We start from the raw sequence: 50,519 nt of genomic DNA, 5'->3' as shown, positions 1-50,519 counted from the left end.
TTTATGAAATTTTCTCGCAATCCACTTTAAAAGATTAGCCTGCTCACAATTTTTTAAGCAACTACATCGAAACAGATAACTCTGAGTCGCATCTGTTTTATCTCCTGCTTTACTGGATCTTTGGGCGTTCGCCTATTCAGGAAGACAGGAGAAAATTAAAATGACTGAAACAGTATCAACACAGCAGGATAAAACCGCTCTTACAAGTTCAGATACACGCCGCCGTATTTGGGCCATTGTTGGAGCATCATCGGGGAATTTGGTTGAGTGGTTTGATTTCTACGTCTATTCCTTCTGTTCGCTATACTTCGCCCATATTTTTTTCCCTTCAGGTAACAACACAACACAACTTCTACAAACTGCCGGGGTATTTGCCGCCGGTTTTTTAATGCGTCCGATTGGTGGTTGGTTGTTTGGTTATATTGCCGACAAGCATGGGCGTAAAAACTCAATGCTAATCTCGGTTTGTATGATGTGCTTCGGATCTTTGGTGATCGCCTGTTTACCAGGCTATGAAACCATTGGCACCTGGGCCCCAGCACTGCTTTTACTGGCTCGCTTATTTCAGGGGCTATCTGTAGGAGGGGAATACGGTACGAGTGCAACTTATATGAGTGAAGTGGCAGTAGAGGGCCGTAAAGGATTTTATGCTTCTTTTCAATACGTAACACTCATTGGTGGGCAGCTTTTAGCGCTACTCGTTGTGGTTGTACTTCAACAAGTTCTCAGTGATGGAGAGTTGCGTGAATGGGGGTGGAGGATACCTTTCGCACTGGGCGCAGTACTTGCCGTTGTCGCCCTCTATTTACGCCGTTCATTAGATGAAACTTCAGATAAAGCGACCCGGGAACACAAAGATGCAGGGACTCTGGGCGGCCTTTGGAAAAACCGCCGCGCTTTTATTATGGTTCTTGGATTTACCGCTGGCGGTTCACTAAGCTTTTATACTTTCACGACTTACATGCAAAAGTATTTGGTTAATACAGCAGGAATGCATGCTAATACTGCCAGCGCATTAATGACGTTTGCATTGTTTATATTTATGTTGGTACAGCCCTTCTTTGGAGCTTTATCAGATAGAATTGGTCGCCGTAATTCCATGCTGTTCTTTGGTGGATTAGCGACGGTAGTGACAGTTCCTATTCTTACCGCTTTGCAAAACGTCACCTCTCCCTACGCGGCATTTGGCCTTGTCATATTCGCTATGTTAATCGTCAGTTTTTATACTTCGATCAGCGGGATTTTGAAGGCTGAAATGTTCCCGCCAGAAGTCCGGGCATTAGGTGTCGGTTTATCTTATGCCGTAGCCAATGCGCTGTTTGGTGGTTCCGCGGAATATGTTGCGCTTTCCCTCAAATCTATCGGTATGGAAACAGCATTTTTCTGGTATGTCTCCGGAATGGGAGCTTTAGCATTCCTGGTGTCACTGTTGCTACATCGCAAGGGTAAAGGAATAAAACTTTAATATTTGGCAAACTGCCATATTGCATAGCCGGTGGCCGCACCGGCTACATCCCACGTGAAATCCTTCCAGCTCCACCCGCTCCCTGCCTCACGACTATCCCAAAACTCTTTTGTTGCCCCAAGACTGACTGAAAATAAGAAACCAAAATTAGCACTACGGGAATCACTCCAGTTCTGATGATGACCATATTCATTCCCCGCAGCGGAAAGAATTGCAGAGGCGATAAAATGTTGAGCTTTATCCTGCCCGTGCCACTGATCTTGCGTCATATGGCTGCAACCACTCAAGAGGAACACTAATGGAAGTAATAAACGAAGCATTCACTATCCTCAGGCTATAAAAAAACCCTGCAAGCAGGGTTTTATCAGTATAACGATGAATTACAGAATACGGCTGATCAAACGGTCGATGCGGATACGTCGCAAACGGCGAATGAGCTTACGAACTTTTATAGGATATTCCGCAATACTCTGTAAATCTCGATAATGCTGAACGACAGTAGTATGCGTGCGGATCAATTCCAGTTCATGATCGCGTTGCGTGGTGAGTTCGTGTTTAGGATCATGAATAAGAATCGCATTCTCCAGATCCAGCCGCCATGCTCTCGGGTTCAGGTTATTTCCCGTCAGCAGCATCCACTCGTCATCTACCCACATACCTTTTAAGTGATAACTGTTATCTTCATCTTTCCATAAGCGCACAATTAATTGCCCGCTATTAACGTAATATTGCAAACGGCTCAGGAAGCGACGAAGGTTAATTTCGTAGAGATAAGGCAATGCACCGATTATCTTAAACGGCTGATCTTCAGGAATATAAAAATCATTCGCCGTTTTGTCGCCGACAATAATTTCGACCTGCTTACCTTCGCGAAGCAACTGAATAATATTTCGTACCAGTACCGCCGGAAGATTGAAATAAGGCGTGCAAATAACTAATTTTTGCTCAGTACACGGCATCAAATGATAGATAGTTTTATTGAGCAAGCTTGTTTTGCCCAGGCCAACCAAAGGCGTAACAGCAAGCTGCTCGTTATCGGCATTCCCCTGGAAATGGAAACTAGCATCCCGTAACTCCTGGCGGAACAAACGAATATCATTTTTAATCTCAGGGCTTTTTGGTCTATGTAATCTATCAAGGCGATGTACCGCACGTCCACGCACCAGATTTTGCTGCATCCAGTTATACATGATGTCAGAAAGCTGCGGATTACAGATGACCTGATAGCGGTCATAACGATATTTATCATGCTGATGTAGATAAACGTCATTCACGCTGGCGCCGCTATAAATCACGCAATCATCAACAATAAAGCCTTTGAAGTGCAGAACGCCCAACGCTTCGCGAGTATTCACAGGCACACCGTGAACAGGGATATCTACACCTGAATGTTCTTCGGCCATGCGATAATACCAGTCGGCATTTGTGTTAGTTGCAGCAGCACCAATTCGGCCTCGCTGAGCACGATGCCAGTCTACCAGGACAGTCACTTCAATTTCCGGGCGTTGTTGTTTCGCCTGGTAAAGTGCAGCTAACACGGCTTTACCCGCATCGTCTTGCTCAAGATATAGAGCGACAATACAGATGCGGCGAGTTGCACTAGCAATTTTTTGCAGCAGGACTTCACGGAAATCCGCTGGGGAGAAAAGGGTCTCTACATCATCAACTGACTGAGAAAGCTTCGGCAATTGGGCAAGGTGTTGTTGATGTTTATTGCGTTTAAATTTAGACAACATCACAGTGCGTATCTTCTCTATTCATTGGATGGCCTTCTGCAAAATCCAGACGTCAGAACTTGCTGATAATACCACTACTGACCCGCAAAGTGAGTAAGTTTTCCAGTACCTTACTCACGAATCCATGCTTTTTATCAATGGAAGTGTCAGGCTGACAATGCCATCTTCCAGTTGTATATCGACATCGAATCCAAGTTTTCGGGCCAATGAGACCATGCCACGGTTATTTGGCATTGTTATGCCGTTAAGTCGTTGAAGCCCATGCTCTAACGTATAGGCAATAAGTTTCTCCAGTAGTCTTCGGCCTAATCCAAGTCCTTTTAAATCAGAGCGCACCAGCACCGCAAACTCGGCATCAATATTATCTGGGTCGGAGATTGCACGAGTTACGCCGATTATTTCGCTGCTACCGTTTTGTTGCCGGACTGCAACGAATGCCATTTCTCGATCGTAGTCGATCTGGGTCATATTGGCTAAATCTTCATGGGTAAATTCGTTGATCTCGCTGAAATATCGGTAGTAGAGATCTTCTTTGGTGACCAGGGAAATAAACTGTCGTAGCAGTGGTTCATCTTCTGGAAGAATCGGGCGAAACAGGCACTGCTCACCATTCTTGAGGACCACGTTTTCTTCAAGTTGGTATGGATAAGGACGGATAGCCAGCCGGGTCTCCGGATCACCCTCGAATTCAGCGAGCTGTAAGGTGACATCCAGCAATGTGAATTCGTTTCCAGAAGCCAGAAGTGGGTGAATATCCAGGCGACGGATTTCCGGACAATCGACAATTAAGTTAGAAACCTGAACCAGAATCTGACTAATACCGGGAACATCTAATGGGCGTAGCGCGCTACGCCCACGAATTTTTCCGCTTTTTATCGCCTGAATAACCAAATAGCGGGCAAGATTCATGTTCAACGGAGGTAATGCGACAACGGCTTGCTGATCGGGTCGCCATTCTACACCGCCTTCGCCCAGCATAATCAAAGGGCCAAAGACAGGATCATGCTCAACCACGATTCGTAGTTCCTGAGCGCCTGCGCGATTAGCCATGCTTTGAACCAATAACCCATGAATTCGCGCTTGCGGCCACGCCATTTTCACACGGTCGATGATGGCATCAGCGGCTTGTTGAACCTCAGCGGCTGTTCTGAGGTAAAGCATTACCCCCTGAACTTCCGATTTATGTGGAATATCGGGAGAGCGGAGCTTTAATGCCACGGGATATCCGATCTGCTCGGCAATATGCACAGCCTCCGCACTATCACCGGCAATCCAGGTCGGTAATGTGTTCAAGCCATAGGCCTGCAAGATAGGGCGCACTTCATGTGTATCGAGTGAAGTCGCGCCTTCTTTTAATGCCTGCATCAGCAATTGATGCGCCTCGCTGGCATTCGCTTGCAGATTGGCGGGCAGCGCGGGTGTTTCACGCAGCTGTTTTTGGTTGCGACGATATTCCACCATATGCATAAAGGCGGTAACTGCGCCTTCAGGCGTGCGATAAGTCGGAATACCGGCATCACTGAACAAGCGCCTGGACTCCTGAGACGAGTACTCACCGCACCAGTTGGTAATCAACGTGATGTATTTCCCTCGTGGATGCCTGCGGATTAAGTCGATTAATGCGGTGGCGCTCTCAGTCCCCGGCGCTGCAGCGCTCGGGGCATGGATCACCATTAGTGCATCAAAATCCTGGCTATCAAGTAAGATCTCCACGGCGTGAAGATAACGTTCTGGCGTGGCATCATCTCGTAAGTCTAACGGGTTGCCACTTTCAACACTGATGGGCAAAGCACCTTTTAGCTTACCGAGTATTTCTTCATTCAATGTTGCCAGTTTGCCATTGCGTAACCATAACTCATCCAGCGCCAACGCTGCTGGAGCAGCGCCGTTACTGATAATCATGAGGCGTTCGCCGCGAAGCGGTCGCATATGGCTCAATGTTTCTACGGCCGAAAACAGTTCATGAGTGTCTTGCACCCGTAACAAACCGGCTCGTTGAATCGCCGCATCCCAGGCAGCATCGAGTCCGGGATGTGTTTTCAGCAATTCTTGTGCTTTGGTGCTACGGCCGCTTTTAATCACCAGAATGGGTTTGTTACGAGAAGCACTTCGCGCGGCCGAAACAAAACGCCGCGCATCGCTCAAATGTTCCAGATAAAGCAAAATGGCGCTCGTTTTGGTATCGCGAGCCAGATAATCCAGTAATTCATCAACATCAATATCGAGGCTGTCGCCTAACGCAATAAACCACGAGAAGCCCATTTCACGTTGCTGTGCCCAATCCAGAATGGTGTTAGAAACAGCCGCAGATTGGGAGATAAAAGCCAGCTTACCTTTTTGAATCGGGACAGGTGAGAAGCTCGCATTGAGGCCCTGCCACGGAGCAAGTAAACCCAGGCTATTTGGGCCAAGTAAACGTATCTGCCACTGTGCAGCGCAAGCCAGTAAATCAGGCAATTGTTCAGGGGGAGAGGAGAGAATAATGCAGGCTTTACAGCCTTTTTCTCCCAGTGATTGCAGTAATTCCAGGTTACGTTTTGAGTGAGTGCAGATGACGGCGAGATCGGGGGCGAAGGGGAGGCTTGCAATATCAGGCCAGGCAAGCACGCCGCAGACCGCTTTATGGCTGGGTGTTACCGGCATGACTGGGCCGTTGAAACCGCCAGCCAGAAGATTGCGCATCATTAAATAACCCGCGCGATCTGTTTTTGCAGAAGCCCCGATAACCGCAATTGATTTGGGGCGCAGTAGCGCCTCCAGCCCACGTTGACTCATAGCTCTCTCTCCTGAGAATTAACTCAGTGAGTTTAAACGCTTTCTGGTTCCGGTGCTGTGATGCTGGATTGATGATGAGGTTTCCCCGCCAGATACCTCTCACGAAATAACGTGAAATGCTCAGTCAGACCGATGGCGGCATGTTCATCATCAGCCAGTGCGAGCAATGCAGCAGCGACTTCCGCAGTACAGTATTGGCCCTCGGCATGGGCTTCACGAAGGCGATAGGCGGAGACAATACTTAAATCGACTGAAATCACGGGCAGTCCATCAAGATAAGGACTTTTGCGGAACATCTTGCGTGCTTCGGTCCATGTACCATCCAACATAATGAAGAGTGGTGGCTTGCCTGATTTTGGCGGGGTGGTCAGCACTTCGCGCCCAACGCTTGCATAAGATGCCGGGAATACCACCATTGGTTGGTAATCAGGGCAGCTGACTAAATCGAGCAAAGCCTGAGGGGGTTCTGTACGTGACCACTGAAACGCTTCGGTATCCGGTAAAATATCGGCAATTAATCGCCCGGTATTGCTTGGCTTCATAGGCTCTGTATCAAACATCACCAGGCAAAAGCGGCTACGTGCATTCTGAGGTTGTAGCGTTTCACACAGACAGGTTTTTAGCGGCAACAGGCAACGCTGGCAACGGCGTATGCGATTACCACGGGCAAGGAAAGGACGAGTTGCACGCGCCAGGCGTTCAGCGCGAAGACGTAAGACGGCGTTTTCAGTCATCAGATAAACAAGCTTAAAAACGCCATTCTAACGTAGATGAAGTATCCGGGCACAATAAACGTGCCCGTCAACTTAGATGTTTTCGTTCAGCCAGCTTTCAAATGGGGCTTTTGGCATCGCACCATTTAGCATGTCGACCATTTCACCTTTTTTAAACACCATAATGGTCGGAATGCTGCGGATGCGGAAACGAGCACTTAGCGCTGGCTCCGCCTCTGTATTCACTTTAACAAAACGGACTTTGCCGCTGCGATCCTCCGCCACATCTTCAAAGATTGGCGCGAAGTTGACACATGGGCCGCACCATGGCGCCCAAAAATCTACAACCACCGGTAAGTCGTCTTGCAGCAATTTATCCAGGGTTTCGCTGGTGGCATTAATCACTTCACCATCGAACAGCTCATGACCACAACGGCCACATTTGGCACCGTCATCAATACGCTCATCGGGGATGCGATTAATTGCCTGGCAGGCGGCACAAACGGTATTCATAACTAACCTCTAAAGGATGTGTTGTCCAAAAATGGCGAAATTCACAGATGATGTTTCTTATATGTTAAATATTATCAGCGATTAGTCGAGTGCCAGCAAAGTGATTTATTCGATGAATACAATAGTTGTGGGCTTTTGACCAAAGTTAATGGCTAACCAGTGCCACATCGGGTAATCTGCGCGCCACGCGCTCAGCCAGGTGGAGAAAAGCATGAACGACGAATTTAAAGGTAAAAGCGGCAAGGTCAAAGTGATGTATGTCCGCGGTGACGATGACAGCGAAAAACGCAGCCAAAACCCGCGCACAGGTAAAGGTGGTGGGCGTCCGGCAGCAGCGTCACGCGGTGAGGGCCGTCGTGGCCCACGTCGCGATGATAAACCTGGCGCAGGGCGCGAGCGGAATCGTAGTGACGATCGTGAAGATCGTGGTGATAACCCATGGCGCACGGTTTCACGACCGCCAAGAGAAGAAGTGTCTGAAGCAGGCGAGCAAATGGGTGCCAATGGCAGACCTATTGTTGACCCTGAAATCATTCGCCGCCAACGTGCGGAAGAAACACGTGTTTACGGTGAGAACGCTTGTCAGGCTTTGTTCCTGAGCCGTCCTGATTGCATCGTACGCGCCTGGTTCATCCAGAGCGTGACCCCGCGTTTCAAAGAAGCACTGCGTTGGATGGCTGCAAACCGTAAAGCCTACCATGTGGTAGATGATGCGGAGTTGGTTAAAGCATCCGGTACAGAACACCACGGTGGCGTTTGCTTCATCATTAAAAAGCGTCGCGGCATTACTGTTGACAGCTGGTTATCTAAAGCTGGCGAAGAAGATTGTGTTCTGGCGCTGGAAAACGTGGCTAACCCGCATAACCTCGGCGGCATTATGCGTAGCTGCGCACATTTCGGTGTGAAAGGCTTGCTGGTGGAAGATGCAGCAATGCTGGAATCTGGCGCTGCGGTTCGTACTGCTGAAGGCGGTGCGGAGCATGTTGAAGCAATCAGCGGCGAGACTTTCGAAGAAGGTCTGGAGCAATTCCGTAAAGCCGGTTACGCGATTGTCACAACATCAAGCCATAAAGGAACTCCGCTTTTCAAAGCTGAGTTGCCGAAGAAAATGGTTCTGGTGTTAGGTCAGGAACGCGAAGGTGTTTCTGATGCGACCTTTGAAAATGCTGACATGAGCGTCGCGATCACAGGCACTGGTAATGTTGAAAGCTTGAACGTATCAGTGGCAACCGGTGTGTTGTTGTCTGAATGGTGGCGTCAAAACAAAGCGTAATGCTTTGAGAATGACCGTTTTAAAAAGCCAGCGAAAGCTGGCTTTTTTGTCTCTTTATTCTGGCAAAACCGGCGTCCAGTCAATTGCGGGCTGGTTGCGTTCGGTCAGATACTGATTGGTTTTAGAGAAATGCCCACACCCCAGAAAACCACGATGCGCCGATAAAGGCGAGGGATGAGGGGCTTGTAAAACGTGATGGCGGTTTCTGTCAATAAAACTGCCTTTCTTCTGCGCATGTGATCCCCAGAGTAAAAATACGACGCCTTCACAGTGTTCGTTAATCAGCGCAATTACCTTATCTGTGAATGCTTCCCAGCCTAATTTCGCATGCGAATGCGCATTACCTGCCTCGACGGTTAATACTGTGTTGAGTAAAAGTACGCCCTGACGCGCCCAGCTCTCCAGGTAACCATGGTTTGGTTGCACAAAATCAGCAATGTCGCTCTGCAACTCTTTGTACATATTCTTTAAAGACGGTGGCACTGCAACACCAGGCAGAACAGAGAATGCCAGACCGTGTGCTTGCCCTGGACCGTGATAAGGGTCTTGTCCAAGGATGACCACTTTCACGTCACCCAGCTCCGTAAATCTGAATGCGTTGAATACGTCTTTCTGAGGAGGATAAACCGTGACTCCAGCAGCGCGTCGTTCAGCAACGGTTGCTAGCGTATGAATGAAATAGGGTTGTTGCTTTTCTTGAGCCAGCACATCGTGCCAGGTGAGGGGGGGCGTCATCTCGCTCTCCTGCGATTTGGAATCTCACTAGCTTAACGGCTTCTTTCTTCTAAACAAAATGGATGAGTCACTGTTGAGACTTAAACCTAAAAAAATTTGAAAATTTACATAATTTTTAATTTCAACCAGGCTAGCTAAGTTGATGTAAAACAAATAAATGATATCATAGGCACATTGATGGCATGGATTTAATTGATTTAAATCAAAGTTTGAAGCCGGTTTGGCTAGTATAAAGATCAGTAACGCAACAATGGTTTTACCAATGAGCCAGTTTATGGCCCGAAATAGAATCACAAAATTAGCCCATAGGGAGAAATAAAATGATTACTGGTATCCAAATTACTAAAGCTGCAAATGATTCACTCCTGAACTCTATCTGGCTGCTGGACAGCGAGAAAGGCGAAGCGCGTTGTGTCTGTGCTAAAGCAGATTTTGCAGAAGACGAAGTTGTCGCAGTGAGCAAACTGGGCGAGTTCGAATATCGTGAAATCGGTGTGGAAGCAAAACCTGAAGTTCGTGTAGAAGGTGGTCAGCACCTGAACGTGAACGTTCTGCGTCGTGAAACTCTGGAAGATGCTGTTAAACACCCAGAAAAATATCCGCAGCTGACTATCCGTGTTTCTGGCTATGCCGTACGTTTCAACTCACTGACTGCAGAACAGCAGCGTGACGTGATTGCTCGTACCTTTACTGCAAGCCTTTAATTTCTAAAGTATTTAAAAAGCCGGTGGCAGTTGCACCGGCTTTTTTTATGGTTCTGATTCAGAAGTGTAACAAAATGGTTAAAACTCTAACTCAAATCATAAAAAAACCGCCTCCTGGGAGACGGTTTATATAGCTGCTGATGAATTATTCAGCTGAATCGGTTTTCGTACTGCTTGGTTTACGGCGCTTACCGACATTCTTTTTATCGCGAAGACGCACTTTCACACGCGGTTTTTCTTTCTCGTCTTTCTTCTTCTCTTCGCGCTTAGCGAGCACTTTCTTCGACGGCTTGCCGGTGAGTTTTTCACTCGGTGCGCGGGTGGTTGGGCGCAGCTCATCAATCACGCGAGATTTCATTGGTTCTTTCATGTAGCGAGTGACTTTGCCTAGCAGCAAATGGTCATGCGCTTCAACCAATGAGATTGCAGTGCCTTTCAGACCGGCACGACCCGTACGCCCGATACGGTGCAGATAGGTATCAGCAGTACGCGGCATATCGAAGTTAAACACATGGCTCACTTCTGGAATATCAATACCACGCGCGGCAACATCGGTTGCAATCAGAACGTTCACGCGGCCATCAGTCAAACGCTTGATTGCCTCGGTACGTTTCATCTGCACCATTTCGCCTTCGAGATAGCAGGTATTGATTCCCGCTTCGCGAAGCCAGGCAACGAGTTCATGCACACGATCGCGTTTACGCACAAAGACGATTGAACGAGTGGTATCCGGTTGTTTCAGCAGGTGTACCAACAGAGCGGTTTTATGCTCAATATTATCGGCACGGTAGTACCATTGGTGGATTTTTTTGCGTTCACGTGTTGATGACGTTGCTGAAACTTCAACAGGATCTTCTAACAAACGCTCAGCGAAGTTCTTGATTGCATCGCCTTCAAGCGTGGCAGAGAACAGCATGGTTTGTTTGCGCCAGCGAGTCTCTGCAGCAATGGTTTCGATATCCTGCGCAAAGCCCAAATCCAACATGCGATCGGCTTCATCAAGAATCAGTGTCTCAACTGCACGGCAATCAAAGTTTTCTTCTTTGATGTATTGCAGCAGGCGGCCCGTTGTTGCGACAACGATATCCTGATTTTCACTAAACACTTCAGCGTGGTTCATATAAGCCACGCCACCAGTGATAGTTGCGATATCAAGATGTGTATGTTTTGCCAGCTCACGAGCGTGATCGGCCACTTGCATTGCCAGTTCACGCGTTGGCGTGACGATTAAAATACGTGGTGGGCCAGATTTTTTACGCGGGAAATCGACCAAATGCTGTAACACAGGCAGCAAATAAGCGGCTGTTTTACCGGTACCGGTTGGTGCGGAACCGAGGACATCACGCCCTTCAAGTGCAGGTGGAATGGCGGCAGCCTGAATAGCTGTCGGGCGGGTAAAGCCCTTGTCCTGGAGCGCGAGCAACAAGCTCTCGTCAAGTTCCAGTTCGGAAAAAGTGGTTACAGTCATGGTCTTCCTCTATGTAGGGCGCCGATTATAGACGTTATGGCTGCGATCTTCATCTGTTTGTGTGGATAACTGACGCTTTTCCTGGCAGCAACTTTCCCCTATGCTACACCCGTTTCTCTACAGGGTAGCTAAGATGTGCAGTCAAAGAGCAGTATTGCGTCGTGATGGATTCACCTTTAAACAATTCTTTGTAGCGCACGACAGATGTGCAATGAAAGTCGGAACTGATGGCACGTTGCTGGGCGCATGGGTACCCGTAGCAAATGTGAAAAACGTATTGGATATTGGCACCGGAAGCGGCTTACTGGCATTAATGCTCGCGCAGCGCACGCCTGATCATGTCACGGTCGATGCAGTAGAACTTGATCCTGCTGCCGCTGAGCAAGCTGCGGAAAACGCCGCAGGGTGCAAGTGGTCTTCGCGTATCTCGGTTCATTGCGCTGATATTCGTGAATGGGCGCAACAAGCCACGCAACGTTACTCGTTAATCGTCAGCAACCCGCCCTTTTTTACCCAGGGCAGTGATTGTGCTTCGCCGGAGCGTGCTCAGGCTCGCTATACCACAACGCTTGATCATAACGCGTTGTTGAGTAGTGCCGCTCAGTTGATCACTGAGGATGGCTTTTTCTGTGTGATCATGCCTGAAACGTCGGGAACGGCTTTTTGTGAACTTGCAAAAACACAGGGATGGTTTGTACGTTACCGTACAGATATCGCAGATAATGAAACGCGTTTGCCGCATCGCGTCATGTTGGCGTTGTCATCAACAGATGGTGAATACTTTACTGAACGATTAATCATTCGTGGGCCAGACCAACAATATTCCGAAGGCTATTGCAGCCTGACCCAGGATTTCTATTTATTTATGTAGAGTGGCGAAAGAATGCTTGGCCCGGAGTTTTCGGCCAAATCCGGGTAGTCCAGAGTGTAGTGCAGACCCCGGCTTTCTTTACGCATCATGGCACAGCGCACGATTAACTCAGCAACTTGCACAAGGTTGCGCAGTTCCAGCAAATTGTTCGACACGCGGAAGTTGGCATAGTATTCGTCGATCTCTTGCTGCAACATCGTAATTCGGCGCAGTGCGCGTTCCAGACGGCGCGTGGATCGTACAATCCCAACGTAATCCCACATAAACAGGCGAAGCTCATGCCAGTTATGTTGAATCACAACTTGTTCATCTGGATTATCGACGCGGCTATCATCCCAGTCCGGCAGTTTTCTGGAAATTCGGGCGTACGGCATACGCTTTATAATATCCTCTGCCGCTGACCAGCCATAAACCAGACATTCCAGCAGCGAGTTCGACGCCATACGGTTTGCACCATGCAGACCGGTATAAGTGACTTCGCCGATAGCATATAGCCCGTCAACATCAGTCCGCCCATTTTCATCGACCATCACACCGCCGCAGGTGTAATGTGCCGCTGGCACCACCGGGACGGGTTCTTTGGTGAGATCAATACCCAGCCCCATCAGCTTTTCGTAAATTGTTGGGAAATGATGGCGTACAAACTCTTCTGGTTTGTGGCTGATATCAAGGTACATGCAGTCTGCACCCAGACGCTTCATCTCATGATCGATGGCGCGAGCGACGATATCTCGCGGAGCCAGTTCACCACGCTCATCAAAATCAGGCATGAACCGTGAGCCATCAGGGCGCTTGAGATAAGCACCTTCGCCGCGTAAGGCTTCGGTCAGTAGGAAATTACGTGCTTGAGGGTGGAACAAGGCGGTCGGGTGGAACTGATTAAATTCCAGGTTCGCGACGCGGCAACCGGCGCGCCAGGCCATGGCAATACCATCGCCTGAAGAAATATCCGGATTAGTGGTGTACTGATAAACTTTCGATGCGCCACCGGTGGCCAGAACCACCGCTTTCGCACGGCAGGTTTCCACTTTTTCACGATTGCGATTCCAGACCCAGGCTCCGACCACGCGTCGCGTACCCGGTAAACCTATTTTGTCTGAAACAATTAAATCGACGGCATTACTGCGTTCGATGACACGAATATTCGGGTGGTTAAGCGCTTTACCTACCAGAGTGGTTTCTACTTCTTTACCCGTGGCGTCAGCGGCATGAAGAATTCGACGATGGCTATGCCCACCTTCGCGGGTTAAATGATAGCTTTCTGCACCATTTGGCTGAACTTCGGTATCAAATAACACGCCCTGGTCAATCAGCCATTGCACGCAGTGACGTGCATTACTGGCGACAAACTCCACCGCCTCACGGTCACAAATTCCAGCGCCTGCAATCAGAGTATCTTCTACATGTGAGTCGATGCTGTCCGTTTCATCAAACACAGCGGCAATGCCGCCCTGAGCATATAAGGTTGAGCCTTCATTAATCGGCCCTTTACTCAGAACTATTACTTTGCTGTTTTCGGCAAGCCGTAAAGCAAGAGAGAGGCCAGCAGCTCCGCTACCGACGATTAATACATCACAAGCGAGTTCGGAATTTGCGTTCATCGTGTTTAATTTACTAAACAATGGTTGGGCCAGCATATCACCCGATGTGGGCTACAACACGCTTTTTTTAAAGCAGTGTTATATCAACTAAACAGGACGACGTGCAGAAGTCAGTTTCATCTGAATTATGTGCGGAATAAGCCATATTTGCAGTCAGGCCACCGTGAGCGGCAGATTTTCTGATGAAAAATCATGATTCATGCGATACTCTGCATGCAATTTAGCGATCGCCTTTTACGATAAAAAAGGTGTCACCGTTTGTGCCACGAAACTTATAATCAAGAAGAGATAATTTGTGGAACAGATCAGGAAAACAAAGGCGTAACGGAACTTTGCTCAAATCGAGCGTTCCAACCGTGAACTTGCTCATGTATGCAGAGTTCGGGTGGCTTTTCAATTACGCGTGGAAATAGGTTTGGGGAGACATTACCTCGGATGAGCGAGCAGTTAACGGATCAGGTCCTCGTCGAACGGGTCCAGAAGGGAGATCAGAAGTCATTCAATTTACTGGTAATTCGTTATCAGCATAAAGTGGCGAGCCTGGTTTCCCGCTATGTACCATCAGGGGATGTCCCTGATGTAGTGCAGGAATCTTTCATTAAAGCTTATCGCGCACTGGATTCATTCCGTGGCGATAGCGCGTTTTACACATGGTTGTATCGTATAGCGGTCAACACGGCGAAAAATTATCTGGTTGCTCAGGGTCGTCGTCCTCCATCAAGTGATGTGGACGCAATTGATGCGGAAAACTACGAAAGTGGCAGCGCATTGAAAGAAATTTCGAACCCTGAGAACTTAATGTTGTCTGAAGAACTGAGACAAATAGTTTTCCGTACTATTGAGTCACTTCCGGAAGATTTACGTATGGCAATTACGTTGCGGGAGTTGGATGGTTTGAGCTATGAAGAAATAGCCGCCATCATGGATTGTCCGGTAGGGACTGTACGTTCTCGTATTTTCCGTGCGCGGGAAGCTATTGATAATAAAGTTCAACCGCTTATCAGGCGTTGACGATAGCGGGTTACTGGAAGGGTAATTAGGCATGCAGAAAGAACAGCTTTCCGCTTTAATGGATGGGGAAACTCTGGATAGCGAGCTGCTAAGTATTTTGTCGAAAGACAAATCAATGCAGCAAAGCTGGGAGAGCTACCACCTAATCCGCGACACAATGCGCGGCGATACCAGTGAATTACTTCATTTTGATATTGCAGCTAATGTCATGGCTGCAATTGAAAATGAGCCAGTGCGTCATGTCACGCCACTCATTACTGAACAGCAACCAAAACCAGAACAATGGCAGAAAATGTCATTCTGGAACAAGGTGCGTCCGTGGGCTAGCCAACTTACCCAAATGGGTGTTGCTGCATGTGTATCACTTGCAGTAATCGTTGGTGTGCAGCACTATAATGGCCAGTCTGACAACCCTGCTCAACCCGAGGCTCCAGTGTTCAACACTTTGCCTATGATGGGTAAAGCGAGTCCGGTAAGTTTAGGTGTGCCGTCTGACAGCACAGCCAGTACGGGTCAGCAGCAGGTACAGGAACAGCGTCGACGTATCAATGCCATGTTGCAAGATTACGAATTGCAGCGTCGTTTACACGCCGAGCAACTCCAGTTTGAACAGGCACAAACCCAGCAAGCTGCGGTACAAGTGCCAGGAAACCAAACTTTAGGAACTCAATCGCAGTAATGAAGCAACTTTGGTATGCCCTGTCTCTTATGACAAGCAGCCTGTTGTTCAGCTCAAATGCCTCGGCGGACACTGTTTCGTCCGGGGCATTGTTGCAGCAAATGAACCAGGCGAGTCAGTCACTCAATTATGAGTTGGCATTTATCAGCATTAATAAGCAAGGCATAGAATCCTTACGGTATCGCCATGCAAGGCTTGATAATCGTCCGCTTGCTCAATTGCTTCAGATGGACGGCCCGCGCCGAGAAGTCGTCCAGCGTGGCAGCGAAATCAGCTATTTTGAACCTGGGCTTGAGCCATTTACGCTCACCGGGGATTACATCGTTGATTCGCTTCCATCAATCGTTTACACCGATTTCAAACGCTTAACGCCATATTACGACTTCATCTCTGTCGGGCGCACTCGCATTGCCGACAGGCTTTGCGAAGTTATCCGTGTGGTGGCCAGAGACGGTACGCGTTACAGCTATATGGTGTGGATGGATTCAGAAACCAAATTACCCCTGCGTGTTGATTTGCTGGACCGTGATGGCGAAACGCTGGAACAATTCCGCGTGATCTCCTTTAACGTCAGCAAAGAAGCGAACGGCATGATGCAAAGTCTGGCAAAGGCGAATTTACCGCCATTATTGTCAGTCCCTGGTGCTGAAAAAATTAACTTTACCTGGGCGCCCACCTGGCTGCCGCAAGGATTTAGTGAAGTTTCCAGCAGTCGTCGGCCATTACCAACGGTTGATGTCCCTATCGAATCACGTCTTTATTCAGATGGTCTGTTTAGCTTCTCGGTCAATATTAGCCGGGCGGCCAGTAATAGCACCGATCAGATTCTACGCACGGGGCGTCGCACCGTAAGTTCTGAGATTCGTGATAAAACTGAAATCACCATCGTGGGTGAACTACCGCCGCAAACGGCAAAACGTATTGCGGACAGCATCAAATTCAGGAATGGGCAATGATCAAAGAGTGGGCAACCGTTGTCTCCTGGAAACAAGGTGAAGCATTATTAAGCTGCGATGTGAAAGCATCTTGCAGCAGCTGTGCTTCACGCGCTGGCTGCGGTAGTCGTATCCTTAATAAGCTCGGCCCACAAACGAGTCACACCTTATCGGTTGCCTGCGATACTCCGCTGGTAGCCGGTCAAAAAGTCGAATTGGGCATCGCTGAAGGCAGCCTGATAGGCTCTGCATTACTGGTTTACATGTCTCCACTGGTCGGTTTGTTTATCGTATCTGCTCTTTTTCAGGCGATGTTTGATACAAACCTTGCCGCGATTTGTGGTGCATTACTGGGAGGCGTAGGCGGTTTTCTTATCGCACGCGGGTTCTCTGTGAAACTCAGTCGCCGTGAAAACTGGCAGCCGGTTATTCTCAGCGTTGCTCTGCCGCCAGATGCGCTCAGAGTCGAAACCATGACGCCTGCAGATAACTCGTGAAGCACCTGCTGCCCACCATCTGTTTTGACACTCACTCCATCGGCTTTTCATCGCTCAACTAAGCTTGCATGATGACCTGTTTCCTCGCTTTCTGGTTGTAGTGTAGAATGCGGCGTTTCAGGCAAAAGACAGCCATTGACATCATGCTCTGTACAGCGCGTAGCGCCGAGCTTTCCCGGATTTGTAAGGCATAAAAACCTCTAACTATGAAGAATATACGTAACTTTTCTATTATTGCCCACATCGACCACGGCAAATCGACGCTGTCTGACCGTATTATCCAAATTTGCGGCGGCTTGTCCGATCGCGAAATGGAAGCCCAGGTTCTTGACTCCATGGATCTTGAACGTGAGCGCGGGATTACCATCAAAGCGCAAAGCGTTACTCTGGATTACAAAGCAAGTGATGGTGAAACTTATCACCTGAATTTCATCGACACCCCTGGTCACGTTGACTTCTCTTATGAAGTTTCCCGCTCGCTTGCGGCATGCGAAGGTGCGTTGCTGGTGGTGGATGCCGGGCAGGGTGTAGAAGCTCAGACCCTGGCAAACTGCTATACCGCCATGGAAATGGATCTGGAAGTTGTTCCTGTTCTGAACAAAATTGACCTGCCAGCAGCTGACCCTGAACGTGCTGCGCAAGAAATTGAAGATATCGTAGGTATCGATGCCACTGATGCTGTTCGTTGTTCAGCTAAAACTGGTTTTGGTGTAACGGATGTTCTTGAACGTCTGGTGCGCGACATCCCAGGCCCTGAAGGTGATCCAGAAGCACCATTGCAGGCGCTGATCATTGACTCCTGGTTCGATAACTACCTTGGTGTTGTCTCCCTGGTGCGTATCAAAAACGGCACCATGAGAAAGGGCGACAAAATTAAAGTTATGAGCACCGGCCAGGTGTATAACGCTGACCGTCTGGGCATTTTCACGCCGAAACGTGTTGATCGTGATGTTCTGGGCTGTGGTGAAGTAGGCTGGTTGGTGTGCGCGATTAAAGACATTCTCGGCGCACCGGTTGGTGATACTTTGACTCTTGCACGTAACCCGGCAGATAAAGCGCTGCCAGGCTTCAAAAAAGTGAAGCCGCAGGTTTATGCAGGTCTGTTCCCGGTTAGCTCAGACGATTACGAAAACTTCCGTGATGCGCTCGGCAAGTTGAGCCTGAACGACGCTTCCTTATTCTTCGAGCCAGAAAGCTCAACGGCGCTGGGCTTCGGCTTCCGCTGCGGCTTCCTTGGCCTGTTGCACATGGAAATCATTCAGGAACGTCTGGAACGTGAATACGATCTCGACCTGATTACCACCGCGCCAACTGTAGTTTACGAAGTCGAAACCACCACTGGCGAAACGATCTATGTTGATAGCCCATCTAAGCTGCCAGCACTGAATAACATCGCTGAACTACGTGAGCCGATTGCAGAATGTCATATGCTGATGCCTCAGGAATACCTGGGAAGCGTAATCACTCTGTGTATCGAAAAACGTGGTGTGCAAACCAACATGGTTTACCACGGTAATCAGGTTGCGCTGACCTATGAAATTCCGATGGCTGAAGTGGTCCTCGACTTCTTCGATCGTCTGAAATCGACATCTCGTGGTTATGCGTCTCTGGACTATAACTTCAAACGCTTCCAGGCTTCTGACATGGTGCGTGTTGATGTTCTGATCAACGGCGATCGTGTTGATGCCCTCGCATTGATTACTCACCGTGGCAATTCACAGTTCCGTGGTCGCCAACTGGTTGAGAAGATGCAAGAGCTGATCCCGCGTCAGCAATTTGATATTGCGATTCAGGCGGCTATCGGCGCACACATTATTGCGCGTTCTACCGTTAAACAATTGCGTAAAAACGTTCTGGCAAAATGCTACGGCGGTGACGTAAGCCGTAAGAAAAAGCTGTTGCAGAAACAGAAGGACGGTAAGAAGCGTATGAAGCAAGTCGGTAACGTCGAACTGCCTCAGGAAGCGTTCCTCGCCATTCTGCATGTCGGCAAAGACAGCAAATAAATTAAGGAGTTGGCATGGCGAATATGTTTGCGCTAATCCTCGTGATAGCGACGCTGGTGACGGGTATTTTATGGTGCATTGATAAATTTATTTTTGCGCCAAAACGTCGGGAAAAACAGGCGGCAGCTCAAGCTGCCACGGGTGATGTGCTTGATAGCAAAACGCTCAAAAAAGTCGGACCGAAACCAGGTTGGTTAGAAACGGGGGCATCCGTATTCCCGGTGCTCGCGATAGTTCTGATTGTGCGTTCATTTATTTATGAACCCTTTCAGATACCTTCCGGCTCCATGATGCCAACGCTTTTAATCGGCGATTTTATTCTGGTAGAGAAATTTGCCTACGGCATAAAAGATCCTATTTACCAGAATACGCTCATTGAAACCGGCCATCCAAAACGCGGCGATATTGTGGTGTTCAAATATCCACAAGATCCGCGTCTTGATTACATCAAGCGTGCAGTCGGTTTACCGGGCGATCGTGTGAGTTACGATCCTGTGGCAAAAGAAGTCACTGTTCAGCCAAATTGCAGTTCAGGCCAGGCCTGTGACAACGCATTGCCAATCACTTACAGCAATGTAGAACCCAGCGATTTTGTGCAGACATTTGCACGTCGTAACGGCAGTGAAGCAAACTCTGGTTTCTTCCAGTTGCCACAGAACCAAACCAAAGAAAATGGTATCCGTCTTTCCGAGCGCAAAGAAACTTTGGGCGATGTGACTCACAATATTCTGACCGTGCCAATTGCGCAGGATCAGCTGGGTATGTACTACCAGCAACCGGGCCAACAACTGGCGACCTGGATTGTTCCACCGGGCCATTATTTCATGATGGGTGATAACCGCGATAACAGCGCTGATAGCCGTTATTGGGGCTTTGTTCCTGAGGCAAATCTGGTCGGTAAAGCTACCGCAATCTGGATGAGTTTCGAGAAACAAGAAGGTGAATGGCCAACGGGTGTTCGTTTAAGTCGTATTGGCGGAATTCATTGATCAATTAAATCCATTCAGATAACGACTTTCCACGTCGTTATCTATAGAATATCCCCCCGTATTAAGGTTGGCTCCTCTCTGAGGAGCCACGGCAAACGAAACAGCGTTGGTTCTCTTTTTCAGGTCTGTTCCGTGTGCTGAATAATTGACGCATTCATTAATTGGTATCGCATGAACCCCATCGTAATTAATAGGCTGCAGCGTAAGCTGGGCTACACTTTTGTACATCAGGATCTGTTGCAGCAGGCATTAACGCATCGCAGTGCCAGCAGCAAACACAATGAGCGTCTGGAATTTCTGGGTGACTCCATTCTTAGCTATGTTATTGCAAACGCGCTTTACCATCGTTTTCCACGCGTAGACGAAGGTGATATGAGCCGTATGCGTGCGACGCTGGTGCGTGGCAATACGCTGGCAGAAATTGCCCGTGAATTTGAGTTAGGTGAATGTCTGCGTCTTGGGCCGGGTGAATTAAAAAGTGGTGGATTCCGCCGCGAATCCATTCTGGCCGATACCGTAGAAGCCTTAATTGGTGGCGTTTTCCTCGACAGCGACATCCAGAATGTTGAGCGTTTAATTCTTTCCTGGTATCAATCTCGTCTGGATGAAATTAGCCCAGGCGATAAGCAAAAAGACCCTAAGACGCGTCTGCAAGAGTATTTGCAGGGTCGCCACTTGCCACTGCCATCTTATTTGGTAGTGCAGGTTCGTGGTGAAGCGCACGATCAGGAATTTACCATTCACTGTCAGGTGAGTGGCCTGCCTGAGCCGGTGATTGGCACCGGTTCAAGCCGCCGTAAGGCGGAACAGGCTGCAGCTGAGCAGGCGCTTATCAAGCTGGAGCTGGAATAATGAGCGAAGAACAAACCTTTTGCGGATTCGTGGCCATCGTTGGTCGCCCTAATGTCGGCAAATCCACGCTGCTAAACCAGTTGCTTGGGCAAAAAATTTCTATCACTTCCCGTAAAGCGCAGACCACTCGTCACCGCATTATGGGTATCCATACCGAAGGCCCGTATCAGGCGATTTACGTCGATACCCCAGGGCTGCATATGGAAGAAAAGCGCGCTATCAACCGCCTGATGAACAAAGCTGCGAGCAGCTCCATCGGTGATGTTGAGCTGGTTATTTTCGTCGTTGAAGGGACCAAGTGGACCGCAGACGATGAAATGGTGCTTAACAAACTGCGTGACGCGCGAGCGCCGGTGATTCTGGCAGTGAACAAAGTCGATAACGTGCAGGATAAAGGCATTCTGTTGCCGCATCTGCAATTCCTCGGTAGCCAGATGAACTTCCTCGACATCGTGCCTATTTCTGCGGAAAACGGCATGAACGTAGATACGATTGCGAGCATCGTTCGCAAACGTCTGCCAGAAGCGACTCATCACTTCCCGGAAGAGTACGTTACAGACCGTTCACAGCGTTTCATGGCCTCTGAAATCATCCGTGAAAAACTGATGCGTTTCCTTGGCGCGGAATTGCCATATTCCGTTACCGTTGAAATTGAACAGTTTGTCTCGAATGCCCGCGGCGGGTACGACATTAATGGTTTGATTCTGGTTGAACGTGAAGGCCAGAAGAAAATGGTTATTGGCAACAAAGGCGCCAAAATCAAAACCATCGGTATCGAAGCGCGTAAAGACATGGAAGAGATGTTTGAAGCCAAAATTCACCTTGAGCTGTGGGTGAAAGTGAAATCCGGTTGGGCAGATGACGAACGCGCACTGCGTAGTCTGGGTTATACCGACGATCTGAAGTAATAATATGGAAGGCTGGCAACGGGCTTTTGTCCTGCATAGTCGCCCCTGGAGCGAAACCAGCCTTCTGCTTGACCTCTTTTCAGAAGAGTCAGGGCGTGTTCGTTTAATTGCGAAAGGCGCTCGTTCTCGCCGTTCAAACCTCAAAGGGACACTCCAACCCTTTACTCCCTTGCTGGTTCGCTGGGGTGGACGTGGTGAAGTTAAAACACTGCGTAGCGCCGAAGCTGTCTCGCTGGCACTTCCTCTGAGCGGTATTACGCTTTACAGCGGCCTGTACGTGAATGAACTGGTTTCACGCGTGCTTGAAGATGAAACCCGTTTCTCTGAATTATTCTTCGATTACCTCCATTGTATTCAGGCTTTAGCCGGAACCAGCGGTTCTCCTGAACCGGCATTGCGTCGTTTTGAGTTGGCGCTGCTCGGACATCTGGGTTACGGCGTAGATTTCCTGCATTGTGCCGGTAGCGGCGAAGAAGTCAGCGATACCATGACTTATCGCTATCGTGAAGAGAAAGGCTTTATCGCAAGCCTTGTGGTGGATAACCGCACCTTCACTGGCCACGAATTAAAGGCGCTTGCTAACCGCGAGTTTCCAGATTTAGCCAGTTTGCGCGCTGCCAAACGTTTTACTCGCATAGCGTTAAAACCCTATCTGGGAGGAAAACCCCTCAAAAGCCGCGAATTGTTCCGCCAGTTTGTGCCCAAAAAACCACCACTCAAATCACCTCAAGACCCGCAATAATGCCTGGGCGTAGCCATGCTTTCCTTCTCAGGTGTAAACTGCCGGAACTCAAACCGTTCTGACCCCGAGGAAAGGCATGTCTGAATTACTGTTAGGCGTCAACATCGATCACATCGCAACTTTGCGTAACGCGCGTGGCACGGCATATCCTGATCCTGTCCAGGCCGCATTCATTTGCGAGCAAGCAGGCGCAGACGGTATTACTGTTCACCTGCGTGAAGATCGCCGTCATATCACCGATCGCGATGTCCGCATTCTGCGACAGACCCTCGACACGCGTATGAACCTCGAAATGGCAGTTACCGAGGAGATGATTGGTATTGCCTGCGAAACTAAACCTCATTTCTGCTGCCTGGTGCCGGAAAAACGCCAGGAAGTCACCACCGAAGGCGGGCTGGATGTCGCCGGTCAACTGGATAAAATGCGCGACGCCTGCAAACGCCTCGCGGATGCTGGAATTCTGGTTTCTCTGTTTATTGATGCTGACCACGCGCAAATTGATGCTGCTGTGGCCGTTGGCGCGCCCTATATCGAAATTCATACCGGCTGCTATGCGGATGCGCAAGACGAAGTGACCCAGGCCAAAGAACTGGCTCGTATTGCAGAAGCAGCAACTTATGCAGCTGGAAAAGGGCTGAAAGTGAATGCCGGACACGGTCTGACTTACCACAATGTAAAAGCTATTGCTCGCCTGCCAGAAATGCACGAGCTGAATATCGGCCATGCGATTATTGGCCGTGCAGTAATGAGTGGTTTGAAAGAAGCGGTGGCAGAAATGAAACGCCTGATGCAGGAAGCGCGTAGCTAATGGCGATTCTTGGCCTCGGCACAGACATTGTTGAGATAGCGCGCATTGAAGGCGTTATTTCACGCTCGGGCGACCGTCTGGCGAAGCGTGTGCTCAGTGCCAACGAATGGCTGCAATACCAGGCGCACCAACAACCGGTGCGCTTTTTGGCAAAACGTTTTGCAGTGAAAGAAGCGGCGGCAAAAGCGTTTGGCACCGGTATTCGCAACGGCCTGGCGTTTAATCAATTTGAAGTGTTTAACGACCCGTTAGGCAAGCCGCAACTACGGTTTTGGGAAGAGGCAGAACGCCTGGCAGAAAGAATGGGTGTGCGCTCAGTGCACGTTACCCTTGCCGACGAACGACATTACGCCTGTGCGACGGTGATCATAGAAAACTAGAGTTTGTCGGCGTGATGCAACTGAACAAACTTGTCCCAAAGCTGCTCTTCATTCTCGATATGCGCGGGATCGCTGATGATGGTATTCGGGATCGGGCACACTTTCTGGCAAGTCGGTGTTTCGTAATGACCAACACACTCAGTGCAGCGATCGGTGTTGATCTCATAAATGCTATCCCCCATGGAAATGGCCTCGTTCGGGCACTCCGGTTCGCACATATCGCAGTTGATACATTTTTTAGTGATAAGTAGCGCCATGGGAAAATCTCGATAACAACAGAAACAGGGCGGGCATTATACGCCCAATCCTCGATCAAACCAGTTTTTTTACCAGCGCTTCACTATGACGAATGCGTTCTGGTGCGTGTTCCAGATCCCGTTGAACCAGCGCCATAAACAGCAAATCGGTTAGCATCATCTGTGCGCTGGTGGAGGAGATTGCCGCGCTACGCGTCGCCTGTTCTTCAGCGATGGTATACAAGCAAAGAGACGCTCGTTGCTGCAACGCATTTGGCGTGAAGCCGGTAATGGCGAGGATTTTTGCACCTGCTCGCAGAGTTTCATCCGCGGCGAGATTTATCTCACGCCGTTCACCAGAATAGGAAATAGCCAGTAATACATCGTCGGTGCTTGAAGCTTGGGCGGTCGCCAGCAGCGCGTGCATATCTTGTTCTGCGACCGCATTAATGCCAATTTTCATCAGCTTCCAGGCAAAATTCTTGGCGACCAGACCGGATGCGCCTATCCCTACCAACAAGACACGCCGCGCATTACGCAACATATTCACACTGGCAAGCAGCTTTTCTTCGCTATTGATATCAAGCGTGGCATGCATCGCCGCCATATTGTCTTTAATCAGCTTTTCACCGACCAGACGCAGCGGATCATCACCAAGAATCAAATTATGAACCGGTACAGATTGTGGATCCTGGCCGCTTGCCAACGCTTCGCTGATGGCGAGTTTGAGGGCAGGGAAGCCCTTAAAGCCCAGTTTTTGTGAGAACTTAACCACACTTGATTGGCTTACACCGGCTTCAGCCGCAAGCTGTTGCGAGCTTAAATGACGGGCATGATCGGGTTTTTCCAGCAGAAAGTCGGCCAGTTTACGGTCACTCTGTGCCAGTGTTGAGTAGCGGCTTCGGATTCGCAGTAAACAGTTCATTTCCTCTCCAGTGTGCCGGGTAAAATACCTGAGCGGCCCAATAATAACGTAAATTCACTCGCCTGAATTAATTGTATATTCCATTATTATGAAACTTGAAGGAATTAATTATTCAAAGGTGGCGGAAAAGTCCGGCTCACAGGTTCGCGAAAGCCAATACTCGCAATCTTTGCTGTCCGTTACCGGAAAAGTGATGGTCTATCTGTTAGGCTTTCTGATAGCGGTAATCGCTAGTTTGATATTTACGTGATAACGATCCAGAGGAGTAACGTTTGGCAACTCAGAGTGAGCGTCGGGTAGTATTTTTCGATTTAGATGGCACGCTGCATCAGCAGGATATGTTCGGCAGCTTCTTGCGCTATCTGTTGCGCCATCTGCCCCTCAATCTGTTACTTGTCATTCCGCTTTTGCCGGTGATAGGGGGGGCACTGCTGATTAAAGGACGCGCCGCTCGTTGGCCGATGAGCCTGTTATTGTGGGGAGCAACCTTTGGTCATAGCGAAACACGCCTCAAACAGCTGGAAACGAACTTCGTTGCCTGGTTCCGTGGGCGTGTCACTGCCTTCCCGATAGTCCAGCAGCGTCTGACGGATTACCTGACCAGTTCAGATGCTGATGTCTGGTTAATCACGGGTTCACCGCAACCGCTTGTTCAGCAAGTTTATTTCGACACGCCGTGGCTACCGAAAGTTAAGCTAATTGCCAGCCAGATTGAACGCTCGCATGGAGGGTGGGTGCTCACATTACGCTGCCTTGGGCATGAGAAAGTGGCGCAACTGGAACAAAAAATTGGCACGCCGCTACAGCTTTATAGTGGTTACAGCGACAGCAACCAGGATAACCCGCTGCTCTATTTTTGCCAGCACCGCTGGCGCGTCACACCGCTTGGGCAGTTGCAGCAGTTGGAATAATATCCTTCATACTTCAAGTTATAGGTGCGTCGAGTGTGTATAATGCGCGCCCGAATATAGCCGTGCCCGGAGAATCCCGTGTCAGAAAGTGAATTAACCCATGAATACTGGATGCGTCACGCGTTAGTACTCGCTCGTCGTGCATGGGATGAAGGTGAAGTTCCGGTTGGGGCGGTGCTGGTTCATAACAACCAGGTGATTGGCGAAGGCTGGAATCGCCCGATTGGTCGACATGATCCCACGGCTCATGCTGAAATCATGGCGCTCCGCCAGGGTGGGGTTGTTTTGCAAAACTACCGCCTGCTGGACACCACACTTTATGTCACCCTCGAGCCATGCGTCATGTGTGCTGGAGCCATGGTTCACGGGCGTATAGGCAACCTGGTATTTGGTGCGCGTGATGCCAAAACGGGTGCGATTGGGTCTTTAATGGATGTGCTCAGACACCCTGGCATGAACCACCAGGTTACTGTGACTGAGGGCGTGCTGGCAGAAGAGTGTTCGGCAATGCTGAGCGATTTCTTTCGAGCGCGTCGTCTTGAGAAAAAGGCCCTAAAGGAAAAGGCCCGAAGCGCGGAGTAGCCAGCTCTCCAGGCGCGACGACAGGATACGCTTGCGCGTATTTTTCTTCCTGCGCTTCCAGTCTCTCTTTTTCAAGTAAATACCCTGCCAGGCTTATGTGGTACTTACGGATATTTTCGACGTACGCATACGCCTCATGGCCGCGGGCATAACCATAAGTGGTTTTGCTGTAATACTGTTTCTGGCTCAATAGAGGCAGACGAGTTTTAACATCCGCCCAGCTATCCGGATTACCTTTTTGCTTCGCTGTGAGCTGGCGAGCATCCAGCATGTGGGCATACCCCATGTTGTACGCTGTCAGTGCAAACCAAATTCGCTCTTCTTCCGGCACGCTCTCAGGCACTTTCGCCATCATATCTTTCAGATACTGGCTTCCACCTGCAATGCTTTGCTCTGGATCCAGTCGGTCCGTCACACCGAGACTTTGTGCCGTGTTTTTAGTCAGCATCATCAACCCGCGCACGCCGGTTGGCGACGTAGCCTGGTTGTCCCAGTGTGATTCCTGATACGAAATTGCCGCCAGTAAACGCCAGTCTATTTCAGTGGCATATTTTTCGAATAATGGCTGAAGCTCAGGCAACACGGAATCCACGGCTTTGAGGAACGTGCGGGTATCGACGTAATCAAAATCCCCAACGTGGCCAAGATATTTCTCTTCCAGGCGAGCAAAAGTCCCGTCGCTGTTCAATTTGTTATAAAAATCGAGAAGGGCCGCAGAAAGGCTATCATCGCCATCCAGCGCGCTAAACCATGTCACGGGCTGCTCGTCAGTCACATCCAGAGCGACGGCAAGTTGCGGATGAACGCGCTGGAAAGTGCTTATCGCGACGGAATCTGCAATCGTAAAAGTGATCTTCCCGTCTACAACTTGTTGCAACAGTTCAGTGCTGCTGTGCCTCTCGTCGATACGCCAGCTCAAATCTGGGTACTTCTCTTCTTTAAGCTTTTTCAATGCATTGAGCGAGGTCACGCCTGGCGAAAGCACCAACTGGTTCTCTTTAACGCCAGCCAATGTTTTAGGTCGCGGGCTACCCATGCGATAAACCATCTGCTGCGAAACGGAATAGTAGGCTGGTCCCGCCTGGTAATGCTGGCTGCGTTGAGTGTTGTAGACCAGGCCTGCTGCAATCACATCGGCTTTGTCATTATCAATGTCATCAAACAGCTCTTGAATATTTGGACGAACGGTCACTTCCAGTTTCACGCCAAGGTAACGGGCAAATTGTTCGGCCATCTCGTAATCGAGGCCAATTTCTTTTCCCTGATACTGGGCATAAGTCAAAGGTGATTGAATGGTACTGACGCGCAAAACCCCCCGCGCCTGAATGGCGGCGATACGGTTTTCGGCTTGTCCGAACCAGGGAATGGAGGGCCATAGCGCCACTGCCAGCAACACGGTTACGGCACCGATAAGCAGATAATTAATCTTAAATCTTTTCAAATAGTTAATCTGCAACGAGGCGTAGAGTTTTCGCTAACAACAGGCTTCAAAAGTGGAGGTGCTCCCAAAAGGTGTGGCGCATTTTGCTTAACAAAACGCCACTGTGCAACATATTCAACATTTCTGGATAAATTTCCATCAGTGAAAACTAATGCGTTTATTTATACGCAAACGGTTTCGTCATGGCGGCGGATTCTCTATAATGGCGCCCGTTTTCCCCTTGCGCCCACTGAAGCGTCCCCCTGGCGTTTCGAAGACGAGAGATCTTTGATGATGGAAATTCTGCGTGGTTCGCCCGCTTTATCGGCATTTCGTATTAACAAATTACTGGTCCGCTTTAATGACGCCAACCTTCCGGTCAGCGACATTTATGCCGAGTATATTCACTTTGCCGATCTCGAGGCGCCGCTAACGGCTGAAGAGCATGCCCGCCTGCAACGGTTGTTGAAATATGGTCCAACCCTTGCCGACCACGCCCCGACTGGCAACCTGATTCTGGTTACGCCACGTCCTGGTACCATCTCACCCTGGTCCTCCAAAGCCACCGACATTGCTCGTAACTGCGATCTCGCCAAAGTTAAGCGCCTTGAACGCGGTGTTGCGTATTACATCACTGCCAGCACATTGACCGATGCACAGCGCCAGGAAGTTGCTGCGTTGCTGCACGACCGCATGATGGAAAGCGTGTTTGGTGCGCTGGACGATGCACAGCAACTGTTCTCTCATCACACGCCTGCCCCAGTACAAAGCGTTGACCTGCTAACGCAAGGCCGCGAAGCGCTGGTTGAAGCCAACATCCGTTTAGGACTGGCTTTGGCAGAAGATGAAATCGACTACTTACAGGATGCGTTCACCAAACTGGGACGCAACCCGAATGACATCGAGCTGTATATGTTCGCGCAGGCGAACTCCGAACATTGCCGCCACAAGATTTTTAACGCCGACTGGATTATTGACGGCGTGGAACAGCCTAAATCACTGTTCAAAATGATTAAAAACACCTTTGAGAAAACGCCTGACTACGTGTTATCGGCTTATAAAGATAACGCTGCAGTCATGGAAGGCTCACAGGTAGGGCGCTTCTTTGCCGACCACGAAGCGGGACGTTACGACTATCACCAGGAAGACGCACATATCCTGATGAAAGTTGAAACTCACAACCACCCAACCGCAATTTCCCCTTGGCCGGGTGCGGCGACCGGTTCTGGTGGCGAAATCCGTGATGAAGGCGCAACAGGCCGTGGCGCAAAACCGAAAGCGGGCCTGGTGGGTTTCTCGGTTTCTAACTTACGTATTCCGGGCTTTGAACAGCCATGGGAAGAAGATTTCGGCAAGCCCGATCGCATTGTGACCGCGCTGGATATCATGACCGACGGCCCTCTGGGCGGTGCGGCATTTAACAACGAATTTGGTCGTCCGGCGCTGACGGGATACTTCCGTACCTACGAAGAGCAAGTTAATAGCCACAACGGCGTCGAACTGCGCGGCTATCACAAGCCAATCATGCTGGCGGGCGGTATCGGCAACATTCGCGCCGATCATGTGCAGAAAGGCGAAATCACCGTGGGCGCGAAACTTATCGTCCTCGGTGGCCCATCCATGAACATTGGCCTGGGCGGCGGTGCAGCTTCTTCTATGGCTTCAGGCCAGTCTGATGCGGATCTGGATTTTGCTTCCGTACAGCGTGATAACCCAGAAATGGAACGCCGTTGCCAGGAAGTCATCGACCGCTGCTGGGAACTGGGCGATGCCAACCCAATCCTGTTTATTCACGATGTAGGCGCGGGTGGCCTTTCCAACGCCATGCCTGAGTTGGTGAGTGACGGCGGCCGTGGTGGTCGTTTTGAACTGCGCGATATCCTGAACGATGAGCCGGGCATGAGCCCGCTGGAAGTGTGGTGTAACGAATCCCAGGAACGTTATGTTCTGGCCGTTGCCCCAGACCAGTTGCCGCTGTTTGACGAACTGTGCCGCCGTGAACGAGCGCCATATGCCGTGATTGGTGAAGCGACGGAAGAAAAACATCTGACGCTTAACGATAGCCATTTCGACAACCAGCCAATTGATATGCCGCTGGATGTGTTGCTCGGCAAAACGCCGAAAATGGAACGTAACGTTGAAACGCTGAAAGCGAAAGGTGACGCGCTGGATTGCCGTAACATCACGATTGCTGATGCGGTCAACCGTGTGCTGCATTTACCAACGGTTGCGGAAAAAACGTTCCTCGTGACCATCGGCGACCGCTCAGTCACCGGCATGGTCGCGCGTGATCAAATGGTTGGCCCGTGGCAGATCCCGGTGGCTAACTGTGCGGTCACGACCGCAAGTCTGGATAGCTATTACGGCGAAGCGATGTCTCTGGGCGAACGTGCGCCGGTTGCGTTGCTGGACTTCGCGGCATCAGGTCGCCTGGCGGTCGGTGAAGCGTTGACCAACATTGCGGCTACGCAAATTGGTGCACTCAACCGTATTAAACTCTCAGCAAACTGGATGTCCGCAGCCGGTCATCCGGGTGAGGACTCCGGCCTGTACGAAGCGGTGAAAGCCGTGGGCGAAGAACTTTGCCCAACGTTGGGCCTGACAATTCCAGTGGGCAAAGACTCTATGTCGATGAAAACCCGCTGGCAGGAAGGCAACGAGCAACGCGAGATGACCTCTCCGCTGTCGCTGGTGATCACCGCATTTGCCCGTGTTGAAGATGTACGCCGCACCGTAACGCCACAGCTGAAAACCGAAGATAACGCCCTGTTGCTGATTGATTTGGGCGCGGGCCACAACGAGCTGGGCGCTACTGCGCTTTCTCAGGTTTACCGCCAGCTTGGCGACAAACCTGCTGACGTTCGCAGTGCCGAACAACTCAAAGGCTTCTTCAACGCCATTCAGGCGCTAGTGGCCGAGCAAAAACTGCTGGCTTACCACGACCGTTCTGATGGGGGTCTGTTGGTCACGCTGGCGGAGATGGCATTTGCCGGCCACTGTGGCGTGGAAGCGGATATTGCCGCACTTGGCAAAGACCATCTGGCTGCACTCTTTAATGAAGAGTTAGGTGCAGTAATCCAGGTGAAAGCAGCCGATCGTGCCGCCGTTGAGAAAACGTTGGCAGACCACGGTCTTGCGGAATGCGTTCACTTCCTCGGTAAAGCCGTGGCGGGGGACCGTTTCACACTGACCGCCGATGGTCATACGGTATTTAGCGAAAGCCGCACCACGCTTCGCATGTGGTGGGCAGAAACCACCTGGCAGATGCAGCGTCTGCGCGATAACCCGGAATGTGCCGATCAAGAACATGAAGCGAAAGCCAATGACAACGATCCTGGCCTGAACGTTAAACTGAGCTTCGATATTAAAGAAGATATCGCCGCACCGTTTATCGTCAAAGGCGCGCGTCCGAAAGTGGCGGTATTGCGCGAGCAGGGTGTTAACTCCCACGTTGAAATGGCGGCCGCCTTCCACCGTGCGGGCTTTGATGCCATTGACGTGCACATGAGTGATTTACTGGCAGGCCGTCGTGGTCTGGAAGATTTCCAGGCGCTGGTGGCGTGTGGCGGCTTCTCTTACGGCGACGTACTGGGTGCTGGCGAAGGTTGGGCGAAATCCATTCTGTTTAACTCTCGCGTGCGTGATGAGTTCGAAACCTTCTTCCATCGTCCACAAACTCTGGCGTTGGGCGTGTGTAACGGTTGCCAGATGATGTCGAACCTGCGCGAACTGATTCCTGGAAGCGACCTGTGGCCGCGCTTTGTGCGTAACCATTCAGACCGCTTTGAAGCGCGCTTCAGTCTGGTAGAAGTCACCTCCAGCCCGTCTTTACTGCTGCAAGGCATGGTCGGCTCCCACATGCCAATCGCGGTTTCTCACGGCGAAGGGCACGTTGAAGTGCGTGATGCGGCGCATCTGGCAGCGCTGGAAAGCAAAGGGCTGGTGGCACTACGCTTTATCGACAACTTCGGCAAAGTTACGCAAAACTACCCGGCGAACCCGAACGGTTCCCCGAACGGTATTACTGCGGTGACCAACGAAAGCGGGCGCGTGACCATTATGATGCCGCACCCTGAGCGTGTGTTCCGTACTGTAAGTAACTCCTGGCACCCGGAAGAGTGGGGCGAAGATAGCCCATGGATGCGCATTTTCCGTAATGCGCGTAAGCAACTCGGTTAAGTTGTTGTGGAATCCCTGCTTCGGCAGGGATTTTTTTGTCACCCTATCCCGACAATGGCTCTCTTGGTGTGTCTCTAATTTGCGACACTTAACATATTGATTTTAATTGATATGTAAAATATGAAATTTAAGTGTTGCTAAATAGCGACGTTACGGTTGAAAAACAATCAGCTTGCAGTGTGAGTGATTAAACAAATAAACATAATAGAAACATTGGCATGTATTATTTGTAGCAAACATGGCACATAGTATGCATAATACTGCGCAGTGGCTCATTCACCCTCCTATGTCAGCCCCCGCAAGGGTTGTGCTACATAAAACTTAGAATGACGCACTCCAGGTGCCTGCCGTCCACCTTTTGATTATTGTCAGTCTTGTACTGCTTTATCATGCTCCGGGCGAAACGTTGAGTAAGGCACCGCCTGATTCCAGAACAAAGGCAGAGAATATTCTCTGCCTTTGTTGTTTCTGAACTTTCAACTCCCGCCAATCCCCGTTAGCATCGAATCATTCAGGTAGACAATGAGATGAAGCTATTGAACCAGTGGCACTTTTTCCCTCGCTCCCTACGTCAGCTCGTCATGATGGCCTTTTTGCTGGTTCTGGTTCCCTTGCTGGTGCTGGCGTGGCAAGCCTGGCAAAGCCTGAATGCGCTGAGCGACCAGGCCGCCGTCACCAATCGCACAACGCTTGTGGATGCGCGTCGCAGTGAAGCGATGACCAACGTGGCGCTGGAAATGGAACGTAGCTATCGACAGTACTGTGTGCTGGACGATACCACTCTCGCTAAGGTTTATGAGGGGCAGCGTAAACGTTACGCGCAAATGCTCGAAGCCCACGCTGGCGTCCTGCCGGACAATCATCTTTATCAAACATTGCACCAGTCGCTCAACGACCTCGCTGAAATTCAATGCAAAAACAGTGGGCCAGATTCCGCTGCCGCGGCACACCTTGAAACCTTCGCCACGGCTAATGCTGAAATGGTGCAAGCGACACGCGCGGTGGTGTTCTCTCGTGGGCAGCAACTCCAGCAAGAAATCGCCGAACGCGGACAGTTCTTCGGCTGGCAGGCGCTGGTGCTGTTTTTGTTAAGCGTCGCGCTGGTGATTATCTTCACGCGTATGATTATCGGCCCGGTTAAAGGCATTGAACGGATGATCAATTTACTGGGCGAAGGTCATTCATTGGGCAACGCGGTGTTGTTTAAAGGGCCGCGCGAATTGCGCTCGGTGGGGCAGCGAATTGTCTGGTTAAGCGAACGTCTGTCATGGCTTGAATCTCAGCGCCATGAGTTTTTACGCCATATCTCACATGAGTTAAAAACTCCCCTCGCCAGTATGCGCGAAGGCACTGAACTGCTGGCAGACCAAGTTGTTGGGCCGTTAACCAACGACCAAAAAGAGGTGGTCGAAATCCTCGATAACAGCAGTCGTCACCTGCAAAAATTGATTGAACAACTGCTGGATTACAACCGCAAACTGGCGGACGTTCCGGTCGAACTTGAGAAAGTTGAATTGGCACCGTTAGTGGATGTGATTATTGCCGCTCACAGTTTGCCAGCACGGGCTAAAATGATGCGTACCGTATGTGAATTTAGCCCGGAGCTTGTCCTCGCCGAACCCATGTTGCTCATGAGCGTACTGGATAATCTCTATTCCAATGCGGTGCACTATGGGTCTGAATCCGGTACCATTTATTTACGTAGCACGCAGGTGGGGAAAACTCTTCACATTGATGTCGGTAATACGGGTGATCCTATTCCGCCTGCGGAGCGAGAGATGATTTTTGAACCTTTTTATCAGGGAAGTCACCAGCGCAAAGGTGCGGTTAAAGGGAGTGGCCTGGGCCTGAGTATTGCCCAGGATTGTATCCGTCGCATGCATGGCGAATTGCATCTGATTGACGATGAAACGGCAGATGTCTGCTTCCGAATTGAGTTGCCTGTTTTTCCCGAGAACAAATAAAAAATGAAAGTGACTATTTTTCGCCCTTTGTCAGCATTGCTCCTGCCCTTATTGCTGGCGAGTTGTGTGCAAAATGCAGCGCCCAAAGACGTAAAACATCCGCCGGTGGCAGAAGAGCCGGAACAACAGCTGGCGGATTACCTATCGACAGATTGTGAAGATATCTGGCAAAACCAGAGCCACGACTCCATGAGCAACCCGCTGTACTGGCTGCGGGCGATGGACTGCGCCGAACGTTTAGCGCCTGCACAGGCGCGAGCGGAAGCACGTCGCTGGCCGTCCGATAGCTGGCGCGATACCTTCAAGCGAGGCATTTTGCTGGCGAATGCCAAAATCTCCCCCACCGAGCGCCGCCGTTACATGGTTAAACTCGATGCGATGACAGCTGAAGTCCCTTCGCAGGTGCGTTCATTGTTCCAGGTATGGCGTGATGGGCAGGCATCTTTGCTGGCGCTTTCAGACGAACGCACGCGCTACAGTAAATTGCAGCAATCCTCAGACAGCGAGCTGGACACGCTGCGCGAGCAGCAACAACGGCTCAGAAGCCAGTTAAGTTTGACCACCCGAAAACTGGAAAACTTAACCGACATCGAGCGTCAGCTTTCCAGCCGTAAACCTGCCAGCACAGAATTGCCGGACAACACCAAACCCGCGCAGGAGGCGAAACCATGACGCAACGTAAACCCGCCAGATTACTGCTGGTCGATGACGATCCGGGCTTGCTGAAACTTCTCGGTATGCGCCTGACCAGCGAAGGTTACACCGTCTCGACTGCCGAAAGCGGTGCCGAAGGGTTGCGTCTGCTTGGTCGTGAAAAAATCGACCTGGTGATCAGTGATTTGCGGATGGACGAAATGGACGGTATGGCGCTGTTCGCTGAAATCCAGAAAGTGTATCCGGGCATGCCGGTGATCATTTTGACCGCTCACGGCTCGATACCTGACGCCGTCGCGGCAACGCAACAGGGCGTGTTTAGCTTCCTGACTAAGCCTGTCGATAAAGACGCGCTTTATAAAGCCATTGACGATGCGCTGGTGCACTCGGTCATCGCCGGGGACGACATGTGGCGCGATACCATCGTCACACGAAGCCCCGTTATGCTGCGTTTGCTGGAGCAGGCGCGGATGGTCGCGCAGTCGGACGTCAGTGTGTTGATTAACGGGCAAAGTGGCACCGGCAAAGAGATTCTGGCGCAGGCCATTCATAACGCCAGCCCACGCAGCAAAAAAGCATTTATCGCCATTAACTGCGGCGCGCTGCCGGAACAGCTACTGGAATCCGAGCTTTTTGGTCATGCCCGCGGTGCGTTTACTGGCGCGGTCAGCAGCAGGGAAGGGTTATTCCAGGCCGCAGAAGGCGGAACGTTATTCCTCGATGAAATTGGCGACATGCCGATTCCTTTGCAGGTCAAATTGTTACGTGTTTTGCAGGAGCGTAAAGTGCGCCCGTTGGGCAGCAACCGCGACCTGGATATCGACGTGCGTATTCTCTCGGCTACTCACCGTGATTTACCTAAAGCGATGGAGCGCGGCGAGTTTCGTGAAGACTTATTTTACCGCCTCAACGTGGTGAGCCTGAAAATTCCTGCGTTGCAAGAGCGTGCAGAAGATGTGCCGTTGCTGGCAAACCATTTGTTACGCCAGTCCGCCGACAGGCATAAGCCGTTTGTGCGCAGCTTCTCAACCGATGCCATGAAGCGGCTGATGGCGGCAAGCTGGCCGGGCAACGTGCGCCAGTTGGTCAACGTGATTGAACAATGTGTAGCGTTGACGTCCGCTCCGGTTATCAGCGATGCGCTGGTGCATCAGGCGCTGGAAGGTGAGAACACCGCGCTGCCGACGTTTGTCGAGGCGCGTAATCAGTTTGAGCTGAATTACCTGCGCAAACTGTTGCAAATGACCAAAGGAAATGTGACTCAGGCGGCGCGTGTTGCGGGGCGTAACCGTACTGAATTCTACAAATTACTCTCACGGCATGAGCTCGATGCCAATGACTTTAAAGAGTAGTCTGTGGTAAGTTTGGGCTATCGATGAAGTGCGGGATGACAGAGAAAACTATGAAAAAAATTGATGCGATTATTAAACCGTTCAAGCTGGATGACGTTCGAGAAGCGCTGGCAGAAGTTGGCATCACTGGCATGACGGTCACAGAAGTTAAAGGTTTTGGTCGTCAGAAAGGGCATACCGAACTGTACCGTGGCGCTGAGTACATGGTGGATTTCCTGCCGAAAGTGAAAATTGAAATTGTCGTCACCGACGATATCGTTGATACCTGCGTGGATACCATCATCCGCACCGCGCAAACAGGCAAAATCGGCGATGGTAAAATCTTTGTCTTCGATGTTGCTCGCGTGGTGCGTATCCGTACTGGCGAAGAAGACGACGCCGCGATTTAATTTTTACCCCTCACCACGGCCCTCTCCCCAAAGGGGCGAGGGGGAAAGAAAATCCCCTCTCCTGTGGGAGAGGGCTAGGGTGAGGGCATGTTTTCGGCTGAAAAATTACATCACTTTATGCGGGCCAAAACACTCATAGTGAATTCGGCTCTGCTCAATGCCCAACTTCACTAATTGTTCCGCCGCAAAACGCATAAAGCTCACCGGACCGCACAGATAAAACTGCATATCAGGCGCACTGATTTTGCTCTCAAGCGCGACTAAATCCATCAAACCTTCGCTATCAAACTTCGCCTGAGCGCGGCAGTTTTCACTCGGTTCGCGATACCACACGTGGCTTTCAAAACGTGGCAATTGCGCACCCAGCAGAGTCACTTCATCGGCAAATGCGTGCACGTCGCTATGGTCTGCCGCGTGGAACCAGTTCACTTGGGCTGCATGCTGAGTTTTTGCCAGTGTATCCAACATTGCCAACATCGGCGTCTGGCCAACGCCTGCGGAAATCAGCGTAACCGGAGTTTGTGCGTTCACGTCCATAAAGAAATCACCGGCAGGCGCAGCCAGATGCACTTCATCACCGACTTGTGCGTGGCTATGCAACCAGCTTGAAACCTGGCCCAAATCTTCACGCTTCACTGCGATGCGATAGCTTTTGCCATCGGCTTTACGAGTCAGTGAATACTGGCGAATTTCCTGATGCGGGAAACCTTCTGGTTTCAACCACACACCGAGGTATTGGCCTGGCTGATAATCGGCAACGGATTTGCCATCGACAGGCTCAAACTCAAAGCTGGTAATCAGCGTGCTTTGCGGCTCTTTTGCCACAATACGGAACGCGCGAGTGCCCTCCCAACCGCCATTTTTCGCTGCATTGTCCTGGTAGATTTCCGCTTCACGATTGATAAACACGCCCGCCAGCACACCATACGCTTTGCCCCAGGCATCCAGCACTTCCTGGCCCGGGCTGAACATTTCATCCAGCGTAGCCAAAAGATGGCCGCCGACAATATCGTACTGCTCAGGTTTGATCTGGAAGCTGGTGTGCTTCTGGGCAATTTTTTCTACCGCAGGCAATAGCACAGCCAGATTTTCAATATTGGTCGCGTACGCGCAAATAGCATTGAACAGCGCTTCACGCTGATCGCCGTTGCGCTGGTTGCTCATATTAAAGATTTCCTTCAGCTCAGGATTATGGCTGAACATACGGTCGTAAAAATGTGCGGTAAGTTTTGGGCCGGTCGCGGCAAGCAGGGGAATGGTGGATTTCACAACAGCGATGGTTTGGGCATCAAGCATGGTATAGCTCCATTTTCTGACATTAAAATCTAATGATGTATTTTAAATACATCTTATAAAACTCTTCGCCAAAAAAAAAGCACTACATTGTAAATGGATACTGACTGAGTCGATTCGGCTCACAGAACATGAAATTTCTGCAAGTTGATGATGAATTAATATCCGTTGAAATAAGCGATGACTTTTGCCTTCAAACCCTTGCAGGACGCCAAGCCAATCGTTTGCGTAAAAACCTATGTCAAGACCTATCACGCAACACTGTTTCGGTTTACACTGTTGCCCGTTGTATTTAAGGCGGCCAAAAAGCTGTTCAAATATTTACTGTTAGCTGAGTCTGGAGATGCGAATGTTAAAACGTGAAATGAACATTGCCGATTATGATGCCCAACTGTGGCAGGCTATGGAGCAAGAAAAAGTACGTCAGGAAGAGCACATTGAACTGATCGCCTCCGAAAACTACACCAGCCCGCGCGTGATGCAGGCTCAGGGTTCTCAGTTAACCAACAAATACGCAGAAGGCTACCCAGGCAAGCGTTACTACGGCGGCTGTGAATATGTCGACGTGGTTGAGCAACTGGCTATTGACCGTGCAAAAGAGCTGTTCGGCGCTGATTACGCTAACGTGCAGCCGCACTCCGGTTCACAGGCTAACTTTGCGGTATACACCACTTTGCTGGAACCAGGCGATACCGTTCTGGGTATGAACCTGGCACACGGCGGCCACCTGACTCACGGCTCCCCGGTTAACTTCTCCGGCAAACTGTACAACATCGTTCCTTACGGGATCGATGAAACTGGTCACATTGATTACGCAGATCTGGAAAAACAAGCCAAAGAACACAAACCGAAAATGATCATCGGTGGTTTCTCTGCTTATTCCGGCGTGGTTGATTGGGCAAAAATGCGTGAAATCGCTGACATGGTCGATGCGAAGCTGTTCGTCGATATGGCGCACGTTGCAGGCCTGATTGCGGCTGGCGTTTACCCGAACCCGGTTCCACATGCTCACGTTGTGACGACCACAACGCACAAAACGTTGGCAGGCCCACGCGGTGGTTTAATCCTCGCGAAAGGCGGCAGCGAAGAGCTGTACAAGAAACTGAACTCCGCGGTATTCCCAGGCGCGCAGGGCGGCCCACTGATGCACGTCATCGCGGGTAAAGCTGTGGCACTGAAAGAAGCTATGGAACCTGAGTTCAAAACTTACCAGCACCAGGTTGCCAAAAACGCGAAAGCGATGGTTGCCGTGTTCCTGGAACGTGGCTACAAAGTGGTTTCTGGCGGTACTGATAACCACCTGTTCTTGCTGGACCTGGTTGATAAAAATCTGACCGGTAAAGAAGCTGATGCAGCGCTGGGCCGTGCAAACATCACCGTGAACAAAAACAGCGTGCCAAACGATCCTAAGAGCCCGTTTGTGACTTCTGGTATCCGTATCGGTACGCCAGCAGTGACTCGCCGTGGCTTCACTGAAGCTGACGTCCGTGAACTGGCGGGCTGGATGTGTGATGTGCTGGATAGCATCAACGACGAAGCGGTTATCGAACGCACTAAACAAAAAGTTCTCGATATCTGCGCACGCTTACCGGTGTACGCATAATCTGTTGAAGACCCCGGTTCGCCGGGGTTTTTTATGCCCAATCACACCTGATTCAACGACTCTTCAGCGTACAAATAACCCACTCCCATCACCTGTTGCGGTCGACTCAACTGCCCGAAACTGATTTGTGTCGCATTTGCCTTGAGTGAATCGCCATGGTCAAAGGGATTAAATCCAATTTGCTTGTCGATGGTCGCAAGCCAGCTTTCGCCAAACCCGCAGCTTCTGCCGTAGAACAAAATCTGATTGATATTCAAAATATTGAGGAAGTTGTACAGGCTTAACCCAATGGCGTTAGCGGCGTTTTCTACCCAACGGCAAACGTATTCATTACCTTCATGCCAGGCGGTAATTAACTGTGTTGAAGTAATAGATTCCGGGTCGAGCTTTGGTGAAATGGGTTGTGATTTTAGCCAGATGCGTGCCTGCTTTTTTAACGCCGTCAACGAGGCCACTGTTTCCAGGCAGCCGTAACGCCCGCAGTCACATGCCATGCCATCGGGGTTCACAATCGTGTGGCCGATTTGCCCGCTGCCGTACAGGCTGCCGCGATAAATTTGCCCGTTAATCACAAATGAAGAACCGATGCCGTAATCGACGTTTATGACACAGAAATCCTGGCGATTTGTCGGATTCTGCCATTTCTCTGCCAGCGCCAGCATCACGCAGTCGTTATCCACCCTGACGGTTACGCCGAGCTTTTCTTCCAGAAGATATTTGATTTCAACCGGTTCACGCCACGGCGCTTGCGGCATGGTTTGCGACACTCCCGTCACCGGATCGACTTGCCCGTGGATCCCGAGCGCCAGGTTAATTTTCTTTTTCGGCCAGCATTTGCGTTGCGTGCGCCAGATATTCTCGATAGCGGCGAGTAGCGCCTGTGGCGTGGCGGCATTAACCTGAATCCGTTCAAATTCCCCCTGCGGTGAAAGCTGTGCATCGCACAGCTGACTCTCAATGCTGGTGGGGGTGACATTCATGCAAAGAATGAAATCGCCATCGGGCGGGATTTGGTAACTGCCGCTATTGATACCACGGTTACTCAGATTTTCGCTGGAATGGCTCAGTTTTCCATCCTGCACTAACTCATCAAGAATCTTGCTGACCGCAGGGATCGAAAGACCGGTGTACTGCGAAAACTGCGATTTACTGAGCCGCTTATGCTGCCACACCAGTTTCATCAACGTCTGGCGATTGAGTTGCCGCACGCGTTGGTTGTTCAGCCCTGAGTCATACATTTCACTAAACTCCGTTAACTTTATTGTGTGAGCATTAAGCATTCTAAGGCGCAATGAGTTCTCTACACTGCAAACATAACGTATTTCACTGTTGTTTGTTTACTGGAGAAGCGAAATGTACGGAGCCGTTAACGTCTGGCAAGAGACGATTGCGTTACCCACATGGACGACCGGTGCAGAAGACCCGAATCCGATGTTCCTTGAAAGCCGTGTTTACCAGGGGTCTTCCGGTGCGGTTTATCCCTACGGCGTGATTGACACCCTGAGCGGTGTGCGCGAAATGCGTGATTACAAAGCGGTGTGGATTGAAAACGATTTTATCCGCGTGATGCTGCTGCCTGAACTGGGGGGGCGTATTCACCGCGCTTATGACAAAGTGATGGATCGCGATTTCGTTTACTACAACGAAGTGGTGAAACCGGCGCTGGTGGGATTGGTCGGGCCGTGGATTTCCGGCGGTATCGAATTTAACTGGCCGCAGCACCATCGCCCAACCACTTTTATGCCTGTCGATGTGACTTTCCAGAAGCATGGCAACGGCGCACAAACCGTCTGGTTGGGTGAAGTGGAGCCGATGCGCGGCTTGCAAGTCATGACCGGGTTTACGCTCTACCCGGAAAAAGCGCTGATTGAAATCACCGGCAAAGTGTTCAACGGCAACGCCACGCCGCGCCATTTCCTGTGGTGGGCGAATCCGGCAGTCAAAGGCGGCGACGATCACCAAAGCGTATTCCCCCCTGATGTCACCGCGGTATTCGATCACGGCAAACGTGATGTTTCCGCCTTCCCGATTGCCCACGGCACCTACTACAAAGTCGACTATTCCGCAGGCGTGGATATCTCGCGCTACAAAAACATTCCGGTGCCAACGTCTTATATGGCGGATAAATCAGATTACGATTTTGTCGGCGCTTATCATCATGGCGAGCAGGGCGGTTTGCTGCATATTGCCGATCACCATGTTTCACCGGGCAAGAAACAATGGACGTGGGGAAACTGTGATTTCGGCCAGGCCTGGGATCGCAATCTGACGGATGAAAACGGCCCCTATATCGAGCTGATGACAGGCGTATTCACCGATAACCAACCGGATTTCACCTGGATTGCGCCTTACGAAGAAAAAATCTTCGTGCAGAATTTCCTGCCATACAGCCAATTGGGCACGCTGCAAAACGCCAACACTCAGGCGGCGGTGAAACTTGAGCGCCATAACGGTGAACTGCACCTCGGAGTCTACGCCATCGCGCCGTTGCCAGACGTTACGTTAGACATTGAATCAGCGGGTAGAACGTTGTGGAAAACCCCACTTTCACTGCAACCCGCGCAGGCGTGGCAGGAAGCTATCAGCGACAGCTGGCCACAGCGCCTGACGCTGAATCTGCGTGATGCGCAGGGCAAACTTATTCTCAGCTACTGCGAACACGTTCCGGAAGATCTACCGCTGCCGCAGCCTGCCAGTGTTCCGGCAAAACCACAGGACATCACCCATTGCGACGAGCTGTATTTCATCGGCCAGCATCTGGAGCAATATCTGCACGCCAGCCGCTCGGCGTTTGATTATTACCAACGAGCGCTGGCGCTGGACCCGGAGGATTACCGTTGTAACGTGGCATTAGGCCAGCTCGAGCTGAACCGGGGAAACTGGGCGCTTGCCGAACAGTACGCCGACGCCGCGCTGAAACGCGCGCATCGTCTGAACAAAAACCCGCAAAACGGTGATGCCAGCATGTTGCGTGGGGCGGCAAAAGAGAGGCAGGACGACTGCGCCGGGGCGTTTGACGATTATTTTAAAGCGAGCTGGAGTGGCAATTGCCGTGATGCCGCATCTTACGCGCTTGCTCGCCTGGCGCTGCGCAAAGATGAAGCTGCGCAGGCGCTGGCATTTGTGAATCAAAGCCTGAAATTTAACGCCAGCAATAACCTGGCAATGGGGCTGAAAGCGCTGGCGTTTCATCAAACCGGGGCGTCACAAAAAGCACTGGGCTGGGTTGCGCAGCAGCTTGAAGAATACCCGCTCAGTTACGTTCTGCATTATGCCCGCTGGGTGATTACGCAAAGTGAAACTGACCGTGCTGAACTGCTGCGCGTGACCGGTAAACGCGGCGTGAATGCCAGTGTTCTCGCGGGTTGGCTGGTGAGTCTGGGCCATGAAACGCAGGCCCGGGAATTGCTGAGTGTGATGGATTCACAAGAAGCGATGCCGCTGTTGTGGCGTGCGGCACTGGAAACTGACCATGCACAGCAACATGCTTTTGTGCAGCAGGCGCAGGACAATTTTGCCCGCAAAGTTCGCTTCCCGAACACGCTGGACGAAGTGCAAATGCTGCAACGTTTGCCGCATGATGGCTTCGCGCAATATCTGTTGGGATGTTTCTGGTATAGCAAACGTCGCTATGACGACGCGGTGGCCTGCTGGCAATTCGCTGCTGAGCAGCTCCCGGAATTTGCTGCGGTTCAGCGGGTGTTGGGCATTCATGCCTGGAATAAAAAACACAATGCCGAACTGGCGGAACATTATCTGCAACGCGCGGTTGCGCTGGAGCCGGATAACGCCCGCTTCCTGTTTGAACTGGATTACCTGCAAAAACTCACCGGTCGCTCTACCGAACAACGCCTGGCGCATCTTGCGGCTCGCCGCGACGTGGTCCTTAAACGTGACGATCTGACCGCAGAATTACTCAGCCTGTGGAATATCCATGGAGAAACAGATGCCGCAGCGCAAGTTTTAGCGCAGCGTAAATTTCACCCGTGGGAGGGCGGCGAAGGCAAAGTCACCGGGCAGTATCTGATAAATCTTCAACGCAGGGCGCTGGCGTACATTGCTGATAAGCAGTTTGGAAAAGCAGAAGAGCGACTTCAGCAGGCGCTCAGTTACCCGGAAAACCTCGGCGAAGGACGTTTAGTTGGCCAGAGCGATAACGATATCTGGTACCTGCTGGGTTGGTGTGCGCAGCAAAGCCAACAACCAGAGCGTGCGCAGCATTGCTACGAACGTGCGCTGGAGGGCGGCTCCACGCTGGAAGCCGGGCGTTACTACAACGATCAGCCGGTTGATTACCTGTTCTACCAGGCCATGGCGTTGGTCCGTATCGGCGAAAAAGAGCAGGCCGAGATGCAGTTTCGCCACTTTATTGCCTGGGCTGATGCGCACTTTAACGACCCGTCTGAACCCGATTTCTTTGCTGTCTCCCTGCCAGATTTAGTGGCGCTAGATGCCGATCGTCAGGCTGTGCATCACCAACACTGCCTGTTTGTCGCAGCCCTTGGGCATCTTGGATTGGGTGAGCTCGCCGAATTTGAAGCAGCCTTGAAAGCCTTGCTGTCACAAAATCCGGCTCATGACAAAGCCCACTTGCTGCAACTGGCAGTGCATAACGGCGTATTTCCCCTGGTGTTGAAATAACAATAAACGGCGGGAGATAACTCCCGCTCCTCTGTATCTCTACAAGATTTAAACGAGGATTAACAATGAACACTGCACAGACACAATTACGCATGGGGTATGTCTGGACTATCTGTCTGGTGGCCGCCTGTGGAGGTTTGCTGTTTGGATATGACTGGGTGGTAATTGGTGGAGCGAAACCGTTCTACGAAGCCTACTTCTCAATAACCGACCCTGCGCAATCTGGCTGGGCGATGAGTTCCGCGCTTGTCGGCTGTATTTTCGGGGCATTAATTTCCGGCTGGTGCGCAGACCGGTTCGGGCGCAAAACGCCGCTGATTATGTCGGCGATTTTGTTCACCGCCTCGGCCTGGGGCACAGCCATGGCCAGCAACTTCGACATGTTTGTGGTGTATCGCATTGTCGGTGGGGTAGGGATTGGCCTCGCATCAGCACTCAGTCCGATGTATATCGCAGAAGTCAGCCCGGCTGAAAAACGCGGTAAGTTTGTTGCCATCAACCAGTTAACGATTGTGATTGGCGTACTGGCAGCACAGCTTATCAACCTGGTGATTGCAGAACCGGTCGGCAGCGCGGCAACGATGCAGCAAATCACCGAAAGCTGGAACGGGCAGGTCGGCTGGCGCTGGATGTTTGGTGCTGAACTGGTTCCTGCGCTGGCATTTTTAGTGCTGATGTTCTTTGTACCGGAATCGCCACGCTGGCTGGCGCGTGCCGGTAAAAACGAACGCGCTCATCAGATGCTTAAACGTATCGGTAATCAAAAATATGCCGACGACACGCTGAACGATATTCTGCAAACGCTGGACAACGACACGCAAAAAGTCTCATGGAGTGCGTTGTGGCAGCCGCAAGTGAAGCCAATCATTATCATTGGGATGGTGTTGGCTGTGTTCCAGCAGTGGTGCGGCATTAACGTGATATTTAACTACGCGCAGGAAATATTTGCCTCCGCAGGCTTTGATATCAACAGCACGCTGAAATCCATTGTTGCGACAGGTTTGATTAACCTTATCTTTACCCTCGCAGCGCTGCCGCTGGTGGATAAAATCGGCCGCCGCAAACTGATGCTGTTTGGTGCCGCCGGTCTGACCATCATCTATGCGCTAATCGGTGCGGCTTACGGGCTGGGCATTATGGGACTGCCAGTGTTGATTTTAGTTCTGGCGGCGATTGCGATTTACGCTCTGACGCTGGCCCCTGTCACCTGGGTTCTGCTGTCTGAGATTTTCCCAAACCGTGTGCGTGGCCTGGCAATGTCTTTAGGAACACTGGCGCTGTGGGTCGCCTGTTTCTTACTTACGTATACCTTCCCGCTGTTGAACGCCAGTCTTGGCGCGGCGGGCAGCTTCCTGCTCTACGGCGTGATTTGTGCCGCAGGCTTTATCTATGTGCGCCGTTATGTGCCTGAAACGAAAGGTGTGAGTCTGGAAGCGCTGGAAAAACGTATGGCAGACCAATACGGTGCAGCGGCGAAAGCGCGTGCCGAAAGAACGGCCCATTAAGATATGGAAATGCTGTTACTTGAAAATGAACATTTACGTTTAACCGTCGCCCCGCAAGGGGCGGCAATTCGGAGCCTGGAGTCGCTCACACATCAACAGCCAATACTTCACCCTGGCGATAAAGCGCTGTTCCCGATGTTGCCGCTGGCAAACCGCGTTGCCGGGAATCGTTTTCCGCTACATGGCGAGTTAATCGAATTGCCAAAAAGTCCGGTGGATGAGCAATTCTTTCTACATGGCGATGGCTGGCTAAAAACCTGGGAAGTTGAAAAGCATGATTCTTTGAATCTCGTGCTGACAATGGAAAGCCAGCACCACTGCGGATTTGATTATCAGGCGCGGCTCGCTTATCGACTGGAAGGGATACGGTTTATCGCCGAGTTGGAATTGTCTCATCGGGGAAGTAAGCCGATGGTTTATGGCCTGGGTTTCCATCCCTTTTTCCATCTCACACCTTCCACTCACGTGCAGTTTGGCGCAACAGGGTTCTGGCCGGAAGGAGAGAACCACTTGCCGTTGGAATGGCAGGGTGAACTGACCGCGCAAACCGATTTCCTGCAACCGAAAACGCCGGATAACCAGTGGTTGAACGTCGGCTATTCCGGCTGGAATGGCAGAGCGTTAATTGAAAACGACGAAATGCGTGTTCAACTGCGTTGCGCCACGCCGTATTTGATGGTTTTCCGCATGGAAGATGAAACGTTTATTTGCCTCGAACCACAAACTCATCCGGTGAATGCGCATAATATGGCGGGGCAACCGGGTTTGGTGTTGTTGCAAAACGAGCAATCAACGGCGATCAAAATGGAGATTACGGTTTTGTCTCGTGATGATAAAACTCCGTAATTATTACGTGTTATTAGTCTGTTAATGAATGCTTGCAAGCCAGCCAACGCTCGGACACACTAACGCCTCCAAAACGGGAGGGATCATGGTTTTGCATTCAACGCGCTGGCTGGCGCTCAGTTATTTTACCTACTTCTTTAGCTACGGGATTTTCTTACCTTTCTGGAGCGTCTGGCTCGCTGGAGTAGGCCTGCCGCCTGAAACCATCGGGTTATTATTAGGGGCTGGTTTAATCGCCCGTTTCCTCGGCAGCTTGTTACTTGCCCCTCGTGTTACTGACCCCTCCCGACTTGTCTTTGCCCTCAGAATCCTCGCCTTACTCACATTACTTTTTGCCGTCGCTTTTTGGTTCGGGCAAACCTCCGCCTGGCTATTGATTGTGATGGTCGGCTTTAACCTATTCTTCTCACCACTCGTACCGCTGACCGATGCACTGGCTGGAACCTGGCAAAAACAAATCACCATGGATTATGGCCGAGTTCGCCTGTGGGGATCGCTGGCGTTTGTGATTGGGTCGGCGATGACCGGCAAACTGGTGAGTTTGTTTAGCTACCAGGCGATTCTGGTGCTGCTGAGTATCGGCGTCGCGTCGATGTTAATCGGCATGATGTTGCGTCCATCGGTGATGCCGCAGGGCGAAGCGAGACACAACGAAGGCGCGGGCTGGCCAGCGTGGAAGAAACTGGTGTTGGGTTCATGGCGTTTTCTCGCCTGCGTGACGTTGTTGCAGGGAGCACACGCGGCGTACTACGGGTTCAGCGCAATTTACTGGCAGGGCGCGGGGTATTCCGCCTCGGTTGTCGGGTATTTGTGGTCGCTGGGTGTGGTGGCAGAAATCGTGATTTTTGCGCTGAGCAACAAACTGTTCCGCAACTGGAGCGCGCGTGATTTGCTGCTGCTTTCTGGCGTGACGGGGATTTTGCGCTGGAGCCTGATGGCGTACACCACCGATCTTCCGTGGCTGATTGCGGCGCAAATCCTGCATTGCGGCAGTTTCACCGTGTGCCACCTTGCGGCGATGCGCTATATCTCAGCGCGTGAAGGCAACGAAGTGATTCGCTTGCAGGCGGTCTATTCTGCGGTGGCGATGGGCGGCGGTATTGCGATTATGACCATGTTCTCCGGCTATCTTTACCAGCATATGCAGGGTGGGGTGTTCTGGATTATGGCGTTGGTCGCCGTTCCTGCGTTGTTGATTCGCCCACGCCCAATTTCGTATTGCGTTAACACTCAATAATTTTACGAATTTGCTGCTGCTGGTGTTCGCCCAGCGGCAGCTCCACGTGAATGAGCGGCGGAGAGTACAGCGGCAACGTAGTGGAATAGGGTGAAATCACCAGCACCACTTCTTTTGGCGCTCCCTCTTTTTGATAGCTGTGAATCGTCAAATGTTTGATATTGAGTGGCAGCAGCGTGAGTTCGCGTAGCTGTTGTTCAATAGTTTGTTCAAGCTCTAAATTATTGCCCGTCAGCAGCAATACTTGTTTCTCGTGCAGATCGTTTTCCTGCATCAACCACGCGCCGAAAATCACCGCGACCAAACCCACTTCTTCGTCAGAAAAACGCATCTCAAAATGGCTTTCAAAATCGCTAAACGCTTCACGCGTGGTGCGCATCAGACGTGGATATAAACGCGTGATTTCTTCCGGCAGGCTGTTATCAATCCCGATTCCGAACTGGCAGCGGTCCAGCGCCTGAGCGAGATGAATATAGAGCTGATCGCTCAGTCCCTGTTCATCGCTAAACGACATTCCCGCTTGTTCACGAAACTGCGCAATCATGGTGACAATCGCGCCGCGTAGACGTAAATCTTGCTCATGGTTATCACCAATCGGATCGGGCATTCGCAGGAGCTGGAATAGCAACGCGAGGAATAGCTGCTCGTTTTCATTGGCGGTTTGCAACACTCGCCGCTTCCAGTGGCGGGCAATCTCAAGGGCTGCCAGGTATTCCGGGCGAATTTGTGTCCATGCTCGCTGCTGCTCGGTGAATTCAGGAATAATTCCCGCATGATGCTGATGCAGACAATACTGCAAAAACAGCGTCAAAAACTGCACGTCACGGGCATCAAACTGGCGCTGCAAACGGCGGGCGCACAGGCTTATCAACGCCTGGAGGTTTTTTTCGTCATACAGCGCAGTCAGTATGCCCTGTTGTTTAAGTTGGGTTTTTAGTGCCGGAGTAAAATGCTGCTGCACAAAGTGTGGGCTTAGACGTAAAGCACGACGCAGCCAGTGCAATAAGCACAAGCGTCTATTCAGAGGCGTGCCCTCAATCCGGTAGCTGCCGTCCTGTTGCGTGATGAGGCTCAGCCTGTGATAGCGCTGGATTTCATCGCCGGTGTCGGCTATATCTTGCAGGGCTTTGGCGTCATCGACCCCGTTGAGTCTGGCTAAGATCTCTGGGGTGACGGTTTGGCCCGGTAAGTAAAGCAACAAAAGCAGGTGGCAGCGACGCTGCGGACTGGAGAGTACAGATGGTGTTGGGGAAAGCAGTGTCATCATCCGCATAACCAAGTCAAAGTTAATTATTGCTAAGAGTAGCTAAAGCTTTTGCCGTACAGCTTAGGATTTGAGCTTTTTAATTACGGAATTCTGACTGGCTCACAGAATTTTAATCTTGAGAGAATAATGAGCAGGAAAATGTGTAACAGAATTGCGCTTTTTGCCTTGAGTACGGCGCTTTTTAGCCCGATGGCTTTGGCACACCCGCACAGCTTCATTACCCTGGTCACGACCGTAATGGCTGAAAATGACCAGCTCACCGGCCTGAAAATGCAGTGGACGATGGATGAAATTACTTCAGCCGATCTACTGTATGACGCCGGTAATGCGAAGCCGGATTCACCCGTGTGGAAGAAGCTGGCGGCTGAAGTGATGGCGAATGTTCTGGGGCAACACTACTTCACTGAGTTCTGGCATAACGGCCAAAAGGTGACGTTTGATAATTTGCCGCCGCAGTATGGACTCGCACGGGTTGGGCATCAGGCGGTGCTGACCTTCATTTTACCGTTGGCGCATCCGCAGCCGCTAAAAGGCCAAACCTATCAGTTCGCCACCTTCGACCCGACCTATTTTGTTGATATGAGTTACGACCATAATAGCGATGCCAAACTGCCGGAAACATTAGCCAAACAATGCAAAATCTCAGTGAAAACGCCTAAGCCGACGGAAGACATGCAGGCGTTTGCACTCTCTTTAGATAAAGCCGACGCGCCGCCCGAAGATATGGAACTGGGTAAACAATTTGCTCAACAGGTGATCGTGCAATGTCAGTAATGCCTTCGACCAAACCGCAATCCCGCCGTTGGCTCCATATGTGGCCGCTGGCGTTTTTCCTTATTGTCTGCGCCGCTGCATTTTACAGTCTCTGGCATTACTGGCCGCAAATCATCCTGAATAGTGCGATGTGGCAGAAATCCATTAACCAACAGATGAGTGGGCTTTTGCGCGAAGTAGCCGAAAACCCGGCGCGTGCCGGTTGGTCTTTGCTGTCATTTAGTTTTGTCTACGGCGTGCTTCACGCGTTAGGGCCAGGGCATGGAAAAGTAGTGATCACCACTTGGCTTGCCACGCACCCGTCGCGCCTGAAAAGCAGCCTCAAACTGACATTTGCCGCTTCTTTATTACAAGGACTGGTGGCGATTGGTTTAGTGACGCTGGTGCTGGGAATTCTGGCGCTCCCTTCGCGGCAATTGCATATGAGCAGTTTCTGGCTGGAGAAGGGCAGTTATTTGCTGGTTGGGATTTTAGGCTTGATGTTATGTGGCCGGGCTGTGGGCAAATTGCGCCGCATATTGCGTAAACCCGTACGCTTTACTTCTTTCACACCGCATCATGTTCACCATGAAAAATGCGGCTGCGGCCATCAGCATTTGCCGACTGAACAACAGCTTGATGCCGGAGAAGACTGGCGCGCCCGAGCGATGATTGTGTTGTCGATGGGAATGCGCCCTTGTTCCGGAGCCATTATGGTGCTGTTGTTCAGCAAAGTGATCGGCGTGTATACGTGGGGAATTGCGTCGGCGTTGACGATGGCGGCAGGGACATCGCTCACTATTTCCGGGCTGGCATTATTGGTACACAGTTTCCGCAAGCTGGCGGTTCGTTTAAGCGGCAATAAAGCACCGGTTTTGTGGCGACAAGTGGCCTGGGCAACACTGGCATTTGCAGGTGGGGGGATTTTGGTATTAGCAGCGGGGGTGATGTGGCTGAGTGCTCAACCGGTCATGCGTGGGATTAGACCGTTTTAGTTCTTGATTAGAACAACCCTCACCCCGGCCCTCTCCCTGAGGGCGAGGGGGAAAACCGGACAGTCTCCTCTCCCTGAAGGCGAGGGGGGAAACCGAACAGTCCCCT

44 protein-coding genes are annotated in these 50,519 nt (G+C 50.9%); 30 read left to right on the top strand and 14 right to left on the bottom strand.

Annotated features, from left to right (window positions below; translation table 11 throughout):
• Nucleotides 1–160 precede the first annotated feature (160 nt).
• Entirely contained in the window at nucleotides 161–1,465 is a 1,305-nt protein-coding gene (locus GBAG_RS15385; RefSeq protein ID WP_034497767.1) for an MFS transporter, read from the top strand.
• On the opposite strand, the gene GBAG_RS15380 is transcribed toward GBAG_RS15385, so the two are convergent.
• From GBAG_RS15380 to trxC, 5 genes are all read right to left on the bottom strand, one after another.
• Nucleotides 1,462–1,785, bottom strand: coding sequence for a YfiM family lipoprotein (locus tag GBAG_RS15380; protein ID WP_034497765.1), 324 nt, complete (start codon nucleotides 1,783–1,785; stop codon nucleotides 1,462–1,464). The two genes, GBAG_RS15385 and GBAG_RS15380, sit on opposite strands and share 4 nt — an antisense overlap.
• 60 nt (nucleotides 1,786–1,845) lie before the next feature.
• Nucleotides 1,846–3,201: a CDP-diacylglycerol--serine O-phosphatidyltransferase gene (gene pssA, locus GBAG_RS15375; RefSeq protein ID WP_034497763.1), complete on the bottom strand. Its 1,356-nt coding sequence runs from the start codon at nucleotides 3,199–3,201 to the stop codon at nucleotides 1,846–1,848.
• A gap of 114 nt (nucleotides 3,202–3,315) precedes the next feature.
• Nucleotides 3,316–5,976, bottom strand: coding sequence for a bifunctional acetate--CoA ligase family protein/GNAT family N-acetyltransferase (locus GBAG_RS15370; protein WP_034497761.1), 2,661 nt, complete (start codon nucleotides 5,974–5,976; stop codon nucleotides 3,316–3,318).
• Nucleotides 5,977–6,008: 32 nt separating this feature from the next.
• Entirely contained in the window at nucleotides 6,009–6,710 is a 702-nt protein-coding gene (locus tag GBAG_RS15365; RefSeq protein WP_034497760.1) for a tRNA-uridine aminocarboxypropyltransferase, read from the bottom strand.
• Between the two features lie 72 nt (nucleotides 6,711–6,782).
• Nucleotides 6,783–7,202 (bottom strand): thioredoxin TrxC, encoded by a 420-nt coding sequence (trxC, locus tag GBAG_RS15360; protein ID WP_034497758.1) that lies wholly within the window; start codon nucleotides 7,200–7,202, stop codon nucleotides 6,783–6,785.
• A gap of 211 nt (nucleotides 7,203–7,413) precedes the next feature.
• Between trxC and GBAG_RS15355 the strand changes: the two genes are divergently transcribed.
• On the top strand, nucleotides 7,414–8,475 hold the full coding sequence (locus GBAG_RS15355) for a tRNA/rRNA methyltransferase (protein ID WP_034497757.1): 1,062 nt from the start codon (nucleotides 7,414–7,416) through the stop codon (nucleotides 8,473–8,475).
• A gap of 54 nt (nucleotides 8,476–8,529) precedes the next feature.
• On the opposite strand, the gene ung is transcribed toward GBAG_RS15355, so the two are convergent.
• Nucleotides 8,530–9,210, bottom strand: coding sequence for a uracil-DNA glycosylase (gene ung, locus GBAG_RS15350; RefSeq protein ID WP_034497756.1), 681 nt, complete (start codon nucleotides 9,208–9,210; stop codon nucleotides 8,530–8,532).
• 320 nt (nucleotides 9,211–9,530) lie between these two features.
• Here ung and grcA point away from each other — a divergent pair, with 320 nt between their 5' ends.
• Nucleotides 9,531–9,914: an autonomous glycyl radical cofactor GrcA gene (gene grcA / locus GBAG_RS15345; RefSeq protein ID WP_034497754.1), complete on the top strand. Its 384-nt coding sequence runs from the start codon at nucleotides 9,531–9,533 to the stop codon at nucleotides 9,912–9,914.
• Between the two features lie 145 nt (nucleotides 9,915–10,059).
• On the opposite strand, the gene srmB is transcribed toward grcA, so the two are convergent.
• Nucleotides 10,060–11,382 carry an ATP-dependent RNA helicase SrmB gene (gene srmB / locus GBAG_RS15340; protein ID WP_034497752.1) on the bottom strand — a complete coding sequence of 441 codons (1,323 nt, stop codon included), beginning with the start codon at nucleotides 11,380–11,382 and terminating at the stop codon, nucleotides 10,060–10,062.
• 133 nt (nucleotides 11,383–11,515) lie between these two features.
• Here srmB and trmN point away from each other — a divergent pair, with 133 nt between their 5' ends.
• On the top strand, nucleotides 11,516–12,253 hold the full coding sequence (trmN, locus tag GBAG_RS15335; RefSeq protein ID WP_034497750.1) for a tRNA(1)(Val) (adenine(37)-N(6))-methyltransferase TrmN: 738 nt from the start codon (nucleotides 11,516–11,518) through the stop codon (nucleotides 12,251–12,253).
• On the opposite strand, the gene nadB is transcribed toward trmN, so the two are convergent.
• Nucleotides 12,238–13,854, bottom strand: a complete 1,617-nt coding sequence (gene nadB / locus GBAG_RS15330) for an L-aspartate oxidase (protein WP_034497772.1) — start codon at nucleotides 13,852–13,854, stop codon at nucleotides 12,238–12,240. The two genes, trmN and nadB, sit on opposite strands and share 16 nt — an antisense overlap.
• Nucleotides 13,855–14,210: 356 nt before the next feature.
• Between nadB and GBAG_RS23285 the strand changes: the two genes are divergently transcribed.
• The 12 genes from GBAG_RS23285 to acpS all read left to right on the top strand — a co-directional run bounded on the left by GBAG_RS23285 (nucleotide 14,211) and on the right by acpS (nucleotide 23,661).
• A complete protein-coding gene (locus GBAG_RS23285; RefSeq protein ID WP_370511345.1) occupies nucleotides 14,211–14,267 on the top strand; it encodes a hypothetical protein in 57 nt (18 codons plus the stop codon).
• Between the two features lie 22 nt (nucleotides 14,268–14,289).
• Complete coding sequence (gene rpoE / locus GBAG_RS15325; RefSeq protein ID WP_034497749.1) at nucleotides 14,290–14,865, top strand: RNA polymerase sigma factor RpoE; 576 nt, start codon at nucleotides 14,290–14,292, stop codon at nucleotides 14,863–14,865.
• A gap of 31 nt (nucleotides 14,866–14,896) precedes the next feature.
• The gene (gene rseA / locus GBAG_RS15320; protein ID WP_034497748.1) at nucleotides 14,897–15,544 is read left to right on the top strand and encodes an anti-sigma-E factor RseA; all 648 of its coding nucleotides are present in this window, start codon (nucleotides 14,897–14,899) and stop codon (nucleotides 15,542–15,544) included.
• Nucleotides 15,544–16,500 (top strand): sigma-E factor regulatory protein RseB, encoded by a 957-nt coding sequence (gene rseB, locus GBAG_RS15315; RefSeq protein WP_034497747.1) that lies wholly within the window; start codon nucleotides 15,544–15,546, stop codon nucleotides 16,498–16,500. The genes rseA and rseB overlap by 1 nt, the downstream gene beginning before the upstream one ends.
• Nucleotides 16,497–16,976: a SoxR-reducing system protein RseC gene (gene rseC / locus GBAG_RS15310; protein WP_034497746.1), complete on the top strand. Its 480-nt coding sequence runs from the start codon at nucleotides 16,497–16,499 to the stop codon at nucleotides 16,974–16,976. Before rseB ends, rseC begins: the two co-directional genes overlap by 4 nt.
• A gap of 206 nt (nucleotides 16,977–17,182) precedes the next feature.
• Nucleotides 17,183–18,982 (top strand): translation elongation factor 4, encoded by a 1,800-nt coding sequence (lepA, locus tag GBAG_RS15305; protein ID WP_034497745.1) that lies wholly within the window; start codon nucleotides 17,183–17,185, stop codon nucleotides 18,980–18,982.
• A 14-nt stretch (nucleotides 18,983–18,996) separates the two neighbouring features.
• Entirely contained in the window at nucleotides 18,997–19,971 is a 975-nt protein-coding gene (gene lepB / locus GBAG_RS15300) for a signal peptidase I (RefSeq protein ID WP_034497744.1), read from the top strand.
• 171 nt (nucleotides 19,972–20,142) lie between these two features.
• A complete protein-coding gene (gene rnc, locus GBAG_RS15295) occupies nucleotides 20,143–20,823 on the top strand; it encodes a ribonuclease III (protein ID WP_034459305.1) in 681 nt (226 codons plus the stop codon).
• Complete coding sequence (gene era / locus GBAG_RS15290) at nucleotides 20,823–21,731, top strand: GTPase Era (protein WP_034497743.1); 909 nt, start codon at nucleotides 20,823–20,825, stop codon at nucleotides 21,729–21,731. Before rnc ends, era begins: the two co-directional genes overlap by 1 nt.
• Before the next feature lie 4 nt (nucleotides 21,732–21,735).
• Nucleotides 21,736–22,473 (top strand): DNA repair protein RecO, encoded by a 738-nt coding sequence (recO, locus tag GBAG_RS15285; RefSeq protein WP_034497742.1) that lies wholly within the window; start codon nucleotides 21,736–21,738, stop codon nucleotides 22,471–22,473.
• Between the two features lie 76 nt (nucleotides 22,474–22,549).
• Nucleotides 22,550–23,281, top strand: coding sequence for a pyridoxine 5'-phosphate synthase (gene pdxJ / locus GBAG_RS15280; RefSeq protein ID WP_034497741.1), 732 nt, complete (start codon nucleotides 22,550–22,552; stop codon nucleotides 23,279–23,281).
• Nucleotides 23,281–23,661, top strand: a complete 381-nt coding sequence (gene acpS, locus GBAG_RS15275) for a holo-ACP synthase (protein ID WP_034497740.1) — start codon at nucleotides 23,281–23,283, stop codon at nucleotides 23,659–23,661. The genes pdxJ and acpS overlap by 1 nt, the downstream gene beginning before the upstream one ends.
• Here the strand turns inward: acpS and GBAG_RS15270 are convergent.
• Complete coding sequence (locus GBAG_RS15270) at nucleotides 23,658–23,918, bottom strand: YfhL family 4Fe-4S dicluster ferredoxin (RefSeq protein ID WP_034497739.1); 261 nt, start codon at nucleotides 23,916–23,918, stop codon at nucleotides 23,658–23,660. The genes acpS and GBAG_RS15270 overlap by 4 nt on opposite strands.
• A gap of 55 nt (nucleotides 23,919–23,973) precedes the next feature.
• Complete coding sequence (locus GBAG_RS15265; protein ID WP_034497738.1) at nucleotides 23,974–24,822, bottom strand: MurR/RpiR family transcriptional regulator; 849 nt, start codon at nucleotides 24,820–24,822, stop codon at nucleotides 23,974–23,976.
• 272 nt (nucleotides 24,823–25,094) lie between these two features.
• Between GBAG_RS15265 and yfhb the strand changes: the two genes are divergently transcribed.
• Nucleotides 25,095–25,733 (top strand): phosphatidylglycerophosphatase C, encoded by a 639-nt coding sequence (gene yfhb, locus GBAG_RS15260; protein WP_034497737.1) that lies wholly within the window; start codon nucleotides 25,095–25,097, stop codon nucleotides 25,731–25,733.
• A gap of 78 nt (nucleotides 25,734–25,811) precedes the next feature.
• Nucleotides 25,812–26,315, top strand: a complete 504-nt coding sequence (tadA, locus tag GBAG_RS22260) for a tRNA adenosine(34) deaminase TadA (protein WP_072011193.1) — start codon at nucleotides 25,812–25,814, stop codon at nucleotides 26,313–26,315.
• Here the strand turns inward: tadA and mltF are convergent.
• Entirely contained in the window at nucleotides 26,200–27,756 is a 1,557-nt protein-coding gene (mltF, locus tag GBAG_RS15255) for a membrane-bound lytic murein transglycosylase MltF (protein ID WP_034497771.1), read from the bottom strand. The genes tadA and mltF overlap by 116 nt on opposite strands.
• A 270-nt stretch (nucleotides 27,757–28,026) precedes the next feature.
• Between mltF and purL the strand changes: the two genes are divergently transcribed.
• The 5 genes from purL (at nucleotide 28,027) to glnB (ending at nucleotide 36,273) form a co-directional block, all read left to right on the top strand.
• Entirely contained in the window at nucleotides 28,027–31,914 is a 3,888-nt protein-coding gene (gene purL / locus GBAG_RS15250; RefSeq protein WP_034497736.1) for a phosphoribosylformylglycinamidine synthase, read from the top strand.
• Between the two features lie 527 nt (nucleotides 31,915–32,441).
• Nucleotides 32,442–33,878: a sensor histidine kinase gene (locus GBAG_RS15245; protein WP_034497735.1), complete on the top strand. Its 1,437-nt coding sequence runs from the start codon at nucleotides 32,442–32,444 to the stop codon at nucleotides 33,876–33,878.
• 3 nt (nucleotides 33,879–33,881) lie between these two features.
• Nucleotides 33,882–34,550, top strand: a complete 669-nt coding sequence (gene qseG / locus GBAG_RS15240; protein ID WP_051873731.1) for a two-component system QseEF-associated lipoprotein QseG — start codon at nucleotides 33,882–33,884, stop codon at nucleotides 34,548–34,550.
• Nucleotides 34,547–35,884: a two-component system response regulator GlrR gene (gene glrR / locus GBAG_RS15235; RefSeq protein ID WP_034497734.1), complete on the top strand. Its 1,338-nt coding sequence runs from the start codon at nucleotides 34,547–34,549 to the stop codon at nucleotides 35,882–35,884. Before qseG ends, glrR begins: the two co-directional genes overlap by 4 nt.
• A 50-nt stretch (nucleotides 35,885–35,934) precedes the next feature.
• Nucleotides 35,935–36,273 (top strand): nitrogen regulatory protein P-II, encoded by a 339-nt coding sequence (gene glnB / locus GBAG_RS15230; protein WP_002438074.1) that lies wholly within the window; start codon nucleotides 35,935–35,937, stop codon nucleotides 36,271–36,273.
• 105 nt (nucleotides 36,274–36,378) lie between these two features.
• Here glnB and hmpA read toward each other — a convergent pair whose 3' ends face one another.
• Nucleotides 36,379–37,569: an NO-inducible flavohemoprotein gene (gene hmpA, locus GBAG_RS15225; protein ID WP_034497733.1), complete on the bottom strand. Its 1,191-nt coding sequence runs from the start codon at nucleotides 37,567–37,569 to the stop codon at nucleotides 36,379–36,381.
• 346 nt (nucleotides 37,570–37,915) lie between these two features.
• On the opposite strand from hmpA, the gene glyA reads away from it, so the two are divergent.
• The gene (gene glyA / locus GBAG_RS15215) at nucleotides 37,916–39,169 is read left to right on the top strand and encodes a serine hydroxymethyltransferase (RefSeq protein ID WP_034497731.1); all 1,254 of its coding nucleotides are present in this window, start codon (nucleotides 37,916–37,918) and stop codon (nucleotides 39,167–39,169) included.
• A gap of 41 nt (nucleotides 39,170–39,210) precedes the next feature.
• On the opposite strand, the gene GBAG_RS15210 is transcribed toward glyA, so the two are convergent.
• Nucleotides 39,211–40,407 carry an ROK family protein gene (locus GBAG_RS15210; RefSeq protein WP_034497730.1) on the bottom strand — a complete coding sequence of 399 codons (1,197 nt, stop codon included), beginning with the start codon at nucleotides 40,405–40,407 and terminating at the stop codon, nucleotides 39,211–39,213.
• Nucleotides 40,408–40,522: 115 nt separating this feature from the next.
• Here GBAG_RS15210 and GBAG_RS15205 point away from each other — a divergent pair, with 115 nt between their 5' ends.
• The 4 genes from GBAG_RS15205 to GBAG_RS15190 all read left to right on the top strand — a co-directional run bounded on the left by GBAG_RS15205 (nucleotide 40,523) and on the right by GBAG_RS15190 (nucleotide 47,398).
• On the top strand, nucleotides 40,523–43,810 hold the full coding sequence (locus GBAG_RS15205) for a DUF5107 domain-containing protein (RefSeq protein WP_034497729.1): 3,288 nt from the start codon (nucleotides 40,523–40,525) through the stop codon (nucleotides 43,808–43,810).
• Between the two features lie 65 nt (nucleotides 43,811–43,875).
• Nucleotides 43,876–45,315: a sugar porter family MFS transporter gene (locus tag GBAG_RS15200; RefSeq protein ID WP_034497728.1), complete on the top strand. Its 1,440-nt coding sequence runs from the start codon at nucleotides 43,876–43,878 to the stop codon at nucleotides 45,313–45,315.
• 3 nt (nucleotides 45,316–45,318) lie between these two features.
• Nucleotides 45,319–46,161, top strand: coding sequence for an aldose 1-epimerase (locus GBAG_RS15195; protein ID WP_034497727.1), 843 nt, complete (start codon nucleotides 45,319–45,321; stop codon nucleotides 46,159–46,161).
• Between the two features lie 85 nt (nucleotides 46,162–46,246).
• Entirely contained in the window at nucleotides 46,247–47,398 is a 1,152-nt protein-coding gene (locus GBAG_RS15190) for a 3-phenylpropionate MFS transporter (RefSeq protein ID WP_034497726.1), read from the top strand.
• Here GBAG_RS15190 and csiE read toward each other — a convergent pair.
• The gene (csiE, locus tag GBAG_RS15185) at nucleotides 47,385–48,665 is read right to left on the bottom strand and encodes a stationary phase inducible protein CsiE (protein ID WP_034497725.1); all 1,281 of its coding nucleotides are present in this window, start codon (nucleotides 48,663–48,665) and stop codon (nucleotides 47,385–47,387) included. The two genes, GBAG_RS15190 and csiE, sit on opposite strands and share 14 nt — an antisense overlap.
• A gap of 138 nt (nucleotides 48,666–48,803) precedes the next feature.
• Between csiE and GBAG_RS15180 the strand changes: the two genes are divergently transcribed.
• Together GBAG_RS15180 and GBAG_RS15175 are read left to right on the top strand one after the other, a co-directional pair.
• Nucleotides 48,804–49,439, top strand: coding sequence for a DUF1007 family protein (locus GBAG_RS15180; protein ID WP_246864884.1), 636 nt, complete (start codon nucleotides 48,804–48,806; stop codon nucleotides 49,437–49,439).
• Entirely contained in the window at nucleotides 49,430–50,413 is a 984-nt protein-coding gene (locus tag GBAG_RS15175; protein WP_034497723.1) for a nickel/cobalt transporter, read from the top strand. Before GBAG_RS15180 ends, GBAG_RS15175 begins: the two co-directional genes overlap by 10 nt.
• Nucleotides 50,414–50,519: the final 106 nt, after the last annotated feature.

It is taken from the genome of Buttiauxella agrestis ATCC 33320 (assembly GCF_000735355.1).
GTDB lineage: Bacteria > Pseudomonadota > Gammaproteobacteria > Enterobacterales > Enterobacteriaceae > Buttiauxella > Buttiauxella agrestis.
Note: the sequence above shows the minus strand (reverse complement) of the source record. Positions and strands in the feature narration are given on the sequence as shown.

What these genes read in the sequence shown, in the direction of transcription:
- lepB (WP_034497744.1), top strand. Translation starts at nt 18,997, where the DNA reads ATGGCGAATATGTTTGCGCTAATCCTCGTGATAGCGACGCTGGTGACG.
- GBAG_RS15380 (WP_034497765.1), bottom strand. Translation starts at nt 1,785, where the DNA reads ATGCTTCGTTTATTACTTCCATTAGTGTTCCTCTTGAGTGGTTGCAGC.
- GBAG_RS15355 (WP_034497757.1), top strand. Translation starts at nt 7,414, where the DNA reads ATGAACGACGAATTTAAAGGTAAAAGCGGCAAGGTCAAAGTGATGTAT.
- glrR (WP_034497734.1), top strand. Translation starts at nt 34,547, where the DNA reads ATGACGCAACGTAAACCCGCCAGATTACTGCTGGTCGATGACGATCCG.
- GBAG_RS15205 (WP_034497729.1), top strand. Translation starts at nt 40,523, where the DNA reads ATGTACGGAGCCGTTAACGTCTGGCAAGAGACGATTGCGTTACCCACA.
- csiE (WP_034497725.1), bottom strand. Translation starts at nt 48,665, where the DNA reads ATGATGACACTGCTTTCCCCAACACCATCTGTACTCTCCAGTCCGCAG.
- nadB (WP_034497772.1), bottom strand. Translation starts at nt 13,854, where the DNA reads ATGAACGCAAATTCCGAACTCGCTTGTGATGTATTAATCGTCGGTAGC.
- GBAG_RS15265 (WP_034497738.1), bottom strand. Translation starts at nt 24,822, where the DNA reads ATGAACTGTTTACTGCGAATCCGAAGCCGCTACTCAACACTGGCACAG.
- pdxJ (WP_034497741.1), top strand. Translation starts at nt 22,550, where the DNA reads ATGTCTGAATTACTGTTAGGCGTCAACATCGATCACATCGCAACTTTG.
- trxC (WP_034497758.1), bottom strand. Translation starts at nt 7,202, where the DNA reads ATGAATACCGTTTGTGCCGCCTGCCAGGCAATTAATCGCATCCCCGAT.
- acpS (WP_034497740.1), top strand. Translation starts at nt 23,281, where the DNA reads ATGGCGATTCTTGGCCTCGGCACAGACATTGTTGAGATAGCGCGCATT.
- GBAG_RS15190 (WP_034497726.1), top strand. Translation starts at nt 46,247, where the DNA reads ATGGTTTTGCATTCAACGCGCTGGCTGGCGCTCAGTTATTTTACCTAC.
- grcA (WP_034497754.1), top strand. Translation starts at nt 9,531, where the DNA reads ATGATTACTGGTATCCAAATTACTAAAGCTGCAAATGATTCACTCCTG.
- hmpA (WP_034497733.1), bottom strand. Translation starts at nt 37,569, where the DNA reads ATGCTTGATGCCCAAACCATCGCTGTTGTGAAATCCACCATTCCCCTG.
- glnB (WP_002438074.1), top strand. Translation starts at nt 35,935, where the DNA reads ATGAAAAAAATTGATGCGATTATTAAACCGTTCAAGCTGGATGACGTT.
- trmN (WP_034497750.1), top strand. Translation starts at nt 11,516, where the DNA reads ATGTGCAGTCAAAGAGCAGTATTGCGTCGTGATGGATTCACCTTTAAA.
- GBAG_RS15385 (WP_034497767.1), top strand. Translation starts at nt 161, where the DNA reads ATGACTGAAACAGTATCAACACAGCAGGATAAAACCGCTCTTACAAGT.
- srmB (WP_034497752.1), bottom strand. Translation starts at nt 11,382, where the DNA reads ATGACTGTAACCACTTTTTCCGAACTGGAACTTGACGAGAGCTTGTTG.
- GBAG_RS15270 (WP_034497739.1), bottom strand. Translation starts at nt 23,918, where the DNA reads ATGGCGCTACTTATCACTAAAAAATGTATCAACTGCGATATGTGCGAA.
- rnc (WP_034459305.1), top strand. Translation starts at nt 20,143, where the DNA reads ATGAACCCCATCGTAATTAATAGGCTGCAGCGTAAGCTGGGCTACACT.
- recO (WP_034497742.1), top strand. Translation starts at nt 21,736, where the DNA reads ATGGAAGGCTGGCAACGGGCTTTTGTCCTGCATAGTCGCCCCTGGAGC.
- GBAG_RS15365 (WP_034497760.1), bottom strand. Translation starts at nt 6,710, where the DNA reads ATGACTGAAAACGCCGTCTTACGTCTTCGCGCTGAACGCCTGGCGCGT.
- qseG (WP_051873731.1), top strand. Translation starts at nt 33,882, where the DNA reads ATGAAAGTGACTATTTTTCGCCCTTTGTCAGCATTGCTCCTGCCCTTA.
- GBAG_RS15245 (WP_034497735.1), top strand. Translation starts at nt 32,442, where the DNA reads ATGAAGCTATTGAACCAGTGGCACTTTTTCCCTCGCTCCCTACGTCAG.
- GBAG_RS15175 (WP_034497723.1), top strand. Translation starts at nt 49,430, where the DNA reads ATGTCAGTAATGCCTTCGACCAAACCGCAATCCCGCCGTTGGCTCCAT.
- GBAG_RS15370 (WP_034497761.1), bottom strand. Translation starts at nt 5,976, where the DNA reads ATGAGTCAACGTGGGCTGGAGGCGCTACTGCGCCCCAAATCAATTGCG.
- lepA (WP_034497745.1), top strand. Translation starts at nt 17,183, where the DNA reads ATGAAGAATATACGTAACTTTTCTATTATTGCCCACATCGACCACGGC.
- rseA (WP_034497748.1), top strand. Translation starts at nt 14,897, where the DNA reads ATGCAGAAAGAACAGCTTTCCGCTTTAATGGATGGGGAAACTCTGGAT.
- rseB (WP_034497747.1), top strand. Translation starts at nt 15,544, where the DNA reads ATGAAGCAACTTTGGTATGCCCTGTCTCTTATGACAAGCAGCCTGTTG.
- GBAG_RS15200 (WP_034497728.1), top strand. Translation starts at nt 43,876, where the DNA reads ATGAACACTGCACAGACACAATTACGCATGGGGTATGTCTGGACTATC.
- pssA (WP_034497763.1), bottom strand. Translation starts at nt 3,201, where the DNA reads ATGTTGTCTAAATTTAAACGCAATAAACATCAACAACACCTTGCCCAA.
- era (WP_034497743.1), top strand. Translation starts at nt 20,823, where the DNA reads ATGAGCGAAGAACAAACCTTTTGCGGATTCGTGGCCATCGTTGGTCGC.
- GBAG_RS15210 (WP_034497730.1), bottom strand. Translation starts at nt 40,407, where the DNA reads ATGTATGACTCAGGGCTGAACAACCAACGCGTGCGGCAACTCAATCGC.
- purL (WP_034497736.1), top strand. Translation starts at nt 28,027, where the DNA reads ATGATGGAAATTCTGCGTGGTTCGCCCGCTTTATCGGCATTTCGTATT.
- glyA (WP_034497731.1), top strand. Translation starts at nt 37,916, where the DNA reads ATGTTAAAACGTGAAATGAACATTGCCGATTATGATGCCCAACTGTGG.
- rseC (WP_034497746.1), top strand. Translation starts at nt 16,497, where the DNA reads ATGATCAAAGAGTGGGCAACCGTTGTCTCCTGGAAACAAGGTGAAGCA.
- ung (WP_034497756.1), bottom strand. Translation starts at nt 9,210, where the DNA reads ATGACGCCCCCCCTCACCTGGCACGATGTGCTGGCTCAAGAAAAGCAA.
- GBAG_RS15195 (WP_034497727.1), top strand. Translation starts at nt 45,319, where the DNA reads ATGGAAATGCTGTTACTTGAAAATGAACATTTACGTTTAACCGTCGCC.
- GBAG_RS15180 (WP_246864884.1), top strand. Translation starts at nt 48,804, where the DNA reads ATGTGTAACAGAATTGCGCTTTTTGCCTTGAGTACGGCGCTTTTTAGC.
- rpoE (WP_034497749.1), top strand. Translation starts at nt 14,290, where the DNA reads ATGAGCGAGCAGTTAACGGATCAGGTCCTCGTCGAACGGGTCCAGAAG.